Source organism: Micromonospora sp. A200, assembly GCF_029893845.1.
GTDB classification, from domain to species: domain Bacteria; phylum Actinomycetota; class Actinomycetes; order Mycobacteriales; family Micromonosporaceae; genus Micromonospora; species Micromonospora purpureochromogenes.
In genome coordinates this window covers 168,376-224,845 of the sequence record NZ_JARXXY010000003.1, presented here as the reverse complement: position 1 = coordinate 224,845, position 56,470 = coordinate 168,376, and the positions used below count along the sequence as shown (strand labels likewise).

The 56,470-nt window shown below is 73.8% G+C and carries 54 protein-coding genes (2 of these 54 running past the window's edge); 16 read left to right on the top strand and 38 right to left on the bottom strand.

The annotated features are described in order from the left end of the window. The 7 genes from M2302_RS04695 to M2302_RS04665 form a co-directional block, all read right to left on the bottom strand. Positions 1-371 carry the 5' portion of a TMEM165/GDT1 family protein gene (locus M2302_RS04695; protein ID WP_154936556.1) on the bottom strand. It extends 214 nt beyond the left edge of the window, so the window shows 371 of its 585 coding nt (coding positions 1-371); its start codon is at positions 369-371; its stop codon lies off the left edge, out of view. Between the two features lie 271 nt (positions 372-642). After that, positions 643-1,608 (bottom strand): L-histidine N(alpha)-methyltransferase, encoded by a 966-nt coding sequence (gene egtD / locus M2302_RS04690; protein WP_280836746.1) that lies wholly within the window; start codon positions 1,606-1,608, stop codon positions 643-645. Positions 1,609-1,667: 59 nt separating this feature from the next. Continuing rightward, complete coding sequence (gene egtC, locus M2302_RS04685) at positions 1,668-2,414, bottom strand: ergothioneine biosynthesis protein EgtC (protein WP_280836745.1); 747 nt, start codon at positions 2,412-2,414, stop codon at positions 1,668-1,670. A gap of 16 nt (positions 2,415-2,430) precedes the next feature. After that, entirely contained in the window at positions 2,431-3,768 is a 1,338-nt protein-coding gene (egtB, locus tag M2302_RS04680) for an ergothioneine biosynthesis protein EgtB (RefSeq protein WP_280836744.1), read from the bottom strand. After that, positions 3,765-5,000, bottom strand: coding sequence for an ergothioneine biosynthesis glutamate--cysteine ligase EgtA (gene egtA / locus M2302_RS04675; protein ID WP_280836743.1), 1,236 nt, complete (start codon positions 4,998-5,000; stop codon positions 3,765-3,767). The genes egtB and egtA overlap by 4 nt, the downstream gene beginning before the upstream one ends. Positions 5,001-5,152: 152 nt before the next feature. Next, complete coding sequence (locus tag M2302_RS04670; protein ID WP_280836742.1) at positions 5,153-5,926, bottom strand: hypothetical protein; 774 nt, start codon at positions 5,924-5,926, stop codon at positions 5,153-5,155. Between the two features lie 16 nt (positions 5,927-5,942). Continuing rightward, the gene (locus M2302_RS04665; protein ID WP_280836741.1) at positions 5,943-6,578 is read right to left on the bottom strand and encodes an RNA polymerase sigma factor; all 636 of its coding nucleotides are present in this window, start codon (positions 6,576-6,578) and stop codon (positions 5,943-5,945) included. Positions 6,579-7,105: 527 nt separating this feature from the next. Between M2302_RS04665 and M2302_RS04660 the strand changes: the two genes are divergently transcribed. Both M2302_RS04660 and M2302_RS04655 read left to right on the top strand, forming a co-directional pair. Further along, positions 7,106-8,491, top strand: coding sequence for a serine/threonine-protein kinase (locus M2302_RS04660; protein ID WP_280836740.1), 1,386 nt, complete (start codon positions 7,106-7,108; stop codon positions 8,489-8,491). A 103-nt stretch (positions 8,492-8,594) separates the two neighbouring features. Then, on the top strand, positions 8,595-9,857 hold the full coding sequence (locus M2302_RS04655) for a nucleotide sugar dehydrogenase (protein ID WP_280836739.1): 1,263 nt from the start codon (positions 8,595-8,597) through the stop codon (positions 9,855-9,857). Between the two features lie 56 nt (positions 9,858-9,913). Here M2302_RS04655 and M2302_RS04650 read toward each other — a convergent pair whose 3' ends face one another. From M2302_RS04650 to M2302_RS04605, 10 genes are all read right to left on the bottom strand, one after another. Beyond that, positions 9,914-12,394, bottom strand: a complete 2,481-nt coding sequence (locus tag M2302_RS04650; protein WP_280836738.1) for an ABC transporter permease — start codon at positions 12,392-12,394, stop codon at positions 9,914-9,916. A gap of 5 nt (positions 12,395-12,399) precedes the next feature. Continuing rightward, positions 12,400-13,176: an ABC transporter ATP-binding protein gene (locus M2302_RS04645; RefSeq protein ID WP_280836737.1), complete on the bottom strand. Its 777-nt coding sequence runs from the start codon at positions 13,174-13,176 to the stop codon at positions 12,400-12,402. A 148-nt stretch (positions 13,177-13,324) separates the two neighbouring features. Beyond that, the gene (locus M2302_RS04640; protein ID WP_280836735.1) at positions 13,325-13,990 is read right to left on the bottom strand and encodes a response regulator transcription factor; all 666 of its coding nucleotides are present in this window, start codon (positions 13,988-13,990) and stop codon (positions 13,325-13,327) included. Next, positions 13,987-15,216 (bottom strand): histidine kinase, encoded by a 1,230-nt coding sequence (locus tag M2302_RS04635; protein ID WP_280836734.1) that lies wholly within the window; start codon positions 15,214-15,216, stop codon positions 13,987-13,989. The genes M2302_RS04640 and M2302_RS04635 overlap by 4 nt, the downstream gene beginning before the upstream one ends. A gap of 26 nt (positions 15,217-15,242) precedes the next feature. Then, a complete protein-coding gene (locus M2302_RS04630) occupies positions 15,243-15,890 on the bottom strand; it encodes a pentapeptide repeat-containing protein (protein WP_280836733.1) in 648 nt (215 codons plus the stop codon). Between the two features lie 26 nt (positions 15,891-15,916). Then, the gene (locus M2302_RS04625) at positions 15,917-16,507 is read right to left on the bottom strand and encodes a hypothetical protein (protein ID WP_210778739.1); all 591 of its coding nucleotides are present in this window, start codon (positions 16,505-16,507) and stop codon (positions 15,917-15,919) included. 125 nt (positions 16,508-16,632) lie between these two features. After that, positions 16,633-17,334, bottom strand: coding sequence for a hypothetical protein (locus tag M2302_RS04620; protein WP_280836732.1), 702 nt, complete (start codon positions 17,332-17,334; stop codon positions 16,633-16,635). Next, complete coding sequence (locus M2302_RS04615) at positions 17,331-17,672, bottom strand: type VII secretion target (protein WP_280836731.1); 342 nt, start codon at positions 17,670-17,672, stop codon at positions 17,331-17,333. Before M2302_RS04615 ends, M2302_RS04620 begins: the two co-directional genes overlap by 4 nt. A gap of 4 nt (positions 17,673-17,676) precedes the next feature. Then, a complete protein-coding gene (locus tag M2302_RS04610) occupies positions 17,677-18,084 on the bottom strand; it encodes a YbaB/EbfC family nucleoid-associated protein (RefSeq protein WP_280836730.1) in 408 nt (135 codons plus the stop codon). 184 nt (positions 18,085-18,268) lie between these two features. Then, a complete protein-coding gene (locus M2302_RS04605; RefSeq protein ID WP_280836729.1) occupies positions 18,269-18,946 on the bottom strand; it encodes a DUF305 domain-containing protein in 678 nt (225 codons plus the stop codon). Between the two features lie 138 nt (positions 18,947-19,084). Between M2302_RS04605 and M2302_RS04600 the strand changes: the two genes are divergently transcribed. Then, on the top strand, positions 19,085-20,560 hold the full coding sequence (locus M2302_RS04600; RefSeq protein ID WP_280836728.1) for a hypothetical protein: 1,476 nt from the start codon (positions 19,085-19,087) through the stop codon (positions 20,558-20,560). 59 nt (positions 20,561-20,619) lie between these two features. Here M2302_RS04600 and M2302_RS04595 read toward each other — a convergent pair whose 3' ends face one another. Then, a complete protein-coding gene (locus tag M2302_RS04595) occupies positions 20,620-21,615 on the bottom strand; it encodes a linear amide C-N hydrolase (protein WP_280836727.1) in 996 nt (331 codons plus the stop codon). A 114-nt stretch (positions 21,616-21,729) separates the two neighbouring features. Between M2302_RS04595 and M2302_RS04590 the strand changes: the two genes are divergently transcribed. Continuing rightward, positions 21,730-21,951, top strand: coding sequence for a DUF2188 domain-containing protein (locus M2302_RS04590; RefSeq protein ID WP_280836726.1), 222 nt, complete (start codon positions 21,730-21,732; stop codon positions 21,949-21,951). Between the two features lie 109 nt (positions 21,952-22,060). Here the strand turns inward: M2302_RS04590 and M2302_RS04585 are convergent, their stop codons facing one another. From M2302_RS04585 to M2302_RS04560, 6 genes are all read right to left on the bottom strand, one after another. Next, positions 22,061-22,993 carry a PfkB family carbohydrate kinase gene (locus M2302_RS04585; RefSeq protein WP_280836725.1) on the bottom strand — a complete coding sequence of 311 codons (933 nt, stop codon included), beginning with the start codon at positions 22,991-22,993 and terminating at the stop codon, positions 22,061-22,063. 96 nt (positions 22,994-23,089) lie between these two features. After that, entirely contained in the window at positions 23,090-24,691 is a 1,602-nt protein-coding gene (locus tag M2302_RS04580; RefSeq protein ID WP_280836724.1) for an asparagine synthase-related protein, read from the bottom strand. A gap of 5 nt (positions 24,692-24,696) precedes the next feature. Next, on the bottom strand, positions 24,697-25,665 hold the full coding sequence (locus tag M2302_RS04575; protein ID WP_280836723.1) for a hypothetical protein: 969 nt from the start codon (positions 25,663-25,665) through the stop codon (positions 24,697-24,699). Between the two features lie 98 nt (positions 25,666-25,763). Further along, positions 25,764-26,564 carry an isocitrate lyase/phosphoenolpyruvate mutase family protein gene (locus tag M2302_RS04570; protein WP_280836722.1) on the bottom strand — a complete coding sequence of 267 codons (801 nt, stop codon included), beginning with the start codon at positions 26,562-26,564 and terminating at the stop codon, positions 25,764-25,766. After that, complete coding sequence (locus M2302_RS04565; RefSeq protein ID WP_280836721.1) at positions 26,561-27,550, bottom strand: cytochrome P450; 990 nt, start codon at positions 27,548-27,550, stop codon at positions 26,561-26,563. Before M2302_RS04565 ends, M2302_RS04570 begins: the two co-directional genes overlap by 4 nt. 330 nt (positions 27,551-27,880) lie before the next feature. Next, entirely contained in the window at positions 27,881-28,618 is a 738-nt protein-coding gene (locus M2302_RS04560) for a winged helix-turn-helix domain-containing protein (RefSeq protein WP_280836720.1), read from the bottom strand. 133 nt (positions 28,619-28,751) lie between these two features. Between M2302_RS04560 and M2302_RS04555 the strand changes: the two genes are divergently transcribed. Both M2302_RS04555 and M2302_RS04550 read left to right on the top strand, forming a co-directional pair. After that, positions 28,752-30,977 (top strand): family 43 glycosylhydrolase, encoded by a 2,226-nt coding sequence (locus M2302_RS04555; protein ID WP_280836719.1) that lies wholly within the window; start codon positions 28,752-28,754, stop codon positions 30,975-30,977. Positions 30,978-31,251: 274 nt separating this feature from the next. Continuing rightward, positions 31,252-31,764 carry a nuclear transport factor 2 family protein gene (locus M2302_RS04550; protein WP_280836823.1) on the top strand — a complete coding sequence of 171 codons (513 nt, stop codon included), beginning with the start codon at positions 31,252-31,254 and terminating at the stop codon, positions 31,762-31,764. Positions 31,765-31,869: 105 nt separating this feature from the next. Here the strand turns inward: M2302_RS04550 and M2302_RS04545 are convergent, their stop codons facing one another. Further along, complete coding sequence (locus tag M2302_RS04545) at positions 31,870-32,301, bottom strand: nuclear transport factor 2 family protein (protein ID WP_210777993.1); 432 nt, start codon at positions 32,299-32,301, stop codon at positions 31,870-31,872. 211 nt (positions 32,302-32,512) lie between these two features. On the opposite strand from M2302_RS04545, the gene M2302_RS04540 reads away from it, so the two are divergent. Continuing rightward, the gene (locus tag M2302_RS04540) at positions 32,513-33,298 is read left to right on the top strand and encodes an SDR family NAD(P)-dependent oxidoreductase (protein ID WP_280836718.1); all 786 of its coding nucleotides are present in this window, start codon (positions 32,513-32,515) and stop codon (positions 33,296-33,298) included. A 76-nt stretch (positions 33,299-33,374) separates the two neighbouring features. Further along, positions 33,375-33,908, top strand: coding sequence for a biotin/lipoyl-containing protein (locus M2302_RS04535; RefSeq protein ID WP_280836717.1), 534 nt, complete (start codon positions 33,375-33,377; stop codon positions 33,906-33,908). Between the two features lie 55 nt (positions 33,909-33,963). Here M2302_RS04535 and M2302_RS04530 read toward each other — a convergent pair whose 3' ends face one another. After that, positions 33,964-34,746, bottom strand: a complete 783-nt coding sequence (locus tag M2302_RS04530; RefSeq protein WP_280836716.1) for an AfsR/SARP family transcriptional regulator — start codon at positions 34,744-34,746, stop codon at positions 33,964-33,966. A 763-nt stretch (positions 34,747-35,509) separates the two neighbouring features. On the opposite strand from M2302_RS04530, the gene M2302_RS04525 reads away from it, so the two are divergent. After that, the gene (locus M2302_RS04525) at positions 35,510-37,141 is read left to right on the top strand and encodes an FAD-binding oxidoreductase (protein ID WP_280836715.1); all 1,632 of its coding nucleotides are present in this window, start codon (positions 35,510-35,512) and stop codon (positions 37,139-37,141) included. An 84-nt stretch (positions 37,142-37,225) separates the two neighbouring features. On the opposite strand, the gene M2302_RS04520 is transcribed toward M2302_RS04525, so the two are convergent. From M2302_RS04520 to M2302_RS04505, 4 genes are all read right to left on the bottom strand, one after another. Continuing rightward, complete coding sequence (locus tag M2302_RS04520) at positions 37,226-38,575, bottom strand: acetyl-CoA carboxylase biotin carboxylase subunit (protein WP_280836714.1); 1,350 nt, start codon at positions 38,573-38,575, stop codon at positions 37,226-37,228. Between the two features lie 2 nt (positions 38,576-38,577). After that, positions 38,578-40,284, bottom strand: coding sequence for an acetyl-CoA carboxylase, carboxyltransferase subunit beta (accD, locus tag M2302_RS04515; protein ID WP_280836713.1), 1,707 nt, complete (start codon positions 40,282-40,284; stop codon positions 38,578-38,580). A gap of 42 nt (positions 40,285-40,326) precedes the next feature. Continuing rightward, positions 40,327-41,472, bottom strand: a complete 1,146-nt coding sequence (locus M2302_RS04510) for a hydrolase (protein ID WP_280836712.1) — start codon at positions 41,470-41,472, stop codon at positions 40,327-40,329. Positions 41,473-41,608: 136 nt separating this feature from the next. Continuing rightward, entirely contained in the window at positions 41,609-42,232 is a 624-nt protein-coding gene (locus M2302_RS04505) for a TetR/AcrR family transcriptional regulator (RefSeq protein WP_280836711.1), read from the bottom strand. Positions 42,233-42,501: 269 nt separating this feature from the next. On the opposite strand from M2302_RS04505, the gene wrbA reads away from it, so the two are divergent. The 7 genes from wrbA to M2302_RS04470 all read left to right on the top strand — a co-directional run bounded on the left by wrbA (position 42,502) and on the right by M2302_RS04470 (position 48,783). After that, positions 42,502-43,107, top strand: coding sequence for an NAD(P)H:quinone oxidoreductase (gene wrbA / locus M2302_RS04500; RefSeq protein ID WP_280836710.1), 606 nt, complete (start codon positions 42,502-42,504; stop codon positions 43,105-43,107). Between the two features lie 64 nt (positions 43,108-43,171). Next, on the top strand, positions 43,172-44,185 hold the full coding sequence (locus M2302_RS04495; protein WP_280836709.1) for a DUF6081 family protein: 1,014 nt from the start codon (positions 43,172-43,174) through the stop codon (positions 44,183-44,185). Between the two features lie 59 nt (positions 44,186-44,244). Next, on the top strand, positions 44,245-44,706 hold the full coding sequence (locus M2302_RS04490; protein WP_280836708.1) for a lipocalin-like domain-containing protein: 462 nt from the start codon (positions 44,245-44,247) through the stop codon (positions 44,704-44,706). Continuing rightward, positions 44,703-45,635 carry an NADP-dependent oxidoreductase gene (locus tag M2302_RS04485; RefSeq protein WP_280836707.1) on the top strand — a complete coding sequence of 311 codons (933 nt, stop codon included), beginning with the start codon at positions 44,703-44,705 and terminating at the stop codon, positions 45,633-45,635. The genes M2302_RS04490 and M2302_RS04485 overlap by 4 nt, the downstream gene beginning before the upstream one ends. A gap of 86 nt (positions 45,636-45,721) precedes the next feature. Continuing rightward, a complete protein-coding gene (locus tag M2302_RS04480; protein ID WP_280836706.1) occupies positions 45,722-46,657 on the top strand; it encodes an alpha/beta hydrolase in 936 nt (311 codons plus the stop codon). An 84-nt stretch (positions 46,658-46,741) separates the two neighbouring features. Continuing rightward, the gene (locus M2302_RS04475) at positions 46,742-47,773 is read left to right on the top strand and encodes a DUF6081 family protein (protein ID WP_280836705.1); all 1,032 of its coding nucleotides are present in this window, start codon (positions 46,742-46,744) and stop codon (positions 47,771-47,773) included. Between the two features lie 29 nt (positions 47,774-47,802). Continuing rightward, positions 47,803-48,783, top strand: a complete 981-nt coding sequence (locus tag M2302_RS04470; RefSeq protein ID WP_280836704.1) for an aldo/keto reductase — start codon at positions 47,803-47,805, stop codon at positions 48,781-48,783. A 42-nt stretch (positions 48,784-48,825) separates the two neighbouring features. Here M2302_RS04470 and M2302_RS04465 read toward each other — a convergent pair whose 3' ends face one another. The 8 genes in view from M2302_RS04465 to M2302_RS04430 are tightly spaced (at most 47 nt apart) and all read right to left on the bottom strand, a layout consistent with a single transcriptional unit that may run on beyond the window. Continuing rightward, complete coding sequence (locus M2302_RS04465) at positions 48,826-50,742, bottom strand: NAD(P)/FAD-dependent oxidoreductase (RefSeq protein ID WP_280836703.1); 1,917 nt, start codon at positions 50,740-50,742, stop codon at positions 48,826-48,828. 39 nt (positions 50,743-50,781) lie between these two features. Next, the gene (locus M2302_RS04460; RefSeq protein WP_280836702.1) at positions 50,782-51,363 is read right to left on the bottom strand and encodes a flavin reductase family protein; all 582 of its coding nucleotides are present in this window, start codon (positions 51,361-51,363) and stop codon (positions 50,782-50,784) included. 34 nt (positions 51,364-51,397) lie between these two features. After that, positions 51,398-52,564 (bottom strand): hypothetical protein, encoded by a 1,167-nt coding sequence (locus M2302_RS04455; RefSeq protein WP_280836701.1) that lies wholly within the window; start codon positions 52,562-52,564, stop codon positions 51,398-51,400. 47 nt (positions 52,565-52,611) lie between these two features. Beyond that, positions 52,612-53,556, bottom strand: coding sequence for an MBL fold metallo-hydrolase (locus M2302_RS04450; RefSeq protein WP_280836700.1), 945 nt, complete (start codon positions 53,554-53,556; stop codon positions 52,612-52,614). Further along, complete coding sequence (locus M2302_RS04445) at positions 53,553-54,524, bottom strand: aromatase/cyclase (protein WP_280836699.1); 972 nt, start codon at positions 54,522-54,524, stop codon at positions 53,553-53,555. Before M2302_RS04445 ends, M2302_RS04450 begins: the two co-directional genes overlap by 4 nt. Then, the gene (locus tag M2302_RS04440) at positions 54,521-54,778 is read right to left on the bottom strand and encodes an acyl carrier protein (protein ID WP_238450094.1); all 258 of its coding nucleotides are present in this window, start codon (positions 54,776-54,778) and stop codon (positions 54,521-54,523) included. The genes M2302_RS04445 and M2302_RS04440 overlap by 4 nt, the downstream gene beginning before the upstream one ends. Before the next feature lie 41 nt (positions 54,779-54,819). Further along, positions 54,820-56,040: a ketosynthase chain-length factor gene (locus tag M2302_RS04435; RefSeq protein WP_280836698.1), complete on the bottom strand. Its 1,221-nt coding sequence runs from the start codon at positions 56,038-56,040 to the stop codon at positions 54,820-54,822. Continuing rightward, on the bottom strand, positions 56,037-56,470 hold the final stretch of the coding sequence (locus tag M2302_RS04430) for a beta-ketoacyl-[acyl-carrier-protein] synthase family protein (RefSeq protein WP_280836697.1). 832 nt of this gene lie beyond the right edge of the window; only the last 434 of its 1,266 coding nucleotides appear in the window; its start codon lies off the right edge, out of view; the stop codon is at positions 56,037-56,039. Before M2302_RS04430 ends, M2302_RS04435 begins: the two co-directional genes overlap by 4 nt.

Genomic DNA, 56,470 nt, shown 5'->3' with positions numbered 1-56,470 from the left:
GTCTTGTCGCCCAACTCCGCCAGGAAGAACGCGACACCGACCGCGATGACGGCCGACTTGCCGGTCTTCTCCGCCTTGCGCTTCTCCTCCTCGGTGAGCTTGTCGCCGCGCAGCGTCCAGACGCCGAAGCCGAGGAACGCCAGGCCGGCGATCAGCGAGATCCAGCCGGTGGGCAGGGCCGCGTTGAGCCCGTAACCGATGGCCACCGAGGCCAGGTGGACGATCGCGGTGGCGATCGTGATGCCGATCAGCACCGGGACCGGCTTGAAGCGGGTGGCGAAGGTCAACGCCATCAGCTGGGACTTGTCCCCCAGCTCGGCGACGAAGATGACGCCGAAACTGATCACCAGCGCGGCGAGAAAACCGTCCATGAGAACCTTCCCGATCATGCCGGGAGGAGGTACGGGGGCGCCCTCGACCCGGCTGCTACAGCCTGAGTCGAAGGTCTCGCCCGCCCCACCGGGGTGGGGCCGCGTGGCCGGATGCGGAACGCACCAGTGTGTCGACCACGACATTGGGGGCTACTCCCCTTCGCGCCCTCACCCTAACCGATCACGCCGGCCGCCGGCCCGGACGGGTGCCCCAGGTCACCGCGCGCCGGGCCGCCGAGGTCGCCCGGCGGGCCGGCGCGGCGGCCGCCGGTCAGTCGGCCCGGGCCAGGTTCACCCCGAACAGGCCGTCCGGGTCGGTCCAGAACTCGCGTACGGTGAAGCCGGCCGCCGCCAGCTCCCGGGCGATCCCCTCCGGCCGGAACTTCGCCGACACCTCCGTGCGCAGCTCCTCGCCCGCGGCGAAGTCCACCGTCAGGTCCAGTACCCGGACCCGCATGGCCCGCTCGGCCCGCAGCCGCATCTCGATCCACTCCCGGTCGGCGTCCCAGCGCGCCACGTGGGTGAAGGCCGCCGGGTCGAAGTCCGCGCCCAGCTCCCGGTTGACCACCCGCAGCACGTTGCGGTTGAACTCGGCGGTGACCCCGGCCGCGTCGTCGTACGCCGGCACGATCACCGCCGGGTCCTTGACCAGGTCGGTGCCGATCAGCAGCCAGTCGCCCGCCTCCAACGTCGCGCGCATCGCGGACAGGAACGCGGCCCGCTCGGCCGGCAGCAGGTTGCCGATGGTGCCGCCGAGGAAGACCACCAGCCGCCGCCCGCCGGTGGGCAGCCGGTCGAGCTGGCGGGTGAAGTCGCCGACGATGCCGCGGACCCGCAGGCCCGGGTAGTCGGTGGCGATCTGCTCGGTGGACTGGCGCAGCGCGCTGACCGAGACGTCCAGCGGCACGAAGGTGCCGAGCCCGCCCCGGCGGGTGAAGGCGTCCAACAGCAGCCGGGTCTTCTCCGAGGAGCCGGAGCCCAGCTCGATCAGGGTCTTCGCGCCGGTCAGCTCGGCGATGTCGGCGGCCCGCTCGGCCAGCACGGCCCGCTCCGCCCGGGTCGGGTAGTACTCGGGCAGCCGGGTGATCTCCTCGAACAGCTCGCTGCCCCGGGCGTCGTAGAACCACTTCGGTGGCAGCCACTTCTCCTCGGCGGTCAGCCCGGCCCGTACGTCCTCCCGCAGGCTGCGCCCCAGGTCCTGGTCCTCGAGGTAGATCTCCAACGGCTCCGCGCCCATGAGGTGTCCCTTCTCTTTCGGCGAACGTCCCTGTCTCCACCTGCGACACTGCTGCGGCGTCACGCTCCCGGCAGGGCGCGCACGCGCACCGAGGTCGAGGTGGCCACCACCAGGTGCCGGTCCGGCAACGACCGCCAGCCCGGGTCGTCGTCGTGCGGTTCGGAGGCCAGCAGCACCGAGTCCGGCGTCGCGAGGACGGACATCGCGTGCCCCGCCACGGTGGCCACCATCGTCCGGCCGTCGGTGAGCAGCAGGTTCAGCCGCGACCCGGGCGCCGCCTCCGACACCACCGCGACCGCCTCCGCGACCGCCTCCGCCGGGTCGGCGCCGGCCCGCAACCGGTGCCGGACCAGCGCCCAGAGCAGGGCGGAGTCGGTCGGGGCGTCGAGGGTGAGCAGGTCACGGACGGGAAGGGTGTCGGCGAGCGGCACCAGCGCGTCGGGCCAGCCCCGCACGACACCGTTGTGGCTGAACAGCCACCGGCCCTCGGTGAACGGCGCGGCGGCGGACTCCTGCACGGGCATGCCGACGGTGCCGGAGCGGACGGCGGCCAGCACCGCTCCGGCGAGGGTCACCCCGGCCAGCGCCGGCAGCGTCACGTCGCTCCAGATGGGCTGGGCCCGCCGGTAGCGCACCGGGTCGCCCTCGCCGGGGTACCACCCGACGCCGAAGCCGTCGGCGTTGACGGTCCCGCCGCCGCGCATGTCCCGGGGCGCCCAGGACTGCCGGACCAGCGAGTCCGGCGGGTCGTACAGCAGGGCGCGCAGGCTCAGCGGAGGCCCGAGGTAGGCCAGGTGCCGACACATCAGGCGGTGCCGCCGATCACCCGTGCGCCTCCTCGGGCCGGGCGTCGCGGGCGCAGCGGAAGCCGCTGAAGATCTGCCGCCGGATCGGGTAGTCCCAGTTGCGGAACGTGCCCCGGCAGGCCGCCCGGTCGGTGCCGAACGAGCCGCCGCGCAGCACCCGGTAGTCGTCGCCGAAGAACACCTCGGAGTACTCCCGGTACGGGAAGGCCGTGAACCCGGGGTGGCCCCGGAAGGTGCTCGACGTCCACTCCCAGACGTCGCCGATCAGCTGGTGCACGCCCAGCGGCGAGGCGCCCGCCGGGTACCCGCCCACCGGCGCCGGCCACAGGTGCCGCTGCCCCAGGTTGGCGTGCTCGCCGGTCGGGTCCTCGTCGCCCCACGGGTACCGGCGGGAGCGGCCGGTGCCCGGGTCCCAGCGGGCCGCCTTCTCCCACTCCGCCTCGGTGGGCAGCCGCCGTCCCGCCCAGGCCGCGAAGGCCTCCGCCTCGTACCAGCAGACGTGCACCACCGGCTCGTCGTCGCGGACCGGTGACCACCGCCCGAACCGCCGGTACGCCCAGCCGTCCCCGTCGCGCCGCCAGTGCATCGGCGCGGTCAGTCCCGCCTCGCTACGGTGCCGCCAGCCGGGCCCGCTCCACCAGCGCGGGTCGTCGTACCCGCCGGCGGCGATGAACTCGCGGTACCGGCCGTTGGTGACCGGCGTGGCGTCGATGACGTACGCGGGCAGCTCGACGGTGTGCGCGGGGCGCTCGTTGTCCAGCGCCCACGGGTCGGTGGAGGTGCCCATCGTGAACCGGCCCGCCGGCACCAGCACCTCGTCGGCGACCCGTACCCGGGCCTCGGGCGGCGGGGGCGCGTCCAGGACCGCGGGCCCGGCGCGCAGCTGGTGGGTGGCGAGCATCGTCTCGTCGTGCTGCTGCTCGTGCTGCACGATCATCCCGAAGGCGAAGCCCTCGGCGACCAGCGGACGGTCGGTGAACCGGATGCCGTCCAGCAGGTCGAACACCTTGTCCCGGACCGTCGACACGTAGGCGCGCGCCTCGGCGGGAGGCAGCAGCGGCAGCGACGGGCGGTCCTTGCGGGGCTGCTTGAACGCGTCGTACAGGTCGTCGATGTCGTGGCGGACCGGCTCGCGGCCGCCGACGTCGCGCACCAGCCAGAGCTCCTCCTGGTTGCCCACGTGGGCCAGGTCCCAGACCAGCGGGGACATCAGCGGGGAGTGCTGGCGGGTCAGGTCGTCGTCGTCCACCGCCTCGGTGAGCAGCGCCGTACGGGCCCGGGTCCGCTCCAGCTCCGCCGCGATCCGGCTACGCAGCACCTCCGCCTGCGTGTCCGGCTGTTCGGTGGTGGTCACCGGTGTCCCCTCTCCGCGGCGGCCCGTCGCCGCCGGATTCCTCGGCTCGTCTCGTCGTGGGTGCCCGGCGGCAGGTCCAGCCGGGGCAGCGCCTCCAGCGCCAGGTCGAGCAGGGCGGCGGCCGCCACGGCCAGCGGCGGGTCGGCCAGGCCGTACCGGGCCGCGGCGTGCCAGCGGTCGGCCACCGGCGCGGCGATCGCGCGGGCGGACCGCGCGGTGTCGGCGCGGTCGAGCAGCGCGGTCAGCACGGCGAGCGGGAGGATCCAGCCGGGACCGGGCTGGGCGTCCAGGTAGCGCACCTCCAGGTAGCCCCTCGGGCGGACCGGCGGGAACAGGGTGCTGACGTGGTATTCCAGGTCGTCGGTGGTCGGCGGGCGGGGCAGCGCCCCGTCGATCCAGTCGGCGAAGGTGATCCCCGGTGGCGGGGTCCAGTCCGGCCCGTCGTGGCGCAGGCAGAGCAGCGGCGCGGCCAGCGCGTACTCCGTCCAGGCGGCGACCGGTTCCTCGTCGGGCCGCCGCGGCGACCAGACCGGCCGGGTGCGGGCCGGGTCGATACCCAGCCAGGCGGCCATCCGCGCGGACGCCCAGCCGGTCCGCCGGCCGGCGTGCCGGTCGGCGGTGGCGAACGCGGCCACCAGCGGCGGCCCGACCATGTGCGCGGTGGCCCAGCGGGCGGCCAGCTCGGCCGGTTCGCCCGCGTCCAGGCAGACCTGGAGGCCGGCGGTGCTGTACATCATGGTCCGCCCGGCGGGGCCCCGGCGGTCGAAGACGCAGCGCATCGCGCGGTAGCGGGAGGTCTCGACCACCGGCTGCGGGACCCGCCACGGGTCGATGCCGCTGCGGCCGAGCACCAGCCCGGCGCGCTCCAGCAGCGCGCTCAGCTCGGCGATGTCGGCCTCGGTGGCCAGGATCAGCGCGGCGACCGACGGTCGGGGCGCGGTGGACACCTCCACCTGCCCGCCGGGCTCCACGGTCACGCTGCTGCCGTGCCGGAGCGGCTGGGCGGGGCTGGTGTCGTCCAGGGTGACGGGGCTGTGCCGCCCCAGCGCCGCCCGCAGCCGCTCCCGGTCAACCGGTCGGGCGGGGTCGGCGGCGTCGTGCACGGTCCATTCCAGTTCGACGCCGGTGTAGACCGGTGGCCCGGTCTTGAAGCAGATCCGGCCCAGGTGGGCCGCGGCGGCGGCCTTCTCGCCCAGCACGGTCGTCCGCTTGAGCTCCGGGGACGTCACCACGAAACGGTCTCCTCCCGACCGGGGACCCGGCGACACTGCCGGCGCGGGCGGCATCGACCGTCACCGGCCGGCCGCCGCGTCTCACCATCTTCTGTCTAGCAGACGGAATCCGCCGCCCCGGGCGGGAAAAAATTTCTGTGAAGCCTTTTCGACTACTTCTTCCGACTTGGGCGGGCGTCCGGAGTCGGCGCGGCCGGGGCCGCGGGCGAGCGGGACGGCTTCGCCTCCGGCGATTCGTCCGCGCCCGGGGCCTGCTCCGGAAGCAGTTCCCGGCAGTACGCCTCGACCTTGCCCGCACCACCGGCGGCGGCCACCAGATCGGCGAACGCGGGGCTGCGCAGCGCCTTCTCGCGCTGCGCCGCCGGCCTCGCCAGGTACGCCCGGCACTGCCCCGCCAGCTTCCCCTCGGAGGCCGGCTTCCCGGAGGCGCCGGGCCGGCCGGAGGGGGACGCGGCGGAGGGGCCGGCACCCGGGGTGGGCGCGCCGGTCGTCGACCCGCCACCGGACGAGGACGGCGCCGCCGGATCGGAACCGGATCCGCCCGGCACGGAGGCGGACGGCCGGGGCGCCGGCTCGTCGCCGCGGTCGAGGGTCACCGCGGCGAAGGCGGCGCCGGCCGTGGCGGTGGCGGCGATGCCGGCGACCCAGGCGACCACGCCCGTGGTCACCCGTCGCCGGCGCCGGGACGGCGGCGCGGGCGACGGGGCGGACGCGCCCGCCGCGCGGGCGGCCCGGAACCCGGCCAGCGCGGCCTCCTCGCCGGCCAGCTCACCCGGGCGGGCCGGGGCGGCCGCGGCGGAGAGCAGCCGGGCGAGCGGGTCGTCGCCCGCGGGCGGCGCGTCGGCGGTCCGGGCGGCGTCGAGCAGCCGCTCGGCCTCGGCCCGGTCGGCGGGCCGCTCGGCGCCGTCGGAGCGGCGGAAGTTCATCCAGTTTCCCCTCACGTCATCCGTCCGCCGGCTCGGCGTGGGAGGTGCTCGGCGTCTGCCGGCCCCGCCGCGGGTGGGGCGGGCCGGTCCGCTCGTCGCCACCGGACGGTTGGGGCAGGTCCTGACGTTCCAGCAGCGCGGCGAGCCGGCGCAGGCCGCGGTGCGCGGCGGTGCGGACGGCACCCGGGCGGCGCCCGAGCACCCGGCCGGCGGTCTCGGCGTCCAGCCCGATCACCGCCCGCAGCAGCACCGCCTCGGCCTCCCGGGGCGGCAGCGTCGCGATCAGGGCCAGCGCGGCCTCCGTACCGATGGTCTCACCGGCCCGTTCGGCCGTGTCCGCGTCCCCGGCCAGCTCGCTCAACGCCTGCACCGGCACCGGCAGCGAGGGACGGCGACGCTGGCGGCGCAGGTGGTCCATCGCCCGGTTCCGGGCGATCGTCACCGTCCAGGCCCGGAACTCCCCGCCGGTGAAGCTGGGCAGGTCCCGGGAGATCTGCAACCAGGTCTCCGAGGCGACGTCCTCGGCGTCGGCGCCGACGAGGGCGGTGAGATACCGCAACAGACCCGGCTGGAGGCTGCGGTACAGGAAGCGGAAGGCCTCCTCGTCGCCGACCTGCGCCGCGGCCACCGCCTCGCTCAGCTCAACGGTCATGCGTCCGCCGCCCCCGCCGTGACCGGCAGGCCGTGCGTGACGCACCCCCGGTGCGGCAGCCGGACCCCCTCGCGCACCAACAGCCCCCCGCTGACCCCATCGCACCCTGCCGAGCGGCCGGGCGGCATGTCTGACACACGCCGCGACAATACGGCGGTCGGCCGAATGCCGCACCGGCACCATGGGCTGGCCCGAGTCGCGCTAACGGTAGGAGTCAATGGACGGGTGGACAAGTCACCGCCTAGCGGAGAAAGAGTGAGAAATATCTAGCTAACAATCGGCGAGTCCGCGTGACGGAAAACGACTGCGGGACGCTCCCGGCCAGGTCATCGCGGTCCGGACGTCCCCGGTGGCCCCGTACGCCCGGCTTGCTGCGGCCACCCGCGGCCATTGTGACAGTCGGTCCGGTTCTCGTCACCCTCCGTTCGCCACGCCGTGGCGGCACCGGTACCGGTGCCGCCCTGGTGCCGGACGCGACGGGGAGATCGCCATGAGTTCTTTTCTGCTCCTCTGGGTACGGTATTCGGGTGTTGTCATCGGAAGTCGTGCTCAGCGGTCGCTACCGCCTGGACGAACGTGTCGCCACCGGCGGCATGGGCGACGTCTGGCGTGCTACGGACCTGATCCTGGGCCGCCAGGTCGCGGTGAAGGTGCTGCTGCCGGCGCTGGTCTCCGACCCCGACTTCATCGCCCGGTTCCGCGCCGAGGCGCGGATCATGGCCGCCCTGCGCAACCCGGGCATCGTGCAGGTCTTCGACTGCGGCGAGGACCGCCTCGCCGACGGCGGACGCGCCGACTACCTGGTCATGGAGTTCGTCGAGGGCGAGCCGCTGTCCCGGCGGATCGAGGCCGCCGGCCACCTGGACGTCGCCGAGACGATGTCGATCGTCGCGCAGGTCGCCCAGGCGCTGCACGCCGCGCACGCCGGCGGGATCGTGCACCGCGACGTGAAGCCGAGCAACCTGCTGGTGCAGGAGGACGGCACCGTGGTGCTGGTCGACTTCGGCGTCGCCCGGTCGACCAACGTCACCAGCATCACCAGCACCAACGCGGTGCCGGGGACGGCGCTCTACATGGCGCCGGAGCAGGCGTCCGGCCGTCCCGTCTCCGCCGCCACCGACATCTACGCGCTCGGCGCGGTCGCGTACTGCTGCCTCACCGGCGGGCCGCCGTTCACCGGCGACAATCCGCTCCAGGTCGCGGTGCGGCACCTGGACGACGAGCCGCCGGCGCTGCCGGAGGAGATCCCGGCGCCGGTGCACGCGCTGGTGTCGCGGGCGCTGGCCAAGGACCCGGCCGACCGGTTCGCCACCGGCGCCGAGATGGCCGCCGCGGCCCGGGCCGCGCTGAGCGACAGCGACGCGGCGACCGCGTTCGTCCCCCCGGCGCTGCGTGGCGCGGCGGGCCCGGCGACCACCACCCGGGGCGAGGTGCCGATGCTCCCGGCGGCCGCCACCGTGGCGCGGACGCGGGGCCGCGGTCGGCGCGGCTCGCTGGTCGGTGCGCTCGCGGCGGTGCTGGTGGCACTCACCGCGCTGGGCGCGGCGCTCGGCGCGGCCAGGGAGACCGGCGACGGGGCGACCAACATCAAGAGCACCTCGCCGGCCGTGGCGCCCAGCGAAGAGGGGGAACCGTCGGCGATTCCCGAGGAGACCGCCACGGGTCAGCCGAGCCGGCCGAACCGCACCTGGAACCCGCGCAACCGGCCCTCGGCCACCGTCACGGTCACGCCGTCGCCGGGGCCGAGCGGATCGGCGGAGCCGCAGCCGACCTCGGTGCCGACGACCACGCCGGCCGGCCCGCCGACCACCACGGCGCCACCCGATCCGGTGCCGACCACCACGGCACCGCCCGATCCGGTGCCGACCACCACGGCGCCTCCGGACGGGAACCCGCCGCTGGCGGGCAGCTGACGGATTCGACACCGCCACCGCCATTAGCCGCAAAATCGGACTTTAAGCCTCATACAGGCCCTAAGCTCCCGGGCAGGAGTCACTTACTGCCACGGGAGCGAACGTGCGCGTTGAGAAGCTGGTCGTCATCGGTCAGGGGTACGTCGGTCTGCCACTGGCGATGCGTGCCGTCGAGGCGGGGCTGGACGTGGTCGGCCTCGACGTCGACGCCGACCGGGTCAAGCGGCTCGCCACCGGCGAGTCGTTCGTCGAGGACATCACCGCCGACCGACTCGGCCGGGCGCTGGGCAGCGGCCGCTACCGGCCGAGCACCGAGTACACCGACGCCGAGGGCTTCGACATCTGCGTGATCACCGTCCCGACCCCGCTGCGCGACGGCGCTCCCGACCTCAGCTACGTCGAGCAGGCCGGCCACGGCATCGGCCCGTACGTCCGGGCCGGCTGCACGGTGGTCCTGGAGTCGACCACCTACCCCGGCACCACCGAGGACGTGCTCCGGCCGCTGCTGGAGTCGGCCAGCGGCCTGCGCAGCCCCGGCGACTTCCACCTCGGCTACAGCCCGGAGCGGATCGACCCGGGCAACCGCACCTGGCGGCTGGAGAACACCCCCAAGGTGGTCTCCGGCGTCGACGGCGCCTCGTTGCGCCGGGTCGACGACTTCTACCGGCGACTGGTGGAGCGGACCGTGCCGGTGGACTCGACCCGGGTCGCCGAGCTGACCAAGCTGATCGAGAACACCTTCCGGCAGGTCAACATCGCGCTGATCAACGAGCTGGCGATCGCCTCCCACCACCTGGGGATCGACGTCTGGCAGGCGATCGACGCCGCCTCCTCCAAGCCGTTCGGCTTCATGCCGTTCCGGCCCGGCCCGGGTGTGGGCGGGCACTGCCTGCCGATCGACCCGTGCTACCTGTCCTGGCAGGTGAAGCGGACGATGGGCCGGCAGTTCCGGTTCATCGAGCTGGCCGACGACATCAACCACCAGATGCCCGAGCACGTGACCCAGCGGGTGACGGCCGGGCTGAACCGGGTGGGCCGCTCGGTCAGCGGGGCCCGGCTGCTGCTGCTGGGCCTGGCGTACAAGAAGAACACCGGCGACATGCGCGACTCCCCCGCCGTGGACGTGGCCCGGCGGCTCAACGACCTCGGCGCCGACGTGCGCGCGGTCGAGCCGTACGCCGAGCCGCAGCACATCCCCGGCGGGGTGACCGTGGTCGACCTGACCGAGCGGGAGGTCGCCGAGGCCGACGCCGTGGTCGTGGTGACCGACCACGACAGCTTCGACTACGACCTGGTGACCCGGCACGCCCGGTACGTCTTCGACACCCGGGACCGCTGTCGGGGCGCGGTGGTGGAGCGGCTCTGATCCGTGCGGTGGGGGGGGGGGGGGGCCCCCCCCCCCCCGCCCCCCCCACCACCGGTTCACTCCGCGCCGAGTGCCTCGACCACCGGCCGGCCCAATGCCCGGCGGGCCGGCAGCACGGAGGCGAGCAGGGCGGCCAGCACCGCCACCGCGAGCAGCAGCCCGAGCCGCCCCCAGGGCAGCACCAGGGTGAACTCCCCGCCGATCTTCGCCACGAAGGCCATCGCCCCGGCGCTGACCCCGGCGCCCAGCGCCATCCCGAGCACCGCCCCGACCAGCGCCATCAGCACCGCCTCGACGGCCAGCATGGCCCGCATCCGGCCCCGGGTGAGGCCGACCGCCCGCAGCACGGCGTTCTCCCGGGTCCGTTCCACCACCGAGAGGCTCAGCGTGTTCGCCACGCCGACCAGGGCGATCACCACGGCCAGGCCGAGCAGCGCGGTGACGAAGGCCAGCAGCATGTCGACCGTGCCGGTGAGCATCTTCTTGTAGGCGGCCTGGTCCATCAGGTTGACCGTCGGATACCGGGCGACAACGGTCTCGACCGCCGCCCGGGCCTGCTCGGCGGGGACCCCGGCGGCGGGGTCCACCTCGGCGAGGAAGCCCCGCTGGGTCGGGAAGAGCCGGGCGAAGTCGGCGTCGACCATGTCGACCACGTGTCCCTCGGCCACCCCGGTGGCGGCCTGGGCGGCCTCGTCGGCGGTCACCACCGCGGCCACCCGGAAGGACCGGCCGGCGAGCGTCACCGGGGCGCCGACGGTCCAGCCGCGCGCCTCGGCGAGCTGCCGGTGCACCAGCACCGCGCCCGGGCCGAGGTCGCCGTCGTCGCCGGCCACCGTGCCGGTCAGGGTACGGCCGACCAGCGCCGGATGCGCGGCGCGGATCTCCACCCCGTCGACGACCCGGCTGCGCCGCTCGTGCACCACGCCCAGCTCCGGCCGGGCGGCCAGCTCGTCGGCGAGTGCCGCCGGCAGGTCGCTGCCGACGCCGGTGACCAGGTAGTCGACGCCGATCTGGGCGTCCACGGCGCGTTCGATGCCCACCTTCACGCTGCCCGCGCCGACGACGAACGCCGACACCAGACCGATCCCGATCACCAGCGCGGTGGCGGTCGCCGAGACCCGGCGCGGATTGCGGACGGCGTTGGCCACGGCCAGCCCGGCGGTGGCGCCGAGGAGCAGCCGGGCGGGCGCGCCGAAGAGCCGGACCAGGGCGGGCACCAGCACCGGGCCGTAGAGCACGATGCCGAAGAAGGTCAGCATCCCGCCGAGGGCGACCAGCGCGATCTGGCCGACGGTGGCGGCCACCGCGAGCGCGGCGACCCCGGCGGCGAAGACCAGCGCGCCGATCGTCAGCCGGACCGGGCCGGCGCGGCGGGTCACCTGCACGGCGGCGTCGGTCAGCGCGGCCACCGGGGCGACCCGGGTGCCCTGCCAGGCGGGTACGCAGGCGGCGGCCACGGTGATCGCGGTGCCCAGCGCCACGCAGAGCAGCACCGTCGAGCGGGTCAGCAGGACCTCGCCGGTGAACGGCAGGTCCAGCGTGGACAGCCCCGCCGCCAGGCCGGCGGCCAGGCCGGCGCCGGCCAGCACGCCCAGTGCTGAGGCGCTCAGCCCGAGCACCGCCGACTCCAGCAGGGTGGCCCGGAAGACCTGCCCCCGGGTGGCGCCGACCAGCCGGAGCAGGGCGGTACGCCGGGTCCGCTGGGCGAGCACGATGGCGAAGGTGTTGGCGATGACGAAGCCGGCCACCACCACCGCGACCCCGGCGAAGGTCAGCAGGATCATGCCGAACTGCTTCAGGTCGCGGACCGCGTCGTCGACCGCGTCGTCGAGGATCTGCTGACGGGACTTCACGGTGGCGCCGGTGGCGGCCAGCCCGGCCACCCGCTCGGCCACCGCCTCGCGGGACGTGCCCGGGGCGACGGCCACCATGATCCGGCCGTACCCCCGCTCCCCGGTCACCGCCAGGGAGTCGGCGCCCACCAGGCCGATGAAGGGTCCGCCGACGTCGCGGGCGGTGCCGGCCACGTCGACGGCGCCGACCAGGGTGTACGCGCGGGCGGCCCCGGTGGAGCCGCCCACCTGGACCGGCGCGCCGAGGGTGAAGCCCTCCTCGCGCACGGTGGACGCGTCGAGGACGACCTCGCCGGGGCGGTCCGGCAACCGGCCGGCGGTCAGGTCGTACGAGCGCAGGGCCGGGTCGGTGGGGATCGCGGCGAGCACCCCGTAGCCGAGCACCGGGCGGCCGTCGGAGCCGACCACCCCGCCGGAACCGGTCAGCTCCCCCTCGGCGGCGGCCACCCCGTCGACCGCGCGCACCCGGTCGACCAGGGCGGGCGGGAGGGGGTCCGTGCCGGCGTACACGCCGAGGTCGGTGTGCCGGTCGAAGGCGCCGGCCCGGTCGTACGCGCCGGCCCGCATGCCGTCGGTGAGCATCAGGGTGCCGGCGACGAAGGCCACGCCGAGCACGATCGCCAGGGAGGAGAGCAGCAGCCGCAGCGCGTCGGCGCGCAACGAACGCAGGGTCAGCCGGATCATCGCGGTCACCGCCCCCGCGCCGGGGCGACCGGGTCGAGGCCGGCGAGCGCGTCCAGGATCCGCTCGGCGGTCGGCGCGGCCAGCTCGCGGACCAGCCGGCCGTCGGAGAGGAAGACCACCCGGTCGGCGTACGCGGCGGCCACCGGGTCGTGGGTCACCATGACCACGGTCTGGCCGAGGGTGTCCACGGCCTCCCGGAGCAGCCCGAGCACCTCGGCGCCGGAGCGGGAGTCCAGGTTGCCGGTCGGCTCGTCGGCGAAGACCACCCAGGGGCGGGTGACCAGCGCCCGGGCGACGGCCACCCGCTGCTGCTGCCCGCCGGAGAGCTCGGCCGGCCGGTGCCCGAGCCGGTCGGCCAGGCCGACCGCCGCCACCACCTGCCGCAGCCAGGCCGGATCCGCCCGCCGGCCCGCGATGGCCAGCGGCAGGAGGATGTTCTCCTCGGCGGTCAGCGCCGGCAGCAGGTTGAACTTCTGGAAGACGAAGCCGATCCGGTCCCGGCGCAGCAGGGTGAGCCGCTTGTCGTCGAGGCGGGCGGTCTCGGTGTCGCCGAGCCGGACGGTGCCCGCCGTGGGACTGTCGAGGCCGGCCAGGCAGTGCATCAGCGTCGACTTGCCCGAGCCGGACGGGCCCATGATGGCGGTGAACCGGCCGGCGGCGAAGTTGACGTCGACGCCGTCGAGGGCGACGACGCGGGCGGCGCCGCGCCCGTACTCCTTGCGCAGGCCGCGGGCGGTGACCGCGACACCGGTACGGGCCGGGACGGGTGGGGCGAGGGACATGCGGAGACTCCCCGTGCAGTCGGTGACCAGGACGTCTCCGACGCTATGGAGCGCCGCCCGCGCCGGCGTCCGCCCGCGCGGTCGAGGTCGGTACGCCCCGGGTCGCCCCCGACCGGGTCGACCCGTACGACCCAGGTCGTAGCGCCGGTCAGCCTCCCGGCGTGACCAGCCCGCTCTCGTAGGCCAGCACCACCGCCTGGACCCGGTCGCGGAGCTGGAGCTTGGCCAGGATCCGCCCGACGTGGGTCTTCACGGTCGCCTCGGCGACGTGCACCCGGCCGGCGATCTCGGCGTTGGACAGTCCCTGCGCGACGAGCAGCAGGATCTCCCGCTCCCGGTCGGTGAGCTGGGCCAGCCGGGGGTCCTCGGCGGGCCCCGGTCCCAACCGGTCGGCGAACCGGTCCAGCAGCCGGCGGGTGATCGACGGCGCGACCACCGAGTCACCGGCGGCGACCACCCGGATCGCGGCGAGCAGCTCCTCCGGGGGCACGTTCTTGAGCAGGAAGCCGCTCGCCCCGGCGCGCAGCGCGGCGAACGCGTCGGCCTCGGTGTCGAAGGTGGTGAGCACCAGCACCCGGGGCGGGCCGGCCGGGCGGTCCCGGCAGATCCGGCGGGTCGCCTCCACCCCGTCCATGGTGGGCATCCGGACGTCCATCACCACCACGTCGGCCTCGGTGCGGGCGAGCAGCCGCAGCGCGTCCGCGCCGTCGATGGCCTCGCCGACCACCTCCAGGTCCGGCTGGGAGTCCAGCACCATCCGGAACCCGGCGCGCACCAGCGCCTGGTCGTCCACGATCACCACGCGGACCGTCATGCCGCCACCTCCGTCCCGGGGGTCGACGGTAGCGGCAGCCGCGCCTCGACCCGCCAGCCCCCGGCCAGCCGGGGGCCGGCGACGAGGCTGCCGTCGTACACGCCGACCCGCTCGCGCATGCCGACCAGGCCGTGCCCGCCGGACGGCGCGGGACCGACCGGCGGGCGGCCGTGCCCGTCGTCGACCACCCGGACCACGACGGCGTCCGGGACGTGCTCCAGGGTGACCGTGACGCTCGCGCCGACCCCGGCGTGCTTGAGCGCGTTGGTCAGCGCCTCCTGCACCACCCGGTAGACGGTGAGGTCCAGGCCCGGGGGCAGCGCGGCCGGTTCGCCGGTGACCGTGTGCCGGACCCGCAGCCCGGCGTCGCGGAACCGGTCCAGCAGCGCGGGCAGTTCGGCGACCGCCGCCCGCCGGTGCTCCGGGTCGGCGGCGACGGCGTCGTCGTCCGGCGGCTCCGCCGTGGCCGCCGGCTCCGCCGGGCTGGGCTCCCGCAGGACGTCCACCAGCCGGCGCATCTCCTCCAGCGCCTGCCGGCCGGTGTCCGCGACCACCTTGACCGCGACGCGGGCGGTCTCCGGGTCCTGGTCGAGCATGTACCGGGCCCCGTCGGCCTGGACGATCATCACGGCCATGCTGTGCGCCACCACGTCGTGCAGCTCGCGGGCGATCCGGGCCCGCTCCCCCGCCACCGCGGCGCGGGCCTCGGCCTCCCGCTCGCGCTCCAGCGTGGCGGCGCGCTCCTCGAGGCTGAGCACGTACAGGCGGCGGGTCCGCACGTTCAGGGCGGCGAGCCACACCCCGCCGGTGACCAGCGCGAAGTAGATGGCGGTGGCCCACCAGGCGGCGTTGCCGACGGTCTGCGAGGCGGCCAGCACCACCCCGATCGCCGCGACGATCCCGGCCAGCACGCCGTCGCGCAGCCGCTCGGCGTACTTGACGACGCTGTAGAGGGCGATCAGCACGCCGACGTCGTAGGCCAGCGGCCCCCAGCCGGCGATCACCTGCGCCATGGCGAGCCCGGCCACCACGGCGGCCACGGCCGACGGGTGGACCCGGCGCCACAGCAGGGCGACCGCCATGGCACAACCGACCAGCGTGGCGGGCAGGCCGCCGGGCTGGCTCACCACGGCGGCCACGGCCAGGAGCGCCACCACGCCGGAGACGAGGACGTCGAAGGCGAGCGAGCGCAGCGGGCGGCCGAAGACGGTGCGGTTCACGGTCACCCAGCGTACGGGTCGACTCCCCGGGGCTACGGCGAGCGAGGTGCCACCCGGATGTCCTGCGCATCCTGTGCGGAGAACCATGCCTCGAGTTCGGCGCCGTCGAGCGACCGGGTCGCGGCCTGATCGACGAAGACCGGGCCGACGACGGTGCCCTTGGCACCCTCGAGCTGGCAGCCGAACATTCGCGCGCCGCTCAGCACCGCGGGCATGTTCGCGCCGCCCAACGTGCACCACCGCAGGCTTGAGAACCTGAGGTCGGCGGCGCGCAGATCGGTTCTGTAGAGCTTCGCCGAATTGAGGATCGCGTGACTGAGGTCGGCCCCCTCCAGAACGGCCTCGTCGAACTGCACCGAAAACAGCCGGGCGCTGGAAAAACGCGCGTTCCGCGCCGTACAGCCGACCAGGTCAGCTTTTGCCAGGTCAGAAAAGGAGAAATCGGCGCCGTCGAGTTCGGCGTTGTTCAGGTTCGCGTCGCCAAGGTTGGCGTCCTCGCACCGCACCCCGACCAGGCAGGAATTGGCCAGGTAGGCGCCCGTCAGGTCGAGGCTGCTCAGATCCGCCCCACGGAAATCGAGAAAGTCTCCCGCCAGGTACGACGCGGTGTCCGAAGAAGGGACGCCCAGCCACTCCTCGAGCGCCGCTCTGGCGTCGGGACTGCCCGGCCAACGGATCACGTCAGCGACGCTCCGCTTGTATCTGCTCACTTGTCAAACACCACCCTGCCGTCCCAGTCCGCTCGACCGGCGACCCGCCTCTTGAGATCGGCCACGGCACTCGGCGACAGATTTTTGGTGTCGATGACGACATTCTGTCCGCCGGTCACCTCGTCGGCAAGTTTCTGCTCGAAATCGTCGCCATTGTAGCGTCCTCTCATTCCCTCGGGCATTGGCTGGCCGGCGTACCGACCGGCGGGGAAGATATCGGCGGGGGCTTTGACGTCCCAGTAGTTTCCGTTGGCGTCGATGAACTCACCCTGATCCTTCTGGAATGCCGGATCGGAGTTGTCGAGTTCGGCACGGCGGATCGGACCTGGGATCTTGCCTTGCGCCTCCGCCTCGAGCCCGACCTCCGCCTCTCGGCGGGACTTCGCGCTGATGTTGCCGTTGTGGGCCGGGTCGGCGGCGAGTTCCTCCAGCCGACGCGCGTACTCGGGGGTGCCGGGTGCGGGAGTGCGGTGACCGTCGTCGTTGCCGCCGGGCCTGCCCTGCCCTGCGCCGGGGTCTCCGCCCGGGCGGCCCTGCCGTGCCTCCTGGGCGGTGATCTCCTGCGCCCTCGTGACGTTGTCGGGCACCTCGCCCGAACCGCGTCGTCGCGGGGTCGGGGTGCCGCTCGCACCGTCACCGTGGCCCGGGTGCGTCGGCCCCGGGCCGTCACCGTGCCCGCCGGGGGGCGTCCTCGGTCTCACCATCGTCCGGCCTAGCCGTTCAGCAGCCGGGCGAGGTTGGTGAGGCTGGAGATCAGGGCGGCGACGTAGGTCGCAATTCGTCCGGCCCACTTCACCACGGCCGCCGCGATCTGCGACGCGATCACCGGGATCGTGACGACGAAGATCGCCTCGACCGCCCAGACGACCACGCGCGCCACCAGGTCGGCGATGAGATCGCGCACGACGTCGCGGGTGAACGCCACCAGGTTTCCGGCGGCCTGGGTGGCCGCGGCCATCGCGGCGGAGATGCCGCCCAGCCCGTCGAGCGCCGTCACGTTGTGCGCCATCAGGCTCCGGTACGCCGTGGCGGCCTGCCCCTGCCAGTGCGGGATGTCCGCGCCCAGGTGCGACTCAAGGTCGGTGGCCATGCTCAGGAGTTCGGCCGCCATGTTCTCCCAGGTCGCCGCGTGCGAGGCCACCACGTCGGGCATTCCGGTGAGGTCGTCGAGGATCTGCCGCAGCGGCTCGAAGTACTCCATCGCCCAGCCCAGCCCGTTGGCCAGCAGCGCGCTGAACGGATCCATCACGGTCGCGGTGACCTCGACCCCGAACGCCGCACCGGCCAGCAGGTCGTCGACCCAGCCCGCGCTGTGGATGGCGTCGACCAGCCCCTGGAAGCTGTCGGGCAGCGCCGCCCCGGTCCACGGTTGGCGGGTGGACCGGACGTCGGCGACCAACGACCCTTCGCTCATCGCGGCAGCCTCGCCGGATCTGCGTCCCACCGGCTCCCCGCCCTGCGGATCGTGCTGTCCGCGTCGGCGTCCGCGTCGTCGTAGTTGTCCGCGGTCGTGCGCAATCCCTTCGCGACCAGGGACAGATTCTCCTCAACGTAGGCGATCAGCTCGTCCTGCCGGGTGTGCCGGTCCTCCAGGACTCCGGAGATCCACCCGCACAGCAACCCGTACGCCGCCTCGTTCTGTGCGATGTGCGCGCTCGCGGCCCTGACCGCCGCGAAGCGCTCGCGCAACACCTCGATGTTGCGCGCGTGCGCGCGGATCTGCTCTGCGTCGACCGCGAACCCGTCCCCCACGCGCTCACCACCCGCGGTGCCGGTCGTCGGAGCCGTCCGCGACCGGATCGGCGCCGCGCAACTGCTTTCCGACGCGCTCGGCGATCGCGCGCGCCGCCGCCGACCCGGTGCCCACGGTGTCGGCGATGATCTCCTGGGACCGGTCGGCCAGTTGCTGTCGGGCCGCACCGATGGTGTCCATGATCGTCCTGGCGACGACCTCGGGTGCGACCCGTTGGATCCGCTGGCCCAACCGCAGATCGACCAACCGCCCCGCGGAGTCGACCGTGACCTCGACCAGACGGTTGTCGTCGGCAGCCGTCGCCCGCAGATCCTGCAGGCGCTCGCTCATCGCCCGGGTGTCGGCCGCCAGTTGATCGATACGGCCCTTCCACTCGGCCAACCGTTCCACCGCGCCGTCCGGGTCCAGCAAGCCGCCCGTCTCTGGAGCACCGCCCGCCATGTATCCCCTCGGTCGCTCGCCGTGATCATGGTCAGGCGGAGAAGGCTAACACGCGGGTGGCGAGGCTCGTGGTCCACTGGGGACGCCGTCCGTGCGGCGGCGGGCCGTCCTCGCGGTCGCCCGGTTCTTCGCCGGCTGGGACCGCCCGGTCGCCTCAGATCAGCTCGCGCATCCGGTCGATCTCGACCGCCTGCTCGGTGGCCACCGAGTTGGCGAACTCGTCGAGCTGCTGGTCGACGCCGACCTTCAGCAGGTCGGTCGCCATGGTGACGGCACCCTGGTGGTGCGCGGTCATCAGCTGCACGAACAGACGGTCGAAGTCGGCGCCCCGGGCGTCCGCGAGCCGCCGGATCGCCTCCGGCGACTGCATGCCGCGCATGGTGCCGTGGTCGTGGCCGGGCACCTCGGCCGGCAGGCCGCGGGCGCTCAGCCAGCCGCGCATCATGCCGATCTCCGGCCGCTGGGCGCCCCTGATCCGGTCGGCCACCGCCCGGATCTGCGGGCTGGCGGCCCGGCCCTCGGCCAGCTCCGCCATCGCCAGGGCCTGCTCGTGGTGCGGGATCATCATCCGCACGAACCAGACGTCCAGGGAGTTGTAGCTGGGCGAGGCGGTGTCGCGGACCTCCGCGGCCGGGCGGGCGACGGCGGACTCGCCGGGGCGGCCGGGGACGATGACGGAGGGGCCGTCATTCGGGGCCGGGGTCGGCGACGCGGTCGATCCGGCGGCCACCGGGGCGGGACGGTCGGTGGGCCGCAGCGCGAGCCCGAGCGCCACCAGCACCACGGCCGCGACTGTGACGACGAGCAGGGTCCGTCCACGTCGGGCGGTCATGCGACTCCCCCTCCGGTCGAGGTCGCAGCGATCGTATCCATTGACGACGACGCTTTTATGTGACGCAGATCACATCGACACCCATCGCCGGAAGGTAAGGTGTCCACAATCATCAACCCCTGTCGAAGGGCTCTGCCGATGATCAGATTTTCCCTCCCCCGACGACGCCAGCTGAGGATCGTGAGCCTGGCCGCGGCCGGCCTCCTGGTGGCGAGCGTGGCCACCGCCCCGGCCGGCAACGCCGCCGTGACGCCCGACGCGGAGGCGGTCGCCACGGCCACCACCGCACAGGCCGCCACGGCCACCCCCACGCTCGGCGTGGACGAGATCTCCAGCAGCCCCAACCTGCGACAGATCGCCAACCTGCCGAAGCAGGCCCCGTTCAACACGTCGGCGGCCTTCAACAGCGACATGGCCTTCCAGGGCCGGTACGCCTTCGTCGGCAACTACGAGGGCTTCGTCATCTACGACATCGCCCGTCCCAGCGCACCGAAGATCGTGTCCCAGGTGCTCTGCCCGGGGTCGCAGAACGACATCTCGGTCTACGGCGACCTGCTCTTCCTCTCCACCGACCAGGGCCGCAGCAACGACTCCTGCACGAGTGAGCGCCTGATCGAAACCAAGCCGGAGTCCTGGGAGGGCATCAAGGTCTTCGACATCAGCGACAAGGCCAACCCGCGCTACATCAAGGCGGTCGAGACCGACTGCGGCTCGCACACCCACACGCTGGTGCCGGCCAAGGACAAGAAGTCCGTCTACCTGTACGTCTCGTCGTACCGCCCCTTGGTGGAGCTGCCGGACTGCCAGCCCCCGCACGATTCCATCTCGATCGTCAAGGTGCCGCTGAAGAAGCCGACCGACGCTGCCGTGGTGGCCATGCCGAACCTCTTCCCGGACGGCGGGTACGAGGGCAGCCCGGGTCACTCGACGACGAGCGGCTGCCACGACATCACCGCGTACCCGTCGAAGGACATCGCCGCCGGCGCCTGCATGGGCGACGGCATCCTGATGGACATCTCGAACCGGGAGGCGCCCCGGGTCATCAACCGGGTGCGCGACACGGTGAACTTCGCCTTCTGGCACTCGGCGACGTTCAACAACGCCGGCACCAAGGTCGTCTTCACCGACGAGCTGGGCGGCGGCGGCGCGGCCACCTGCAACGAGGTCGTCGGGCCGAACCGTGGCGCGGACGCCATCTACGACATCACCGGTCGCGGCGACGCCCGGACGATGGTCTTCCGCAGCTACTACAAGATCCCGCGGGCCAACGCGGACACCGAGAACTGCGTGGCGCACAACGGCTCGCTGATCCCGGTGTTCGGCCGCGACATCATGGTCCAGGCGTGGTACCAGGGCGGCATCTCGGTCTGGGACTTCACCGACTCGACCAAGCCGAAGGAGATCGGGTTCTGGGAGCGCGGTCCGCTCTCGGCCACCCAGCTCACCACCGGTGGCGCCTGGTCGACGTACTACTACAACGGGCACATCTACTCCAGCGACATCCAGAAGGGCCTGGACGTGCTGGAGCTGAACGACTGGCGGACGTGGACGGCCAACCTGGTCCGGTTCCGCGAGCTGAACGTGCAGACCCAGGCCGGCTACCTGAGCTGGTAGGGCCACGTCGGAAGGGCCCGGTCCCCGTCGGGGGCCGGGCCCTTGCACGTACGGCGGGGTCAGTCCATCGGCAGCTGGTAGCGCCGCTCCTTGCCGGTCGCGGTGACCAGGCGCACCTCGCCGCTGCGCAGCCCGTACGTCACCGACCAGCGGGTGTGGCCCTGCCGCACCTGGTCGAGGATCCGCAGCGCCGCCGGGGCGTCCACCCGGGCGCCGGAGCTCTCCAACGCGGCCGCGATGGCCCCGTACCGGCGGTCGGCGCGCCGCTCCTTCTCGGACACCCCGACCACCGGCACGTTGGTCAGCGCCTGCCAGCGGCCCTCGCCGCGCTGGACCCGCATCGTCCCGTCCACGAACTCCACCACGGCCGAGCGGCCGGTCGCGTCGGCGAGCAGGTAGTGCAGCGGCGGCCCGCCGTCGAAGTCCAGGTTGTACCGGCCGAAGACGGCCACCGCCTCGTCGACCGTGGCGGCCCGGTCGAGCACCAGCCGCAGGATGCGCACCGAGCCGACCGTGGGGCGGCCCGGCACCGGCGTGACCGTCGCGTGGTCGTCGGCGGCCAGGCCGACCGCGAGCCCGCGCTCGTTCATGCCGTCGAAGGGCAGCAGCGGCGCGTCCAGCAACCGCCGGTCCCCGGTCGGGTCGGCGCCGATCCCGAGGTACGACAGGTCCACCAGGGACACCGAGGCGTAGCCGTCGGGCGGGTCGGTACGCAGCACCATCGCCGGGTTGGCCGCCCAGTCGAAGTTGCGGGCGAACAGCGGCCGGGCCGGGTCGCCGCTGGCGGCGAAGAGCGAGCAGCCGAACGGGCTCGCCTCGGGCTCCGCGTCGGTGCCGGCCGTCGCGTCGTACCGGCCGACGTAGGTCATCTCGTACAACGGCAGTTTGTCGACCCGGCGCAGGCTGGCCAGGGTGCGCCCGACCTCGTCGGCGTCCTGCCGGGAAGCGGCCGGCACCCGGTCGCCGGCCGGCGCGGGCGGCGTGTCGTCGGTGCCGGCGCAGCCGGTAGTGGCGAGCAACAGGGCGAGCCCGGCGCCCAGGAGAGTCCTCCGCATATCTCCGGAACGCTATGGGAGACCCCGGGGGTTGTCCACCGACCGAAGGCGACACCGGTTTTCCATTTCGGGCATCCGGGTACCTGGATCCAGACGGACGAGAGGAGAGCGCCCATGAAGCGCAACGAATACCACGTGGTGCCGAACGACGGCTCCTGGAAGGTGGAGCAGGGCAGCCGGAGCCTCGGCTCGTACGACACCAAGCACCGCGCGGTCGAGGAGGGCCGCAAGGTGGCACACGCCAACGAGCCGAGCCAGCTCGTCGTGCACACCGCCGACGGGAAGATCGAGACCGAGTACACCTACAAGGACGATCCCTTCCCGCCCGCCGGCTGACCGGCGCGCTCCCTCCGGCGGCCTGCCGGAATCACCTGGGTCACAGGCGGTTCCGGCAGGCCGCCGGTTCATGAGCGGGCACGGGCGTGGGCGGGGCGCCGGTCGCGCCTCAGCCGGCCGGTATCCGGGCGAGCTGCTCGGCGATGGCCGCCTCGGTGAGCTCGGGCCGGCCCCCGGGCCGGCCCACGGTGGCTCCGGCCGCGGCCACGGCGCGCCGGGCGATCTGCTCGCGCGGCTCGCCCCGCAGCAGCCCGGCGGTGAGCGCGGCGACGAAGGCGTCCCCGGCGCCCGTGGTGTCGACGGTCGGGGTCTCGCTCAGCGGCACGAAGAGATCGGCGTCGGGCCAGGCGAAGGCGTTGCCCACCCCGGCCACCTCGACGGCGACCAGGGACGGCCCGCGCCTGAGCAGTTCCCGGGCGGCGCGCAGGCCGCCGGCCGGGTCCGCCGGTGCGGCGCCGAGAAGCAGCCGTGTCTCCTCGGCGTCGGCGCGCAGGACGTCGGCGAGGGGCAGCAGCTCGAGGTCGCCCGCCCGGTCCGTCGGCGCCCCGTCGAGCACCACCAGGCGGCCCGCCCGGCGGGCGCAGCGGGCCGCGGCCAGCGCCGCCGGCAGGGGTTGCTGTAGCTGCACCACCACTGCCCGGGCGGCCCGCAGCAACGGCGCGGCGGCGAGCACGTCCTCGGCGGTGAGCAGGGTGCCCGGCGGCAGATCCTGCACGTAGTGCCAGTGGCCCTTCGCGTCGACCAGGTCGACGATCAGGCCGGTCGGGGTGCCCGACCGGCGGAGCACGGCCCGTACGTCGACGCCGTCGGCACGGGCCTGGGCCAGCAGCCCGTCACCGACCTCGTCGTCACCGAGGACCCCCAGCAGTCCGATGTCGACGCCGAGCTGGGCCAGGCCGACGGCCTGGTTGGCGCCCTTGCCGCCGAGCAACTCCCGCCGGCGTCGCACCGGCGCCGTCCCCGAGGCGGCCGGGAGCTCGTCGACCAGCAGGACGAGGTCCCGGGCCACCTGACCCACCACCATCACGTCCGGTTCCGCCATGCCGGGCTACTACCCGCCCGCGCCGCCGGCATGTCCGTCGCTGCCGGGTACCCGGATCGCCCCGCAAGTGAGGCGTCGCCCGCTCGGGGCCCGGGCTCACCGGACCGGCGCCCCGCGGGTGGGACGCGGCCCGACCAGCCGGCGGACCAGCGGGGCGGCGTTCCACCTCGCCGCCCCGACCAGGTCCCGGGCGTGCTCCAGCACGGTGTAGTCGGGTCGGGCCAGCCCGTCGGCGATGGCCCGGTCCAGGTCGTTGCCGCAGCGGGTGAGCACGCTGTCGAAGTCGCGGCGGACCGGCTCCAGCAGGTCGTAGCCAAACCGGCGGTGCAGCCGGGAGAAGAACGGCCGGTAGAGCCGGGTCCGCTCGTGCAGACCCGAGGAGTACGACATCGGGTTCTTCGGCCGCCGCCGGATGTAGTCGGGCAGGACGTCGGCGAACGCCCGCCGGACGATCCACTTCTCCTGCCCGTCGCGCATCTTGAGCGCCAGCGGCAGCCGCATCGCCAGCTCCACCACGCTGAGGTCGAGGAAGGGCACCCGGGCCTCCACCCCGTGCCCCATGCTGGCCCGGTCGACCCGCTGCAACTCCGTACGGCAGAGGTTGCGGATCTTGTGGAGGAAGAGCCGGCGGGCCCGGTCGGGGCCGACCTGGTGGTACATCGGGTAGCCGCCGAACAGCTCGTCGGAGCCGTCGCCGGTGAGCACCACCTTGATCCCCATCTCGTGCAGTCGCCGGAAGATCGGCACGGTGACCACCGCGTTGATGATGTCGCCGTACTCGGTCAGCTCGGAGATCCGGATCGCCTCCCGGACGTCGGCCAGCCGGATGTCGCGCGGGCGCAGCTGGACCACCTCGTGCGGCACGCCGAGGTCGGCCGCGAGCCGCCGCGCGTACGCCACGTCGGGGCTGTCCGGCACCCCGACGGTCACCGCCACGCAGTCCGGGTGCAGGTCGCGGACGTGCAGCAGCGCCAGCGAGCTGTCCAGGCCGCCGGAGAGCACCACCCCGACGGTGAGGTCGGTGTCCACCCGCATCCGGATGCTGTCGCTGATCGCGGCCCGGACGAGCAGGGCGGCCTCGTCCGGGTCGTCCACCTCGGGCAGTCCCGCGCCGAGGGCGAGCAGGTCGAGGTACGCGCCCAGCTCCACCCGCCCGTCCGGGTCGGCCCAGCCGTGGTGCCCGGGCGGCACCTCGTCGACCGGGGCGCGCAGCCCGACCAGCGCCTTGACCTCCGAGGCGACGTGCAGGCAGCCGGGCGTGCGGGCCCAGTAGAGCGGCTTGACGCCGAGCGGGTCCCGGGCCAGGTAGACCCGGCCCGTGGCGCGTTCGGCGACGGCGACGGCCCACTCGCCGCGCAGCCGGTGCACCGCCCGCTCGCCCCAGCGCAGGAACGCGGCGAGCACCACCTCGGTGTCGCTCGCGGTGCGGAACGGGTGTCCGGCCCGGGTCAGCTCGGCGCGCAGCTCGTGGTGGTTGAAGACCTCGCCGTTGTAGCAGAGGACGTACCGCCCGTCGGCGGAGGTGAACGGCTGCACGGCCCGGTCCCGGTCGACGATTCGCAGCCGCCGTACGCCGGCGAGCAGGCCGTTCTCCTGCCGGGTCTCGGTGACCTCGCCCCGGGGGGTGAGGACGGCGAGCATGCGGCGGAAGATCGCCGGGTCGGCCTCGGGGCCGGCGCTGAGCGCGATGCCGCACATCCGCCTCAGGCCCCCATCTCCGCCTCGTAGGCCGAGCGCAGCCGGGCGCGGGCGCCCGGTGCCAGGCACACGTGCCAGGCCTGCCCCTCGTCGACCACGTTGATCTCACCGGCGGCCTGCCGGGCGAGCAGGATCTCAGCGAGGGTGTCCCGGACGCCGAAGCGCGTGAACCAGGCCATCTCCACGTCCACCGCCCAGCCGAGGCAGTGGCCGCTGGGCACCATCGCGGCGTACCCGAGACGGCGCAGCTGGTACTGGTGCTCGGCGCTGCGCACCAGGCTGGTCACCCAGAGCGGCGGGGTGGCCGGCGGGGTGGCCCGGGCCAGCTCGCGGGCCAGGTCGTTGAGGAGTGCCACCACCTCGCGCCGGGTGCGCCGGAACTTGACCCCGGCGGTGCGCGGGGTGGCGTCCGGGCGGAGCTTGCGGCGCACCGCCCGGACGCCCCGGCCGAGCACGGTGGCCGGCTGCTCCTGGTAACGGAAGGCGAGCAGCCCACGTCGGCGCAGCCACTCCAGGTCGACCAGGTCCGGATGGGTGTCGACCTGGTCGTCGGTGAGGAAGGTGGTGGTGTCGCGCCACCACATCACGTCGATGCGGGAGAGCAGGTAGATCCGGACCAGCGCGGTGAGGTCGCTCGCCGAGGTCCGCTCGTTCGGCTGGTAGCGGGCCATCTCCAGCAGCAGCGTCTCGCGGGCGCCGATGAACCCCTGCGGGGTCGCGTCGAGCACCGCGGCGATCGCCGGCTCCCGCAACCGCTGGTCGAGCAGCACCTGGCGGGCCGCGCTGGACGTCGCGTCGGCGAGCGCTCCCACCTCCACCAGCAGCTCCGCCACGGCCTCGCGGTACGCGTCGAGGTCCGGCGGGGCGGTCGGCACCGCGCGGGCTCGGCCCAGCGCGGGCGACCGGCGCGCCGGGGCGGGCGAGGAGACGGACGGGCCGGGTTGGGGGCCGGAACTTCGGCTGGGCACGCGCATGGTCGGGTCCTCTCCCGGTACGACACGGTGCGGATGAACCTGAAACACACCGTAAGCACCCGGAACAGGGAAAGTGCGAGCAATCCTCCCATCCACCCCTAAGGGCGACGACCGGTCGCTGTCATCCGCTGCACGTCCGCGTACGACGGCAGCGCCGGATCCGGCTCCACCGTCCCCGTCCGGACGGCGTCGGCGGTGCGGACCACGGCGGCCAGGGCCGCCCGGAACAGCAGCGAGCCGGTGCTGACCCGGGCCACCCCGAGGCGGCCGAGCGCCGCCGGCGACGGCCCGCCGGGCTGGGCCAGGACGTTCAGCGGCGCGTCGACCGCGTCGGCCAGCCGCCGGACGACGTCCGGGTCGCCGACCCCCGGGACGAAGACGCCGTCCGCCCCGGCCCGGCGGTAGGCCCACGCCCGCGGCAGCGCCTGCTCCAGCGGGTCGGGCCGGCCGAGCCACCAGGCGTCGGTGCGGGCGTTGACGAAGAGCCCGGGCACCCGGGCCCGGACCGCCTCGATCTTCGCCACCACCAGGGCCGGATCGGCGAGGCTGCCGTCGGGCCGCCCGTCCTCCAGGTTGATCCCGACCACGCCGAGGGCCGCCAGCTCGGCGGCGTACCCGGCGACGGCCGACGGATCGTCGCTGAAGCCGGCCTCGACGTCCACGGTCACCAGCACCGGCAACCGGACCAGCAGCTCGGCGAGGCGGAGGGTCTCCTCGGCGGTGGCCGCCAGCCCGTCCGGCCGACCGGCGGCCGCGGCCACGCCGAGGCTGGTGGTGCCGACCGCCGGATGGCCGGCGGCGGCCAGGGCGGCGCCGGAGGCGTGATCCCAGGCGTTGGGCAGCACCAGCGGCCGGCCGGGGCGGTGCAGGGCGCGGAAGGCGGCGTGGCGGTCGCTCACCGGGGCACCGCCGGGCGGGTGTGCGGGACACGGGGCGCGTGCTCCGGTCGGGGCGGCGGGCCGGCCGGGCGTTCGCGCAGCACGTCCACCACCCCGGTGGCCAGGGCCAGCGCGTGCCGTTCGCCCGGGCAGCCGTGCGGGCCGGCGCCGAAGGTCAGCACGGACCGGCCCGGCGCGAACCGGTCCGGCGCGGTGACCACCACCGGGTCCCGGTTCGCCGCGTCGAAGCGCAGCACCAGCTCCGCGCCGGACGGGACCGGCTGCCCACCCACCCGGGCCGGGCGGGCGGCGATGCGGCGGGTGGCGCGTACCGGCGGGTCGAGGCGCAGCACCTCGGCCAGCAGCGCCGCGGTGGGCACCGACGGGGGCAGCGCCGGGGCGTACCGGGCGGCGGCGCCGATCAGCGCGGCGGTCGCGTCGCAGGCCTGCACCAGCAGCCCGATCCGGTTGGCCAGCGCCTCGGGCGGACCCGCCGGGGACATCGCCACCAGCGCCGCCACCGCCCGGTCCGCGCGGCGCACCGCGGCCGGCCCGGCACCGGGCTGGTAGGCGGCGGCCACCACGGTCACCGCCGGCACCGCGGCGGCGGGATCGGCCAGGCCAAGCCGGGCCGCCAACACCCGCAGCGGTACGCCCCGGGCCAGCCGCGCCGACCCGGCGAGCGGGTCGCGGTCGAGTTCCTCGGCGGTCAACCGGGTGGCGTCACGCCGCAACCGGTCCGGCGCGCAGTCGCCGAGCGCGGCGACGGCGGCGCCCCGCCGGGCGGGATGCCGGTCCGGCCCGCTGAACCGGGCGACGGTGCCGCGCAGCCAGGCGAGGCTGCCGGGCGGTCCCGGCGCCGCCTCGGGCACCCGGAAGTCCGGATCGGTGAGCACACCGCACACGTCCGCGTGGCGGGTCACCGACCAGACGCCGCCGTCGAGGGTCGGCGGGCCGCAGGCCGGGGTGTCGGGGCCGGGTGGGATCAGGGGCGTCGGGTCGCTCATCCGTCCGACGCTAGGTGCGGATCGCTTCGGCGCCGACCGAACTCTGCCGGGACCGATGCCGGCCTCGGCGGCACTTCGCGGGGTTGACGTCGACCTCGTCCGGGTCAGGCGCGTCGGGGCTGCCCCGGTTCGGGCGCGACCGCCCGGGTCGGGCCGGCTGCGCTGGTCAGGCGCGCCGCCGCCGGCGGGACGACCGCGCGGGTCGGGCCGGCCGGGCCGGTCAGGCGCGTCCGCCGCCAGCGGGACGACCGCGCGGGTCGGGCCCGCCGGGCCGGTCAGGCGCGTCCGCCGCCAGCGGGACGACCGCGCGGGTCGGGCCCGCCGGGCCGGTCAGGCGCGTCCGCCGCCACCGTCGCGGCGGGGCGGCACCAGCTCGCCGGCGTCGATCCCCAGCACCTCGGGCAGCGCCGCCACGCCGGCCGGGGTCACCCGCACGCTGCGCCCGGTGCCGCGCGTCGTCCAGCCCAGTTCCGCGAAGCGGCGGCACAGCGCGGCGCCGAGCGCGCCGGCCAGGTGGGGACGGCGTTCCGTCCAGTCCAGACAGTCCCGCACCAGGGGCCGCCGGCCGCCGCGCAGCGGCGCGACGCCGAGGTCGGCCAGCCAGTCCCGGCCGGTCGGGGTGATCGCGAGACCCTCCGCGCCGTCGAGCAGACCGCGGGTCAGCAGGGCGTCGCGCAGCCGGACGCCGAGCCGCCCGGCGAGGTGGTCGTAGCAGGTCCGGGCGTGGGCCAGGGCGGCGTCGGCGGTGGCCACGCGCAGCGATCCGGCCGGGCGCGGGGCCGGCGACACGTGCCCGGCCAGGTCCTCGATCAGCTGGGCCACCGCCGGGCCCGCCAGCCGCAGGTAGCGGTGCCGTCCCTGGCGCTCCTCCACCAGCAGGCCGCCCCGGACCAGCCGGGTGAGGTGTTCGCTGGCGGTGGAGGGGGCCACCCCGGCACCGCGCGCCAACTCGCCTGCCGTCCACGCCCGTCCGTCGAGCAGGGCCAGGCAGATGCCGGCCCGGGTCTCGTCGGCGAGCAGGGCGGCCAGGTCGGCGAGGCGGCGGCCGTCGGTGGGCGCAGCGGTCATCCGCCGATGGTGCCACGGCGACAGTTCGGTCGGCGCCGACCCGTGCCGACACCTTTACATCGTTGTATTCATCGTTGTAGAACTGGACGGAATGACGCACCGACCACCATTCACCCCAACCGAGGCAGGTCTGATGGGTCAACTCCGCCGCGGCGGCGCGCTCGCCGCCGTACTCGGTCTGCTCCTGGCGGCGGTCGCCTCCGCGCCCGCCACCGCCGGAGCCGACACCCCCGACCGCTACCGCAACCCGCTCTCCGCCGGGTTCGCCGACACCTTCGCCGACCCCGTCGTCGTCCGCGGCGACGACGGCTTCTGGTACGCCTACGGCACCACCGACCCGCTGCGCGAGGGCGAGAAGCGGTTCCACCGGGTGCCCACCGCCCGCTCCGCCGACCTGGTCGACTGGACCTACCTCGGCGACGCCTTCGGCCCCGACCAACGCCCGCCGTACGCCACGGCCGGCGCCGGCTTCTGGGCCCCCGACGTGCGCCGGGTCGGCGACCGGTGGGTCATGTACGTGACCGTCACCGACACCACCGTCTCCCCCGACGGCGGCGACTTCGCCGTCGGCGCGGCGACCGCCCCCACCCCGACCGGCCCGTGGACCTTCGCCGACCAGCCCGTGGTGGCGCCCCGTCCCGGCGGCGGCGGTGGCTGGCTCTGGACCATCGACCCGTCCCAGTTCACCGACGTCGACGGGAAGCACTACCTCTACTACGGCAGCTACTACGGCGGCATCTCGGTCACCGAGCTCTCCGCCGACGGGCTGCGCGCGGTCGGAGCGCCCACCCTGGTCGCCATCGACAACAAGTTCGAGGGCAGCTACGTGCTGCGCCACGACGACTGGTACTACCTCTTCGCCTCCACCGCCAACTGCTGCGCCGGCCCGGCCACCGGCTACTCGGTCCAGGTGGGCCGCGCGACGAGCCCGCGCGGGCCGTTCGTCGACCGCGACGGCATCCCGCTGACCGCATCCCGGGCCGGCGGCACGCCGGTGCTCACCCAGAACGGCAACCGCTGGATCGGCACCGGGCACAACGGGTTCCTCACCGACCTGTCCGGGCAGGACTGGATCGTCTACCACGCCATCGACCGGGCCGACCCGTACCTGGACGAGCCGTTCGGCATCAACGAGCGGCCGATGCTGATCGACCGCCTCGACTGGATCGACGGCTGGCCCCAGGTCAACGCCGGCGCCGGCCCGTCCGACGGCGACCGCCGGGCGCCGGTGACCACCGCCCGACTCGACGCCCGCTTCGACTCCCCGGCTCTGACCGGCTGGACCGGCAGCGGCGCGTGGCGGGTATCTGACGGCCACCTCACCGGCACCGGCGCGCTGACCAGCCGCACGGTGACCGGCGGCGACCTGCGCGCGGAGGCCGACCTGCGGCTCACCGGCGCGGCGTCGGCCGGACTGACCGTCGGCCGGGTCGAGGTACGCCTCGACGCCGCCGCCGGCCGGCTCGTCGCCTGGGAGGCGGGCGGCGCGACGGCGAGCGTGCCCCTGCCCGCCGCTCTCGACCCCGCCGACCCGCACAACCTCGCCGTCGAGGTGCGCGACCGGCAACTCGTCGCCGAGCTGAGCCCGGCCCGGCTGGGCGACCAGCTCGCCGTGGTGTCGCTGCGGCTGGCCCGGCCGGCGGTCGGCCGACTCACCGTCACCGCGACCGGCGGCGCGGCGGAGTTCGACAACGTCAGCGCCGCCCGGCTGCACCGGCCCGCCCCACGGGCGGTGCCGGAGCCCCGCGTCGGCGGGATGCTGCCGGTGTACTCCGACGAGTTCGCCGACGGCCTCGACCCGGCGTGGCGCTGGGTCCGCGAGGATCCGGCGGCGACCGTCTCCGGTGGCGCGCTGCGCTGGCCGGTGCAGGCGGCGGACCTGACCGGCACCGGCAACAGCGCCGGGGTGCTGCTGCGCGACGCGCCGGCCGGCGACTACGTGGTCGAGACGAAGGTGACCCTCGACCTGGGCGAGGAGACGGTCCGCAACTACCAGCAGGCCGGCCTGGTCGCGTACGTCGACGACGACCGGTTCGCCCGGCTGGCCCAGGTGGCGATCTGGAACACCCGTCAGGTCGAGTACGGCTACGAGCTGCCCTTCGCCGGCCAGCCCGTCTACGGCGGGAACATCGTCGGCACCCCGGCCACCACCACCTGGCTGCGGCTGGCCCACCGGGTCGACCCGGCCACCGGCGAGCACGAGTTCCGGGCCGGCTCCAGCCGGGACGGGACGAGCTGGACGTGGGGCGGGGCGTGGACGTTCCCGGCGGACACGACTCCACGGATCGGCCTGGTCGCGCACGGCGGCGCGGAGCCCCCGGTGACCGCCGTCTTCGACTACGTCCGCTTCCACCGATGAGTCCCCGGGCGGGTGCGCGCCGACGTCGCGCCGCACCCGCCCGGCCGGCCCCTGCCCGGAGGCGGGCGCGCTTCGAGTCGGATTCGAGTCCGGTCTGGAATCCTGCATCGCGCCACAGCCGGTCCCGACTCGGCTAGAACGGAAGATGTCCACCGGCCCGTGGGCCCGGCCATCCGCCCCGGGCAGGCGTCGACCGGTGCCGTGATCGGGAGCGCGCCGACGCACCCGACCCGGCCGCCGCGACGGCTCGACATCCAGGACTCTCGAGGTGAACATGACGCAGGACTCCACCGGCACGATCCGGACGGCACCGACGCCCGACGAGGAACTCGTCGCGCTCCGGCGTGAGCTCCGGGCACTCACCGACCACCGCGAGATCTCCGAGCTGGTGGCCCGGCTCGGCAGGTGGCTGGACGGCCGCTGCCTCGGCGACGCGGACACGCTGTTCGCGCCGGACGCGGTCGCCGTGACGCCGGGCGGCACCGACGAGGGCCGTACGCGCCTGGTCGAGCAGGCGCAGCAGCACCACGCCCACTACCACCGACTCCAGCACTCGATGGCGCACCTGCTCGTCGAGCAGGACGGCGACCGGGCGTCGGGGCAGGCGAACCTGACCGCCGTCTTCGTCGAGAACGACCCGCCCGCCGTCCGGGTCCTCGCCGGCGACTACCGCTTCGGCTTCGTCCGTACCGCCGACGGCTGGCGGTTCTCCCGCCTCGAGATCCGACCCACGTGGATGTCGACCGCATCGCAGGTCGTGCTCATCCCCCCGCCCGCCGGGGCCTGACCGGTCAGACCGCCCGGCCGACGGCACGTACGGCGCCGTCGCCCGGGCGGCACGGCCGCCCCGCCCGGGCTGACTGCGTCGACGGGCGACCGGCACGTCGCCGGCTCAGAAGAGCTGGTCGTGCTCGACCTTGCGGGAGCGCAGCAGCAGACCGCCGTCCTCGCCGCGCACGATCACGTCCCGGACGACGCAGCTCGGCGCGATGTCCGGCTTACCACCCGGGCGCGTCGTGATCACCAGCGCGTAGCAGGTCGAGCGGATGCTCCCGTCGTCCTGCGGTTCGAGATCGATCATGTTGAACCAGTGCCGGCGCTGCACCGGGTCGTTCTCGAACCGCTTGTGGAACTCGTGCAGGTCGGCGGCGATGCCGGCCCGGGTCCGGGCGGGTTCCCGTCCGGGCGTGTGACCGAACTCCGCGTCCTCGGTGAACGTCTCGGCATAGGCCTCCAGCTTGCGTTCGTCGAGCTGGCGCATCTGCCGCGCGTAGAACTGCTGGACCTCCGTGTACAGCTCCGTGAACGAGGTGGACGTCGGCATGGGTGACCTCCGGGATGGCTGGCCTGGACAGGGGCACCGGAGGGCGGGCCCCGGCGGCACCACGATGACCGTCCGGACTCGAATCCGGCTCGAAGGCCGGGCGCGCGGCCCGGCCTCGACGCCCGGCTCTCCAGGCACCCTCGACCGGTGTTCGAGGACGGACGGTGATCCTCGGCGGCGTCACAGTCGGCCGTGCGGTGAAGGGAAGCCAATGTCGGAGCAGAGCCAGCGAGTCGCGATCGTGTCCGGGGCCACCAGCGGAATTGGGCTGGCGGTCGCCCGGTCGATCGCTCGCAGCGGGGCACGGGTCTACCTCTGTTCCCGCCGTGAATCGGCGGTCGCGGACACCGTCAAGAGCCTCCAGTCGGAGGGGCTCGACGTCGACGGCCGTAGCTGCGACGTGCGGTCCGCGGAGGACGTCACGCGGTTCGTGGGCGCGGCGGTGGAGCGGTACGGGCCGATCGACGTCCTGGTCAACAACGCCGGACGCCCGGGCGGCGGCGCCACGGCCGAGATCGACGACGAACTCTGGTTCGACGTCATCAACACCAACCTCAACAGCGTGTTCCTGATGACCAAGCAGGTCCTCACCACCGGCGGCATGTTGGCGCGGGGCCGGGGTCGCGTCATCAACATCGCTTCCACCGGCGGCAAGCAGGGTGTGGTCCACGCCGCCCCCTACTCGGCCTCGAAGCACGGCGTGGTGGGCTTCAGCAAGGCCCTCGGCCTGGAGCTGGCGAAGACCGGCATCACCGTGAACGCGGTGTGCCCCGGGTTCGTGGAGACCCCCATGGCCGAACGGGTGCGGGAGCACTACGCGGACATCTGGGGCGTCGACGAGGCCGAGACCCACGCCCGGATCACCGGACGGGTCCCGATCGGCCGCTACGTCGAGGTGGAGGAGGTCGCCGCAATGGTGTCGTACCTGATGAGCGACGGCGCCGCCGCGGTGACCGCGCAGGCGATGAACGTCTGCGGTGGGCTCGGCAACTACTGACAGTCACGGGACACCGGCCCGGCCGGACACGGATCGAGCAGCCGGACCCGGCACGGTTTCGAGGAGAGGCACCGTCATGACGAGTGACACCACCCGGGCGCCGCACCGGCCACCGGAAGAGACGCCCGACGACCACGACCCCCGGGCGATGCGGGACATGCAGGCCGCGCTGGAACTGGTCCGCAGCAGCACCCTGGAACTGCTGACCGGTTTCGGCCGTACCCCGAGCGCCCTGCGCGTGCGGGCCGGCGGCGTGACGGTCGAGGCCGAATGGCCGGTGGAACCGACGACGGCCCACGCCGCCACCGACGCTCCCGTGCCCGTGGCCCCTGGCTCCACACCCGTCGCCGTCGAGCCGGACGGCCACCAGGTCCGCTCACCGGCGGTCGGGGTCCTGTTCCACGCGCCGTCACCCGGCGCCCCGCCGTTCGTCTCGGTGGGCGACACGGTGGCCCCGGGCCAGCAGCTGGCGATCGTGGAGGTGATGAAGCTGATGATCCCGGTCGAGTGCACGGTGCACGGCACGGTCAGCGCGGTGCTGCACGACAACGGCGAGCCGGTGGAGTACGACGACCCGCTCTTCCTCATCAACGTCACCGACGGCTCCTGACCGGCCCGCTCCGCCCGGTCGTCGCCATCGCGGACGACCGGGCGGGGTCGGCTGGTCACCGGGCGGCCAGTCCGGCGAGCCGGCTGTCCTCCCCCTGCAGGACGGTCAGCTGCAAGCGTTGCATCTGGACGGTCGGCTCGACCCCGAGCTCGCGGGCAAGGATGCCGCGCAGGTTCTGATATGCCTGCAACGCCTCCGCCCGGCGGCCCGACTCGTAGAGCACTTCGATCAACTGAGCGTGGAAGGACTCGTTGAGCGGATGGGCGGCGACGAGGGCACGCAGTTCCGCCACGAGCTCCAGGTGGCGGCCGAGCCGGCGCTCCGCGGTGATCCGCAGGTGGGTCGCCTGGAGTCGCACCTCGTCGAGGTGGGCGATGTGCGCGGCCAGCACCTCCCCGACCGCCAGACCGGCGAACGCCGGACCCCGCCAGAGGTCGAGTGCCGTGCGGAGTTCACGCAGCGCCGCCTCCGGCTCGTCGTCAACCAACAATTCACGCGCCCGCTGCACGAGTCGTTCGAAGATATTCACGTCCACGTCCTGCGCCGCGATCCGCATGGCATAACCGGGCGCCCTGGTCGACACCAGGTCCTGACCGAGCGGTGACAACTCGCGCGCCAACATCCGCCGGCCGTGGTAGATGTACGTCTGAAGGGTGGTGACCGCGCTGCGCGGCGGCTTCTCGCCCCACAATTCCCTAATGAGGGTGTCGACCGCCACCGCATCGGGGCACCGGGCGATCAGCAACGCCAGCACCTGCCCGGTTTTCGACGGGCTCACATCGATCGACCTGTCGTCATCCGTGATGATTTCCAGTGGGCCCAGAACGTTGAACCTCATAGGTACTCCCCCGTCGCTCACGGTGCTTCTGCCGTCGCTCTCGATAGACCGGAAGAACAGCCGGAAAGCGGTCTGATCCGCACCGCCCCCACGCCGCTGAGAAGTCGGGACGCGCGGCCGATCCCCCTTGTCACGGCCATGGCCACCCCCTTGGACCAGCAAAGTGGAGGACCCTCCACTTCCCGCTACTGGGCGCCAGTTTACACATGCTCGCCACTCCTCAGGGCGATCTGTTTCCCGATCACCGAGGGGCCCGCAGGGGACTGTTTCCGCAGGAAGAGGCGCGATTTCTCGGCCCCGGGCGGGGTGATTGCCTAACTGTGACGAAGCGCACTGTCACATCGATGTCTGTATCCATCAGATATCGCGTCCCGACATACGTAAAGAAGGGGAGGATTCGGACACCGGATTCCCTTTCATCGTCAGCTATTCACCACATCAACGAAGTGGTGACGGAAAGCCAACAGGACTCCCCCATTCGGGTGATCACATTGGACCTTACGACGCTGTTTCGGAATTGACGTCGCGAATACCGTATTGATTGCGGCTCAGTGTTCCGACAGCACCCGATGAACGGGACCGGGCGAGCATCCACGGGGGTGGAATTCGGCACTCGCTCTCGACCCGATCCGGGCCGACGGGCCTCGTGCGCCGGAAATCACGCGCGAACTCCGCGTCTCTTCCCGAACGGTCCGCCCGTCGCGATCTTCCGGTCCCGCCGGACACGTCCGCGCACCCGAGAATGCGAATGGGAAGGAACGGCATGGCACACATCAGCAGGAGAAGCCTGCTCAGCGGGACCGCCGCGGTCGCGGGTACCGCCGTGGCGGGTATGGCCACGGGAGCGCCCGCGCACGCCGCCACGACCACCACGACCACTACGACAACCACGACGCCCGCGCTGACGGTCACCCCGGGCGACCCGCGCTACCCCGACCTCGTCGTCGGCAACAACCAGCGGTGGGTCGCGACGCCCGACGCCGTACGGCTGGTCACCTCGTCCGCCCAGGTGCTGCAGGCGGTGCAGGAGGCGGTCGACGCCGGCAAGCGGGTCTCCGTGCGCAGCGGCGGGCACTGCTACGCGGACTTCGTCTACCACTCCGCCAGCAAGGTCGTCATCGACATGTCGGCGATGAACCGGATCTCCTACGACCAGCACCGCCAGGCCTTCGCGGTGGAGCCCGGGGCCCTGCTCATCGCCGTGTACGAGACGCTGCAGAAGGGCTGGAACGTCACCCTTCCCGCCGGCGTCTGCCCGACCGTGGGCATCGGCGGACACGCCACCGGCGGCGGCTACGGACTGCTCTCCCGCAGCCACGGGGTCGTCGCCGACCACATCGAGGCGGTCGAGATGGTCGTCGTCGACGCGAACCGCGTCGCCCGGCTCGTGGTCGCCTCCCGCGCCTCCACCGACCCGAACCGGGACCTGTGGTGGGCGTGCGCGGGCGGCGGAGGCGGCAACTTCGGCATCATCACCCGCTACTGGTTCCGCTCGCCGAACGCCGCCGGCACCATCCCCGGTCAGCAGCTGCCCCGTCCGCCGCGCGAGGTGCTCGTCAGCAACGTGCCGGTGCCCTGGGTGGCCCTCGACCAGGCCAGGTTCACCACCCTCGTGCGCAACTTCGGCACCTGGTACGCGCAGAACGCCGGCGCCGACTCCCCCTACACCGCGCTGTCCGGGGTGGCGTTCATCCCGCACCGGTCCGCCGGGGGCATGGGGCTGCTGACCCAGATCGACGCGGGCGTGCCCGACGCCGAGAGGCTGCTCGCCGACTACCTCGCCGCCGTCACCCGGGACACCGGTATCACCGCCCCGTACCCGCCCCGGCGGCTGCGGTGGCTGGCGGCCACCCGGCTCATCGGCACCAGCAACCCGGCCACCATGCTGGACCCGACGATGCGCAGCGCGGTGAAGTCGGCATACCTACGCCGCAGCTTCACCGACACCCAGATCGCGGCCCTCTGGCGGAACCTGACCCGCCAGGACTACGCGAACCCCAACGCGACCCTCCAGCTCACCGGGGTCGCCGGCGGCAAGGTCAACAGGGTGGCGACCACCGCCACCGCGTACCCGCACCGCAACTCGGCGTTCCTGGCCCTCTACGAGAACTTCTGGATCAACCCGGCGGAGGACGCCCAGCACGTCGGCTGGCTCCGCGACATCTACGGCCAGACGTTCGCCGCCACCGGCGGTTACCCGGTGCCGAACGACCAGACCGACGGTTGCTACATCAACTCGCCGGACATGGACATCCGCGACCCCGAGATCAACCGCTCCGGCGTACCGTGGTCGACCCTTTACTACAAGGAGAACTACCCCCGGTTGCAGCAGGTGAAGGCCCGCTGGGATCCGACGAACTTCTTCCGGCACTCGCAGTCGATCACGCTGCCCTGACGCGATCGGCGCCGGCCCCGAGCGGGGCCGGCGCCGAGAGCCGCGCCACGAGACGGCGGCGCCGGACCGGGTCCGGCGCCGCCGTTACCGTCGGTCCGTCAGCTGGTCGACCAGGGCCGTGGTGTGCGTGGCGGTCCGGAACCGGGGATCGTCGAGCACCTGCCGCAGGAAGTCCACCGTGGTGTGCAGGCGGGGCCCGGAGATGCGGAACTCGGCCAGGGACCGCAGCATGCGCGCGATGGCCTCGTCGCGGCGGGGCGCCCAGACCACCAGCTTGGCCAGGAGCGAGTCGTAGTTCGGCGGCACCTCGTAGCCGGCGTGCACATGGGAATCGACCCGGACGAACGGGCCGCCGGGTGGCACGAACTCCGTCACCAGGCCGGGCGCCGGGGCGAAGTCCCGCGCCGGGTCCTCCGCGTTGATCCGGCACTCGATCGCCACCCCGCGGGGCCGGACGTCGTCCTGCGTGAACGCGAGCGGCTCACCCGCGGCGATCTTGATCTGCTCCCGCACCAGGTCGATGCCGGTCGCCATCTCCGTCACCGGGTGCTCCACCTGGATGCGGCAGTTGACCTCCATGAAGTAGTAGCTGCCGTCGGGGTCGACCAGGAACTCGAAGGTGCCGGCGCCGACGTAACCGGCCGCGAGCGCGCCGTCGACGGCCGACCGTCCCATCCGCTCGGTGAGGTCGACGGGCAGCTCCGGCGCCGGCGTCTCCTCCACCAGTTTCTGGTGGCGTCGCTGCACGGTGCAGTCCCGCTCCCCCAGGTGCACGGCGTGACCGTACCGGTCGCAGAGCACCTGGATCTCCACGTGCCGGGCGTCGCGGAGGTACTTCTCGACATACACCCGGCCGTCGCCGAAGAGCATCTGAGCCGTCGCCTGGGTCCTGCGGTACTCGTCGAGGAAGCTGTCCCGGTCGTGGACGACCTGCATGCCGCGGCCGCCACCGCCCGCGGCGGCCTTGACGATGACGGGAAAACCGATCGTCGCCGCCAGTTCCTCGGCCGCCTCGGGGCTCAGCGGGTGGACGCTGCCCGGCAGCAGCGGCAGGCCGGCGCGGGTCATCAGGGCCCGGGCCGACGTCTTGTCGCCCAGCTCCGCCATCACGGAGGCGGGCGGACCGATCAGGGTGACGCCGAGCGATTCGCACGCGTCGGCGAAGTCCGGTGACTCGGAGAGAAACCCGTACCCGGGATGGATGGCGTCGGCGCCCGACTGCTCGGCGGCCTGGAGCACGGCGGCCGCGTTGAGGTAGCTGCGGGTGGGCGGCGCCGGACCGATCTGCACCGCCTGGTCGGCGAGCTGGACGACGGCCGAGTCACGGTCCCGGGTGGAGTGCACGGCGACCGTCGGGATCCCGAGCTCCCGGCAGCAACGGGCGATCCGCAGGGCGATCTCGCCCCGGTTGGCGATCAGGATCTTCTTGAACATGCTCAATGCACCTCTCCGCCGATCGTCAACAGCTCCGCCTCCACGGTCACGGCCGAACCGAACTGGCGGAAGCGGGCCCGCCGATCGGCGCCGAGCTGGTCGGGGGCGAGCGCGCCCAGCTCGTGCAGGCTCGCCCGCAGGGCTGCGCCGAGCAGCTCGGCCGCACGCAGCGGGTCCGCCCCCGTACCGCCCTCCGGCTCGACCAGTACGCCGTCGACCACACCGAGGCGCAGCAGCTCCCGGGCGTCCAGCCCGAGCGCCGCGGCGGCACGCGGGGCCGCGGCGGGGTCCTTCCAGACGATCGCGGCGCAGCCCTCCGGGCTGATCACCGAGTAGACGCTGCTGGAGAACATCAGCACCCGGTTGGCCACGGCGAGGCCGAGCGCGCCACCGCTGCCACCCTCCCCGATGATCACCGTCACCACCGGCACCGACAGGAAGGCCATCAGGCGCAGGTTCTCGGCGATCGCCACCGCCTGGCCCTGCTCCTCGGCGTCCGCTCCGGGATAGGCGCCGGGGGTGTCCACGAGCGTGACGATCGGCAGGTCCAGCTTCTCGGCCAGACGCATCAGCCGGGCCGCCTTCCGGTAGCCGGCCGGCACCGGCATGCCGAAGTTGCGGCGCATCAGCTCGGCCGGGTCGTGCCCCTTCTGCTGGCCGAGCACCAGCACCGGCCGGCCGTCCAGCCACGCGGTTCCACCCACCACCGCTGGACAGTCGCCGGAGATCCGGTCCCCGTGCAGCTCCTGGAAGTCGGTGAAGACGAGGGACAGGTAGTCCAGCGTCGTCGGCCGGGTGAGGTCCCGCGCCTGGGAGACGTGCCGCCACGGGTCCGGCTCGGGCAGCGCACGGTGGTCACGGACGACCGGGTCCGCCGGCGCGGGGCCGCCGGAGCGTACGCCGGTGAAGGTGGCCGCGCGCAGCAGCCGGCCCAGTTCCTGGCGCAGTCGCCCCCGCTCGACGATCATGTCGATCATCCCGCGGGCCAGCAGGAACTCGGCCGTCTGGAACCCCTCGGGCAGGACCTGGCGGATGGTCTGCTCGATGACCCGGCGACCGGCGAAGCCCAGCCGGGCCCCCGGCTCGGCGACGATCACGTCGGCGAGCGTCGCGAAGGAGGCGGCCACCCCGCCGTACGTCGGGTCGGTGATCACCGAGACGGTCAGCACACCGGCCCGGTCCAGGGCACCCAGCGCGGCGCTGGTCTTGGCCATCTGCATGAGCGACAGCGCCCCCTCCTGCATCCGCGCGCCGCCGGAGGCCGTCACGATGATCAGCGGGGTGTGCTCGGCCAGCGCCGTCTCGGCGGCGATGGTGATCAGCTCGCCGACGGCGCTGCCGAGGCTGCCGCCGAGGAAGCGGAAGTCCATCACCGCGATGATCGCCGGGACACCCTCCACCGTGGCCCGGGCGCAGAGCACCGCCTCGTTCAGTCCGGTGCGGGCGCGGGCGTCGGCGAGCCGCTCGGCGTAGGGCACCCGGTCGACGAAGCGCAGCGGGTCACTGCTGGTCACGGTGACGGCCAGCGGCTCGTAGCGCCCCTCGTCGGCCAGCATCCCGAGCCGCTGCTCGGCGGTGAGCGGCAGGTGCAGGCCGCATTCGGGGCAGACCCGGTGGTTGCGGATCAGGCGCTTGCCGTAGACCGGGGTGCGGCAACCCCGGCACAGCAGCCAGTCGGTGTCGGTGGAAACAGCTGTGGTGCGGGACATGGGGTTCTCCTCGCGACGGAAGCCGATCGGCGGGCGCAGGGCTCAGATCTTGAACACCTGGTCCGCGTAGGCGCTGGCGGCGGGCGGGAACTGCAGCGCCACGTGACTGCTGGCGGTGTTGACGTCACGCCAGGCGCGCTGCATCGGGCTGCTGGTCGCGTGCCCGGACGTGCCGGCCGCCCGGAACAGCCGGTTGACCGCCTCGACGAGCAGGTCCATGGCGAGCGAGCAGTCCCGCAGGTTGCGGCTGGTCTCCAGCGGGGTGATGCCGGCGCCCTGGTCGGCGGCGGCGGCCGCCCGTTCCAGCAGCAGTTCCGCGGCGTCGATCTCGCCGGCGCTCCGGGCGAGGGTGACGTCCTGCTCGACGCGCCGGGGCGGCACCGGGCCGGACCCGGCGGCGGCGGAGCGGATCTTCTCGGTGACGTGGGCGGTCCAGGCCCGTTCCATCCCGCGCGCCGCGCCGAGCACGGGGGCGACGAACGACAGCCCGTTGACCGCGGGCAGCGGCACCACGTGACAGGGCTCGGTGGAGGCGGCCGCGGCGCCGGTGAACAGGTGCGCCCGGTCGAAGGACCTGGCGTCCGGGACGAGGACGTCCCGCACGACGACGGTGTTGCTCCCGGTCGCGCCCATCCCCACGTTGAACCAGGTGTCGGTGATGTCGTAGGCGGCGCGCGGCACGGCGAACACCCGCGCCGCCGGCGGGCCGTCGGACGGGACCTGGCCGCAGAGCAGCGCCCAGTCCGCGAAGCCCACGGCACTGATGTAGGCCCACCGCCCGGAGAGCCGCCAGCCACCGGAGACCGGCTCGGCACGGCCGGTCGGGCTCAGCGACCCCACCACCACCGCGTCGGGACCGTCCGCCCACACCTCCGCCTGGCCCTCGGCCGGGAGCAGCCCCGCCATCCGGCCCAGGTTCGCCACCAGGGAGGCGCACCAGGCCGTCGCCGTGCAGGCCTCGCCGATCCGGGCGACGGCGCGGGTCAGGTCGGTGAAGGTGCCGGCGTTGCCGCGGTGTCGGGTCGGCGCGAAGTGACGCGCGAACCCGGCGTCGATCAGAGCGTGCACGACGTCCGGGTCGAGCCGGCGGTCGGCCTCGGACGCGGCGGCGCAGCGCGCCGCCACCGCGGCGAGGTCCGCCACCGCGGTGGGCGTGAGACGCGTGGCCGGTGAACTCTGCTCGCGCATGGTGGATGCCTCCTCGGTCCGGGCGGGACATCCGACGGCGCGGTCGGCGTGGGTTGGTCCCGCCGCTGTGCCGTGTCCCGCTGGTGACCATCGCCGGGGTCGGTCGAAGACGACTCGACCCCGGCTGGAGCACCGACTACAGGCCCAGGCCCAGAAGGTCGTCGAGGCCGGACTTGATCGCGTCGACCGCGAACCCACGCTCCCGCCGCTGGAAGGTCAGGAACGTGGCGGAGAGGGGGGCCAGCAGCGCCGCGGCCACGAAGTGGGCGTCCACCCCGGGTCGGGCGAGGCCGAGCAGCGTGACCAGGTGGATGTGGTAGATGGTGTACGGGCCACTGGTGAACCGGGCCGTCGGCGAGCTGGTCTCGGCGGCGACCAGCAGTTCCCGCTGTGCCTCGACCCGGTCGACGAGCGCGTGCAGGAACGCGCGGACGCGCTCGGCGGGCGGGCCGCCGGGGCCCAGCGGCGGCGGGCCCTGCATGAAGGCGGACTGGAACTGCCGCTCCTCCTCGTCCAGCAGGGCGAAGATCAGTCCGGCCCGGTCACCGAACCGGCGGTAGACCGTGCCCACGCCCACCCCGGCCACCCGGGCCACCTCGTCGAGCGACAGGGCGGGGATGCCGGCCCGGGACACGATCCCCGCCGCCGCCGCCAGGATCTTGCGCCGGTTCCGCGCGGCGTCGGCGCGCTCGACCGGTCGACCGGCGATCGGCAGGCTGAGCGCCACGGGTGTCCGCTCGGCCGGAGGTTGTTCGGCCACCTCTGGCCCCCTCCCTCGGTCGGCGCCGACCGGTGCCACCCGGGGCGCGGGTTGCTCCATTGTGCCGGTGCTGGGGGAAAACCACTCGCAGGACCCGACCACCGCCGATCGGCGGACGCCCGATCGGGCGACGGACCGGGACGGCAGGACGAGGGTCGTTGCACGCACGCGCCACGACGGTTACTCTCGGCACAAACGGAGGGGGTTCCGCTTAGCTTCGCGTGCTCCCCGCCGTCCTCTCCCCTCGCGTCGACAGCGGAAGGACGCCCATGACCACGAAGGTCGCCGTCATCTACTACTCCTCCACCGGCAACGTGCACGCCCTCGCGCAGGCCCTCGCCGAGGGCGCCGCCAAGGCCGGTGCGGAGGTACGCCTCCGTCGGGTCCCGGAGCTGGCCCCGGACGCCGCGATCGACAGCAACCCGGCGTGGCGGACACACCTCACCGCCACCGCCGACGTCGAGGTCGCCACCCACGACGACCTGCGCTGGGCGGACGCCTACGCCTTCGGCACCCCGACCCGTTACGGCAACGTCTCCGCGCAGCTCAAGCAGTTCCTCGACGGCACCGGTCAGCTCTGGGCCGCCGGTGAGCTGTCCGGGAAGGCCGCGACGGCCTTCACCAGCGCGGGCAACATGCAGGGCGGCAACGAGTCGACCCTGCTCGCGCTCTACAACACGATGTACCACTGGGGCTGCCTGATCGTCCCGCCCGGCTACACCGACCCGAGCGTCTACGCCGCCCACGGCAACCCGTACGGCACGGGCCACGCCGGCGGCGGCGGCCTGCCGGGCGAGCAGGTGCTCGCCGCCGCCAACTACCAGGGGCACCGGCTGGCCACGGTCGGCGCCCGGCTGCTCGGCTCCGCCGTCTGACCCACGCCGCCCGCACGTCGCACAGATCACCGTCGACGGACACCCCCGGCACGAGGGAGCACCCATGACAGACGTGGCACCGGCCCGGTCCATCGCGGAGGTTCCGCCTGGCCGCCTCTTCCACGACGAGTTCCACGACGGATTCCGCACCACCGGGCCGGACGCGCGGTGGTTCCACACCACCGCCGGCCCGCACGTCGCCGACGACGGCACGGTGCGCACCTCGGCCGAGGGGCTGCGGGTGGTCTCCGGAGGGCCCGAGGGGCGCCCGGTCTTCACCCGCACCGTCGCCCAGGACACCACGCCGGGCGCCGTCCCCGGCGTCCTCGACCACGTCAAGTGGCTCGTCTACACGACCCACCGGACGGCGGACGGCACCCCGGGCTTCGAGGTACCGGCCGGACAGGTCCTCACCGGTACGGCCGTGGTGTCCGGACGCACCCACGGCACCACCCGGCACCCCTTCGGTGACCAGGTCACCGACCCGGAGGACGACCTCCGGCTCGCCTCGACGGGGATCAACGCCGTCGATCCGGAGACGTACGTCATCTTCGACTTCCTGCTGACCAACCGGCGGGTGTACGCCTTCTACGAACGCCTCCCGTTCGCCCGCGCCGAGCTGGGCCGCTACGCGGCGTTCTCGTACGGCGTGCCGGTGGCCGACCGGTCACCGGAGGACGAGCACGAGCTCGTCCTCTCGTACGACCGGGACGCGGGCGTCGCCCGCTGGCTCCTCGACGGGCGGGAGGTGTTCCGGGTCGACCGGATCGGTCACCACCTGCCCGGCCGGGAGCACCTGATGCTCGACCACGGCGGCACCGAGGCCCTGGTCGTGCCCCGTCAGCTGAACTTCGGCATGGGGATGCTCACCCTGCTCGACGGCGCCCTGCCCGGGCACTCCCCCGTCGGCCTGGTCCGGCTGGTGGGTGACCCCGGCTTCTACGTCGATCCGGTGGCCGGCGAGCCGACCCCCCAGCGCTTCGTCGACGAGGCGAGCCGCCCGGGCAGTCGGCTCTTCGGTCAGGGGGCGGAGCTGTCGGTCCGTCGCTACACGGTGCAGCGCGGTCCGGCCCGATGACCGGGGCCGACACCGCCTGCCGGCCCGCGACGCCGATCCCGGTGGGGAGGTTGGCGGGCGTGTGGCATCTCGTCTCCTACTTCGACCTGGACGACGAGGGACGCCGGTCGCCGGGCCCGCTGGGCGTGGCGCCGGCCGGTGTCCTCGTCTACACCGCTGACGGGCACATGTCGGTCAGCATGATGCGCACCGACCGTCGCCCCGCCGGTCCCCCGTCCGGGGTGGCCGGGCGGGACGAGACGTTCATGGGGTACGCCGGCAGCTGGCGGCTGGTCGGCGACGAGATCCGCCACACCGTCCTGGTCAGCGCCCACCCGCACATGGTCGGCACCGAACTCGTCCGCGAGGCGGCCCTGGAGGGCGATCTGCTCGTCCTGCACGGCACGTCGCTGATCTCGGGACGCGCACAGCGACGCGTACTCACCTGGCGGCGCGCCGCGCCGCCGCACCCGCCCGCCCCGCCGGTGCGGGCGACAACCACCGGTGCCACCGGCACCTCGGAAGGAAGCCGATCGACATGAAGGCCCTCATCGCACAGTCCTACGGACCCGTCGACCAGCTCGTGGTCGCCGAGCTGCCGAAGCCCGACCCCGCACCGGGCCAGATCCTGATCCGGTTGCGGGCGGCGGCGCTCAACCCGCTCGACGTCAAACTGGCCACCGGCGCCATGAAGGAATTCATGCCGGTCCAGCACCCGTTCGTGCTCGGCCTGGACGCGGCCGGCACCGTCGAGGCGGTCGGCGACGGGGTGACCCGGTTCCGCCCCGGCGACGAGGTGATCGCCTTCACCCACCCGGTCGGCGGCGCCGTCGCGGAGTACGCGTTGGCGCTGGACGGGCCCGAGGTGGTGGCCCGACCGCAGGCGCTGAGCCCGGTCGCCGCCGCGGCGCTGCCGGTTGCCGCGATGACCGCGGCGAACATCGTCGAACTGGCCGATCCGGCACCGGATTCCACCATGCTCGTCGTCGGCGCCACCGGCGGGGTGGGCTCGTTCGTCGTGCAGCTCGCCGCGCAGGCCGGCGTCCGGGTGCTGGCCACCGCCCGGCCGGACGAGGTCGACTACGTCCGCGGTCTCGGCGCCGCGGAGGCGATCGACTACACCGCCGCGGACATCGTGGAGGAGACCCTCCGAGCGCAGCCCGGCGGGGTGGACGTCGTGGTCGACCTGATCAACGCCGGGCCGGGGCTCGCCGCCACGGCGGCGGCGGTCCGGCCGGGTGGGCGCCTGGTGTCGCCGGCCGGCGGCCCGCCCGCCTTCGAGCGGGACGTCACGGCCGCCTACGCGCACATCGAGGCGAGCGAGGGGCTGCTGCAGCGCCTCGTCGACCGGGCGGCCGACGGCGGGCTCGCGGTGGAGGTCGGCGCGACGTACCCGTTCGCCGAGGCGCAGCAGGCGGTGGCCGACTTCGTCGGCAAGCACACCCGGGGCAAGGTCGTCGTCACCTTCTGAGCGACCACGCTCCCCACGCCGTCCACCGGCCCCACCCGGGTGCCGGTGGACGGCACTTCCGAAACCGACCCGAGAGGCGGTCTGACGTGTACGCCTTCGATCCCGAGCTGACCGAGCCGGCCAGCCGGTTGCCGAGAGTCGACTACGCCGACCTCGGGACGGCGCGGGCGGCCGCCCGCGCCATCGCGGCCCACCAGCAGCCGTACCTGCCGGCGGCGCCGGTGCGGGTCACGGACACCCGGGCGCCCGGTCCCCCGGACGCCCCCGACGTGCCCGTACGGCTCTACCGCCCCGCCGTCGCCGGGCCGGTCCCGGCGCTGCTCTACCTGCACTGGGGCGGCTTCGTCATCGGTGGCGTGGACGGCGTGCACCACACCTGTGCCCGGATCGCCGACCAGGTGGGGGCGCTCGTCGTCTCGGTCGACTACCGGCTGGCCCCGGAACACCCGTTCCCGGCCGCGCTGGACGACTGTCACGCGGTACTGGAGTGGGTGGCCAAGGAGGCCACCGAGCTGGGCGTGGACGCCGACCGGATCGGCGTCGGCGGGGAGAGCGCCGGCGGCGGCCTCGCCGCCGCGCTCTGCCTGGCCGTACGCGACCGTGGCGGCCCGGCCCTGCGGCACCAGTGCCTGCTCTTCCCCGCCCTGGACGACCGGCTCGACACCGTGTCGGCGCGGGCCTTCACCGACACCCCGATGTGGGACCGGGCCAACGCCCTGGTGAGCTGGGGTCACTACCTGCGTGGGCGGGCCGGCGCCGCCGACGTGCCGGCGCTGGCCGCGCCCGCCCGAGCCACCGACCTGTCCGGACTTCCCCCGGCCCTCGTGGTGGCCTGCGAGTTCGACCCGCTGCGCGACGAGGCGATCGACTACGCGCACCGGCTCATCCAGGCGGGGGTCCGCACGGAGCTTCGTTACTACCCCGGCACCTTCCACGCCTCGATCGCGATCGCCGAGGCGGCCGTCTCCCGGCGGATCCTCGCCGACCAGGTGGCCGCCCTTCGTGCGGGCCTGGCCGCCTGACCGCGACGCCCTGTCGGTCGTCCCGGCTTCCACCCCTCCCTCGGTCCCACCGGTCGCGCGCCGACCGGGGTTAGGAGCACATCCGTGACCACCGTGTCCAACGCCGGCGTCCAGACCGTCGGCGAGGAGCCGTACCGGATCGTCTGGGACGACTTCCGGGACGGTTTCCACTGCACCGGGCCGGACGCCCGGTGGAGCCTTTACGGTTTCGGCCCGCACGTCGGCGACGACGCGGAGGTCACCACCTCCGCCGACGGCCTGCGGGCGGTTTCCTCCGGCGTGCACCCGACCACCGCGGAGCCGGCCTTCGTCCGCACCCTCGGGCAGGAGGCGCAGCACGGTCCGGTGGTGCCCGGCGCGCTCGACCATGTCAAGTGGCTGGCCTACCCGCAGCACCTGGCCGGTACGGGCGTGCCGGGCTTCGACGCCGTACCGGGGCGGGTGCTGTCGTTCGAGACGTGGCTCTCGGGGCGCACCTACGGCACGTCCGGCCACCCCTTTGGTGACCAGGTCACGGACCCCGAGGACGACCTGCGGCTGGCCTCCGTCGCGATGCCGGTCCTCGACCACGAGACCGCGATGGTCTTCGACTTCTTCCTCACCAACAAGCGGGTGTACGTGTTCTACGAGCGCCTGCCGCACGCGCGCGGTCAGCTCGGCGACTACGCCGCCTTCCTGCACACCGTGCCGGTGGCCGACCGGACCGTCGACGACGAGCACCACGCGGTGATCTCCTACGACCGGGCGGCCGGCACGGTGCGCTGGTTCCTCGACGGGGCGGAGGTCTTCTCCGTGGACCGCATCGGCCATCCCCTGCCGTCCCGCGAGCACCTGATGCTCGACCACGGCGGCGAACCGACGACCGTCGCCCCCCGGCAGCTCGCCGGCGGGATGGGCATGTTCACCATCCTCGACGGCGCGCTCCCGGGCCGCAGCGCCAGCGGACTGGTCCGACTCACCACCGCGGACGCCCACTACTTCGACCCGGTTGCCGGCGCGCCGCGTCCGCAGGCTTTCGTCGACGGGCGCAGCCTGCCCGGCAGCCGGCTGTTCGGCCAGGGCGCCGAACTGCGGCTGCGCCGCTACGTGATCTCCAGCCAGCCGTCACGACCGTGACGGTCACCGGAACCGAAGGGAAGACCCTGATGCAGAGCAGGACACTCGGCGAGCGCCTCGTCACCTCCGCGCTCGGCCTCGGCTGCATGGGCATGAGCGAGTTCTACGGCGGCCGCGACGACGCCGAGTCGGTCGCCACCATCCGCCGGGCCCTGGACCTCGGCGTGACCATGCTGGACACCTCCGACATGTACGGACCGTTCACCAACGAGGAGCTGCTCGGGAAGGCCATCGCCGGGCGGCGGGACGAGGTGGTGGTGGCCACCAAGTTCGGGGTGGAGCGCCGCCCGGACGACGGCTACTTCGGGCTGAACAGCCGCCCGGAGTACGTGCGGCGGGCCTGCGACGCGTCGCTGCGCCGGCTGGGGGTCGACCACATCGACCTGTATTACCAGCACCGGGTGGACCCGACGGTGCCGGTCGAGGAGACCTGGGGGGCGCTGGCCGAGCTGGTGGCGGCGGGCAAGGTGCGGCACCTCGGAATCTCGGAGGCGCCGGCCGACGTGGTGCGCCGCGCCCACGCCGTGCACCCCGTCACCGCAGGCCAGTACGAGTACTCGCTGTTCAGCCGGGAGCCGGAGGCGGACCTGCTGCCGACGCTGCGGGAGTTGAACATCGGTCTGGTCGCGTACAGCCCGCTGGGTCGGGGAATGCTGACCGGGTCGATCGCGAGCCTCGACCAGCTCGAGCAGGACGACTACCGGCGCGGGACCCCGCGCTTCCAGGGCGACAACCTCGACCACAACCTCGCCCTGGTGGGCCGGGTGCGAAAGCTGGCCGCCGAGCGGGAGGTGACCCCGGGTCAGCTCGCGCTGGCCTGGGTGCTGGCGCAGGGCCCGGACGTCGTGCCGATCCCGGGCACCAAACGCCGCCGGTACCTGGAGGAGAACATCGCCGCCCTGGGCGTCCGGCTCTCCCCCGCCGACCTCGCCGCGATCGACGCGTCGACCCCGCCGGGCGCCGCCGCCGGCGAGCGTTACCCGTCCGGCCCGCCGGTCGGTCACCGCTGACCCCGCGGCGGCGGCCGACCGGCCGCCGCCGCGCCGGGGCGGTCAGCGGATCAGGTACTCCGACGGGTCGAACCGGCGGGTGCGACGCCAGTACTCCTGGGCCGGGAAGGGCCAGTTCTGGGCGGAGCGCCCGGCCCGGTTGACGAACCAGCTGCTCACCTTCGACCAGCCCCAGGCCCGCAGCGCGTTGGCCTCGTCGACCCAGGCGTTGTGCCGCTCGAAGACCTCCGGCCGGACCTCCACGGCGCGGTGTCCGCCGGCGAGCAGCTGACGGACCGCGTCGACCAGGTAGGTCACGCCGCACTCCGAGAAGTAGATGATGCTGCCGCCCTGCCCCGACAGGTTGGTGTTCGGCCCGTAGAGGCTGAACAGGTTGGGAAACCTGGGCACGGTCAGACCGAGGTAGGCCCGGGCGTCGCCGTTCCACGTCTCGTGCAGGTCCCGACCGTCCCGGCCGGTGACCCGCATCGGGGCGAGGAACTGCGACGCCTGGAAGCCGGTGCCGTAGATGAGGACGTCGACGGAGTGCTCCGTGCCGTCCGCCGTGCGGACGCCCCGCGGCGTCAGCCGCTCGATCGGTTCGGTGACCAGGCGCACGTGGTCCTGCTTGAGCGTCGACAGCCAGGCGCCGTTGTCCCGCAGCACCCGCTTCGCGCCAACCGGGTAGCGGGGGATCACCCGGTCGCGCAGGTCCGGTCGGTCGGCGAGCTGGCCCTCCAGGTACGTCGCCAGGGTGGCCCGCAACTCCTCGTTGACCGCCGAGATCGCCCGCTCGGTGGGCGGGTAGTCCGGGTCGACGACCCACCCCTCCAGCACCCCGTGCAACCCCGGCGCCAGCAGCCAGAACCGTTGCCAGGCGGCGTAGTACGGCAGGTGCTCGTAGAGCCAGCGGGCGCCTTCGGGCACCGCGTGGTGGTAGTGCGGCGTGGGCCGCAACCATGGCGCGTTGCGCTGGAAGACAACCAGTTCCCGGGCCTGCGCGGCCACCTCGGGGATGAACTGGAAGGCGCTGGCGCCGGTGCCGATCACCGCGACCCGCTGACCGGTGAGGTCCACCGAGTGGTCCCAGCGCGCGGAGTGGAAGGCCGGGCCGGTGAAGTCGGTCCGCCCCGGAAGGTCGGGCACGTTCGGCCGGTTCAGTTGCCCCACCGCGGTGACCAGCACGGCGCATTCGGTGGTACGCGGACCGTCGGGGGTGTCGAGGTGGAGCCGCCAGCGGCCGGTCGCCTCGTCCCACTCGGCGCCGCGCACCTCGGTGTCGAACCGGATGCGCTCGTGCACCCCGGTCTGCTTCGCGAAGTCCCGGAAGTAGTCCAGCACCGCCTCGTGGGTGGCGAAGTGGTCCGTCCAGTCGAGCCGGGGCGCGAAGGAGTAGCTGTAGAGATGGCTCGGCACGTCGACCCGGCAACCGGGGTAGTGGTTCTCGAACCAGGTGCCGCCGACGTCGCTGTTCTTCTCGTAGATGGTGACCGGCACACCGACCTGGCTGAGCCGGTACGCGGCGAGCAGGCCGCTCATGCCGGCGCCGACGATGGCGACCTCGACGTCGTGCCCGGGTGCCAGCTCGTCGCCGTGCCACTGCGGCGCCTTCGGGTCCTCCCCGGGCAGGACGACCTCCTGGGCGAGCAGGGGAAGCAGGTCGCTGGTGTCCCGGCCCATCGCCCAGCTGGTGATGTGCCGCAGGGCCGCCGGGTCGAGCGGCGGCACGGGGGCGCCGTCGCGCAGGCGGCGCAACGCCGCGAACGCCAGCTCCCGGGCATGCGCCTGCTGCTCGGCGGAGAGCCCGCCCTGCGGCAGGAAGAGCCAGCCGTTGGGGCGCAGGTCGTCGCGGAGCACGGACAGGTCGCCGGTCAGGTGGGCCACGGTCATCAGCAGCGCGGGCGCCTCCCCGTCGCGCAGGTGGGCCCGCAACGTCTCGTCGTCGACGGTGACGGGTTTGATCGCCGAGGTGAACGTCATGGCAGGCGCCTTCCGGAAGAAAGTTCGGAGCGGATGAGGTCAGGGCCGGCTCGCCCCGTCGGCCGGACGGCCGGCGCCGGGCTCCACCGGGTGCGGGCAGTCGCCGCCGCAGAGCGCGCGGAAGCCGCGGTCGAAGTAGACGACCGGCGACCCCTCGCGCGGGAGGAGGACCCGCTGGACACCGCCGACCAGGATCACGTGGTCCCCGGCCACGTGGCGGCTGTCGATGACGCACTCGACGGCGGCGAGCGCCTCGCGCAGCACGGTCGCCCCGCCGTCGGTGCGGACGAAGCCGCCGGCGCCGAACTTGTCCGGGCTCTTGCTGGCGAACCGCTTGGCCAGGTCCACGTGGTGGGCACGCAGGAAGCTCACCGCGAAGTGGCGGCTGCGCTGGAAGACGGGGAACGAGTTGGCCGACCGGTCCAGGCAGACCAGCACCAGGGGCGGGTCGAGGGACACCGAGCAGAACGAGCTCGCCGTGAAGCCGTACGGGGTGCCGTCCTCGTCGTGCGTGGTCACGATCGTCACCCCGGTCGGGAAGCGGGCCATCGCCTCCCGGTAGGCCGCCGGATCGACCGGGCGGACTCCGTTGTCGCTGATGGTGGAATCAGTTGAGCGCATCGGAATCTCCCGGTCGTCCGCAGGGGTGGAGGGGTCAGGAGGCGGGCCGCGACACGAAGTCGGTCAGCGAGACGGTGATCTCCTGCCGGTTGGCCCGGTACGACATGCAGTAGCTGGTCGGGTACCAGCCGGCCTCCTTCCAGGCCGCGGGGAGCTTGAGCGGCCGGCAGGACGGCTCCACCCGCCCGGCGGCGAGGTCCGCCAGCCAGGCTCTCGTGATCATCGGCTCGTAGAAGGTGATGTCGCCGCCGTAGGCGCCGTACATGAAGGTGTGGGTGAACGGCTGGCCGTTGAACTCGGGGGCCGTCGGGTCACCGAGGTGGTTGCCCATGCCCGGCACCACGGCGTCGATGTCGAGGTAGTCGGCGGGCAGGTAGCGGGCCGGCACGGGCAGCCGCGCCTCGGCGTAGTCCGCGCAGTCGACGAGGTTCCCGCCACCGCACGGCCCGGTGCCGATGGCCGCCGTCTCCGCCCGGTCCTGAAGGTAGAAATGCAGGTCGAAGTGGGGGGTGCCGTAGATCTCGGCCGGGGCGTGCCCGCGCGGGTCCCAGTTCAGCATGGCCCACTGGAACGGGCCGCCGACCACGTCCCGGAAGCGCTGCGGCAGGTCGAGCAGGTACTCGTGCTCGTGGACGCACTCGGTGGCCGGGTCGGTCGTGCCGTCGCCGTCGACGTCGTAGCAGTGCGCGCCGTCGGTCAGCTCGGTCGGCAGACCGCCGAGCGCCCGACGGTCGAGGACGAAGCCGAGGCTCACCGGCCGGTCACCGGCGAGCTGGGAGTAGATCCGCACCGTCCCGTCGCCGAGCCGCTTCGACGGGCCGTAGTCGGCGCACGGGCCGGGGTACGAGCGGGTGGCGCGGTAGAGCCGCTCGGCCGCGGCGGGCGGCAGCTTCACCGTCCGCTCCTTCTCCGGTCGGCCGATGACCAGGCAGACGTCCACCGGAGCGTCGCCCTTCGCGCCGGCCCGTTGCGGGCCGGCGACGAACGCGACCGGCACGGTCCGGGGGTCCAGTGGCGGCGGCGCGACCGTCGTCCGGGCCGGCTCCCCGACGGCGTGGTGGTGGTCGGCGCGGGCGGGCACCGCCGCGGGGGCGGGGGACGATCCGCCGTCGGGCAGTTGGGCGGCGAGGGTGAGCAGACCGGCGACGGCTGCGGCTGCCGCGAACACCCGGCGGGCGCGCGGCGCGGTTGTCATGGACACAGCGACCGTTCCTAACGTGAGGGGTGCGGGGTGGCGTGGGCGCCGGGTCAGGCCCGGCAGGTCGGCAACCGGCCGTCGTTGTAGGCGACCATCTCGCCGAAGATCGCGACGACGTCCAGCGGCCGGCCCGGCGGGCCACCGGCGATCTCGGCGTACGCGCGGTGCAGGTTGCCCACGATGCGCTCGCCGTCGAGCAGGTGCGCGAACGGCGCGAGGTCCGCCGACCGCGCGGCCGCCAACGGGGTGAGGCCCTCCGCGTGCGCCGTCGCGGCCAGGTCCCGGACCCAGCGCAGGTAGGCGATGTTGTCCTCGATGGCCTGCGGCCCCGTCACGGGCCCGTGTCCGCAGACCACGATGCGCGGCTCCAGGTCTCGGAGCCGTTCGAGTGCGGCGAGCGCCCCGGAGACCGAGCCCATCAGGTTGAACGGGGCGGCCCCGGACAGGACCACGTCCCCGGCGAACAGGACGCGCTCGTCGGGCAGCCACACCACCACGTCGTTGGTGGTGTGCGCCGGCCCGACGTGGACCAGCTCGGCGCGCCGGTCACCGACGTGCACGGTGAGCCGGTCGGCGAACGTCACCGCGGGCAGGGTGACCCGCACGTCGCCCCAGTCGACGTCGGGCCAGAGGCCGGTCAGGGCGAGCCCGGTGTCGGCCATCTCCGTACGGGCCAGTTCGTGCGCGACGACGGTGGCGCCCGGGCCGAAGACGTGGTTGCCGAAGTTGTGGTCGCCGTGGTGGTGGGTGTTGACCACCAGGCGTCCGGGTCCCCCACCGATCCCGTCGACGGCCGCCCGGAGGCGCCGGGCGCGTCGCTCGGTGGCCAGGGTGTCGATCACCAGGACACCGTCGGACCCGACGACGACGCCGGCGTTGCTGACGCACCAGCCGCCGGGCAGCTGGGTGTACGCGAAGACGCCGTCGGCCACCTCGGTCAGCGCGCCGTCCGCGTCACCGGTCGCCGCGGCGGGGACCACCGAGGGGACGCTCACCGGGACACACCCGCCCCGGTGTGCGGGGCCGGCTGTTCCCGCGCGTACCGGCCGGCGTGCTCAAGCGTGGCCCGGCTGTTGCGGCCGAGCACGTCCCGCAGGTGGCGGCGGGCGTCCGCCGGGGTGCTGCCGGCGCCGAGGACGGCGTCGATCGCCGCCGGGTCGACCGCCACGCTGTGTCGGGCGTGGACCTCCGCGCCGCCCGGACCGTCGGCGAACTCCCACGACCCGGCGTGCCCGAGGAGCATTCCCGGCGGGACCACCTGCTTGTAGACGATCTGGCCGGGCAGGCAGAGCCGGATCGAGCGGGTGGTGTGTGACCGGCCCTCGGCGGTCACCGTGTCCATCTCCATGTCCTGCACGTCCGGCTGCGGTTCGCTCAGCGACACCCGGCCGACGTGCGGCAGCCGCTGCGGCCACAGGTCGCTGCGCCGCACGAAGGCGTACCCGTCGGCGGCGCTGACACCGGGCAGCACGACCCGGTCGGTGAAGGAGAAGACCAGGTCGTCCACCGGGTGCCCGAGTTCGGCGACGCGGGCCAGCGCGGCCAGTTCCCGGGCGCTGTTGGTGTCCAGTGCCTGGTTCATCCACGCCAGCTGCTCCTCGCCGCCGTCGACGGTGAACCGGTGGGTCAGCACGACCTCGGTCCGTCCGCCGCTTACCGGCCGGAACGTCCAGTCGCCGCCCATCGAGGTCAACGGTGCCTGGCTGCGCTCCTGCCGGAAGGTGACCCGCAGGCCGGCCGGATCGAGGTCGCGCCGGGACGCCCAGGTGTTCACCCGGCCGTTGACCTGCGCCCAGAGCTCGAACAGTTCGACACCCGGGGTGCGCTCCAGGTGCCGTACGTGCACGGTCGGCTCGAAGATCACGGGCCACCGGCGTACGTCGGCGACCAGCTCGTAGACCACCTCCGGAGGCGCGGCCACGACGTGGGTGTGGACGGTTTGGTGCGGCCGGGACGGGGTCATGACGTCCGGGCCGCGGCGCCGTTGACGAGGTCGACCAGCTCGCGGGGAGTGCGCAGGTCGGCGATCCGCTCGTCGGGGATGCGCACCCCGTACTCCTGCTCGATCCGCGCGGCGGTCTCCATCAGCGCCAGCGAGTCGTACCCCAGCTCCTCGAATTCGACGCCGTCGATGTCGCCGTCGAAGGCCGCCGCGTCCGTCTCGCCGGCGCAGGCGACGAGGATGCGGCGCACGTCGTCGATGGTCATCGTGCTCATGGATGGCTCCTTTGTGGTCGTGGTGTGCGAAAGCGGGCCGGTCATCCGGCGGCGCGGACGACGACGGCGGAGTTGAACCCCCACCGACCCCGGGCGAGCACGAGGGCGGTGGAGACCGGGGCCGGTCGGGGCTGGTCCAGGACCAGGTCGAGGGCGTACCGCTCGGGCACCTGGGTGGTGCCGGTGGTCGGCGGGATCACCCCGTCACGGATGGCGAGCAGGGCGGCGACCAGGTCGGTGGGGCCGCCCCCGGCGTAGAGCCGGCCGAACATCGCCTTGGGCGCGGTCACCGGCACGCCGCGCGGGCCGAACAGACCGCTGATCGCCTCGGCCTCCACCCGGTCCAGCTCGGGCACGCCCGCGGCGTCGGCGAACACCACGTCGACGGCGTCCGGGGCGATCCCCGCGTCGGCGAGGGCGAGCTCGGCGGCCCGGCGCAGGCCGGGCGGGCGCGGCGACCCGGGGGGCGGGTCGAAGGTGGAGGCGTAGCCGGCGATCTCCCCGTACCGCTGCGGCACGCCGCGTTCGCGCGCCGCCGCGAGGTCCTCCAGCACCATGATCGCGCCGCCCTCGCCGGGAACGTAACCGGCGGCCCGCCCGTCGAAGGGCAGGTAGGCCCGGCCCGGGTCGGTGGCGGCGCTGACCCGGCCGCTGGACACCTGAGACGTCCAGCCCCACGGGTCGAGCGCCGAGTCCACCCCGCCGGTGACCACGAGCGAGGTGCCGCGGCGTACGGTCCGCCGCGCGTGCCCCACCGCGTCGAGGCCACCGGCCTGCTCGGCCACCAAGGCGCTGCTCGGGCCGCGCATCCTGTTGCGGATGGAGATCTGACCGGTGTTCACCGCGTAGAACCAGGCGAACGACTCGTAGACGCTGACCGCCTGCGGTCCCTGCGACCAGAGCTTGTGGAACTCGCGGTGGGTGAACTCGAAGCCGCCGGAGGCGTTCGAGGTGACGACGCCCATGTCGTAGTCGGTCAGCGTGGCCGGGTCGACCTTCGCGTCCGCGATCGCCCAGTCGGCGGTGGCCAAAGCGAGCCGGGTGGAGACGTCGGTCTGCGGCAGCAGCCGGCTCGGCAGGTGCTCCTCCGGCCGGAAGTCGAGGATCTGCCCGGCCAGCGCGGCCGGATACCCGGCGACGTCGAAGCGGGTGATCCGGCTGATCCCGTTCCGGCCGGCGAGGACGTTGGCCCAGAACCGTTCGAGCCCCAGCCCGACCGGGGTCGCCACGCTCATGCCGGTGACCACCACCGTGCCCGTCATGCCCGCACCTCCGGCCGTCGCAGCACCATCGCACTCTGGAAACCGCCGAAACCGCTGCCGACCGTCAGCACGGTGTCGACGTCCTGTTCCCGGGCGACCAGCGGCACGTAGTCGAGGTCGCACTCCGGGTCCGCCTCGTGCAGGTTGGCCGTGGGCGGTACGACACCGTGCTCGATCGCCAGGAGCGAGGCGGCGATCTCGACGGAACCGATGGCGCCGAGCGAGTGCCCGACCATCGACTTGATCGAGCTGACCGGCACCTCGTACGCGTGCTGGCCGAGGCTGCGCTTGTAGGCAGCCGTCTCGTGCCGGTCGTTCTGCCGGGTGCCCGAGCCGTGCGCGTTGACGTAGTCGATCGCGGTGGGGTCCAGCCGCGACTCGTCCAGCGCCACCCGGATCGCCTCGGCCATCTCCCGACCGTCGGCCTTGA

Bases quoted from the DNA above. Each gene is read 5' to 3' on its own strand.
- M2302_RS04495 (WP_280836709.1), top strand. From the start codon at position 43,172: ATGACAGACGTGGCACCGGCCCGGTCCATCGCGGAGGTTCCGCCTGGC.
- M2302_RS04645 (WP_280836737.1), bottom strand. From the start codon at position 13,176: ATGTCCCTCGCCCCACCCGTCCCGGCCCGTACCGGTGTCGCGGTCACC.
- M2302_RS04575 (WP_280836723.1), bottom strand. From the start codon at position 25,665: ATGCGCGTGCCCAGCCGAAGTTCCGGCCCCCAACCCGGCCCGTCCGTC.
- M2302_RS04460 (WP_280836702.1), bottom strand. From the start codon at position 51,363: ATGCGCTCAACTGATTCCACCATCAGCGACAACGGAGTCCGCCCGGTC.
- M2302_RS04545 (WP_210777993.1), bottom strand. From the start codon at position 32,301: ATGCCGACGTCCACCTCGTTCACGGAGCTGTACACGGAGGTCCAGCAG.
- M2302_RS04555 (WP_280836719.1), top strand. From the start codon at position 28,752: ATGGGTCAACTCCGCCGCGGCGGCGCGCTCGCCGCCGTACTCGGTCTG.
- M2302_RS04435 (WP_280836698.1), bottom strand. From the start codon at position 56,040: ATGACGGGCACGGTGGTGGTCACCGGCATGAGCGTGGCGACCCCGGTC.
- M2302_RS04565 (WP_280836721.1), bottom strand. From the start codon at position 27,550: ATGAGCGACCCGACGCCCCTGATCCCACCCGGCCCCGACACCCCGGCC.
- M2302_RS04650 (WP_280836738.1), bottom strand. From the start codon at position 12,394: ATGATCCGGCTGACCCTGCGTTCGTTGCGCGCCGACGCGCTGCGGCTG.
- M2302_RS04550 (WP_280836823.1), top strand. From the start codon at position 31,252: ATGACGCAGGACTCCACCGGCACGATCCGGACGGCACCGACGCCCGAC.
- M2302_RS04580 (WP_280836724.1), bottom strand. From the start codon at position 24,691: ATGTGCGGCATCGCGCTCAGCGCCGGCCCCGAGGCCGACCCGGCGATC.
- M2302_RS04585 (WP_280836725.1), bottom strand. From the start codon at position 22,993: ATGGCGGAACCGGACGTGATGGTGGTGGGTCAGGTGGCCCGGGACCTC.
- M2302_RS04535 (WP_280836717.1), top strand. From the start codon at position 33,375: ATGACGAGTGACACCACCCGGGCGCCGCACCGGCCACCGGAAGAGACG.
- M2302_RS04465 (WP_280836703.1), bottom strand. From the start codon at position 50,742: ATGACGTTCACCTCGGCGATCAAACCCGTCACCGTCGACGACGAGACG.
- M2302_RS04620 (WP_280836732.1), bottom strand. From the start codon at position 17,334: ATGAGCGAAGGGTCGTTGGTCGCCGACGTCCGGTCCACCCGCCAACCG.
- M2302_RS04595 (WP_280836727.1), bottom strand. From the start codon at position 21,615: ATGCGGAGGACTCTCCTGGGCGCCGGGCTCGCCCTGTTGCTCGCCACT.
- M2302_RS04590 (WP_280836726.1), top strand. From the start codon at position 21,730: ATGAAGCGCAACGAATACCACGTGGTGCCGAACGACGGCTCCTGGAAG.
- M2302_RS04540 (WP_280836718.1), top strand. From the start codon at position 32,513: ATGTCGGAGCAGAGCCAGCGAGTCGCGATCGTGTCCGGGGCCACCAGC.
- egtC (WP_280836745.1), bottom strand. From the start codon at position 2,414: ATGTGTCGGCACCTGGCCTACCTCGGGCCTCCGCTGAGCCTGCGCGCC.
- M2302_RS04670 (WP_280836742.1), bottom strand. From the start codon at position 5,926: ATGAACTTCCGCCGCTCCGACGGCGCCGAGCGGCCCGCCGACCGGGCC.
- M2302_RS04640 (WP_280836735.1), bottom strand. From the start codon at position 13,990: ATGACGGTCCGCGTGGTGATCGTGGACGACCAGGCGCTGGTGCGCGCC.
- M2302_RS04665 (WP_280836741.1), bottom strand. From the start codon at position 6,578: ATGACCGTTGAGCTGAGCGAGGCGGTGGCCGCGGCGCAGGTCGGCGAC.
- M2302_RS04485 (WP_280836707.1), top strand. From the start codon at position 44,703: ATGAAGGCCCTCATCGCACAGTCCTACGGACCCGTCGACCAGCTCGTG.
- M2302_RS04440 (WP_238450094.1), bottom strand. From the start codon at position 54,778: ATGAGCACGATGACCATCGACGACGTGCGCCGCATCCTCGTCGCCTGC.
- M2302_RS04605 (WP_280836729.1), bottom strand. From the start codon at position 18,946: ATGACCGCCCGACGTGGACGGACCCTGCTCGTCGTCACAGTCGCGGCC.
- M2302_RS04560 (WP_280836720.1), bottom strand. From the start codon at position 28,618: ATGACCGCTGCGCCCACCGACGGCCGCCGCCTCGCCGACCTGGCCGCC.
- M2302_RS04530 (WP_280836716.1), bottom strand. From the start codon at position 34,746: ATGAGGTTCAACGTTCTGGGCCCACTGGAAATCATCACGGATGACGAC.
- M2302_RS04510 (WP_280836712.1), bottom strand. From the start codon at position 41,472: ATGCGCGAGCAGAGTTCACCGGCCACGCGTCTCACGCCCACCGCGGTG.
- M2302_RS04525 (WP_280836715.1), top strand. From the start codon at position 35,510: ATGGCACACATCAGCAGGAGAAGCCTGCTCAGCGGGACCGCCGCGGTC.
- wrbA (WP_280836710.1), top strand. From the start codon at position 42,502: ATGACCACGAAGGTCGCCGTCATCTACTACTCCTCCACCGGCAACGTG.
- M2302_RS04445 (WP_280836699.1), bottom strand. From the start codon at position 54,524: ATGACCCCGTCCCGGCCGCACCAAACCGTCCACACCCACGTCGTGGCC.
- M2302_RS04520 (WP_280836714.1), bottom strand. From the start codon at position 38,575: ATGTTCAAGAAGATCCTGATCGCCAACCGGGGCGAGATCGCCCTGCGG.
- egtD (WP_280836746.1), bottom strand. From the start codon at position 1,608: ATGGGCGCGGAGCCGTTGGAGATCTACCTCGAGGACCAGGACCTGGGG.
- accD (WP_280836713.1), bottom strand. From the start codon at position 40,284: ATGTCCCGCACCACAGCTGTTTCCACCGACACCGACTGGCTGCTGTGC.
- M2302_RS04600 (WP_280836728.1), top strand. From the start codon at position 19,085: ATGATCAGATTTTCCCTCCCCCGACGACGCCAGCTGAGGATCGTGAGC.
- M2302_RS04470 (WP_280836704.1), top strand. From the start codon at position 47,803: ATGCAGAGCAGGACACTCGGCGAGCGCCTCGTCACCTCCGCGCTCGGC.